At 53.1% G+C, this 56564-nt stretch carries 54 protein-coding genes, 4 tRNA genes and 3 pseudogenes (1 of these 61 running past the window's edge); 19 read left to right on the top strand and 42 right to left on the bottom strand.

The features are described from left to right. Positions 1 to 206, bottom strand: partial view of a substrate-binding domain-containing protein gene (locus ACQKE4_RS12435; RefSeq protein ID WP_427388683.1) — the 5' end (the start) only. 808 nt of this gene lie to the left of the window's left edge; only the first 206 of its 1014 coding nucleotides appear in the window; its start codon is at positions 204 to 206; its stop codon lies off the left edge, out of view. Positions 207 to 317: 111 nt separating this feature from the next. Here ACQKE4_RS12435 and ACQKE4_RS12430 point away from each other — a divergent pair. Together ACQKE4_RS12430 and ACQKE4_RS12425 are read left to right on the top strand one after the other, a co-directional pair. Then, a pseudogene (locus ACQKE4_RS12430) lies at positions 318 to 422 on the top strand (IS3 family transposase); the annotation flags it as partial. A gap of 102 nt (positions 423 to 524) precedes the next feature. After that, positions 525 to 1840: pseudogene (locus ACQKE4_RS12425) on the top strand (IS1182 family transposase). 254 nt (positions 1841 to 2094) lie between these two features. On the opposite strand, the gene ACQKE4_RS12420 reads toward ACQKE4_RS12425, so the two are convergent. The 10 genes from ACQKE4_RS12420 to ACQKE4_RS12375 form a co-directional block, all read right to left on the bottom strand. Further along, on the bottom strand, positions 2095 to 3537 hold the full coding sequence (locus ACQKE4_RS12420; RefSeq protein WP_427388682.1) for an NAD(P)(+) transhydrogenase (Re/Si-specific) subunit beta: 1443 nt from the start codon (positions 3535 to 3537) through the stop codon (positions 2095 to 2097). A gap of 16 nt (positions 3538 to 3553) precedes the next feature. Then, positions 3554 to 5125: a Re/Si-specific NAD(P)(+) transhydrogenase subunit alpha gene (locus ACQKE4_RS12415; RefSeq protein ID WP_427388681.1), complete on the bottom strand. Its 1572-nt coding sequence runs from the start codon at positions 5123 to 5125 to the stop codon at positions 3554 to 3556. Positions 5126 to 5173: 48 nt separating this feature from the next. Next, the gene (locus tag ACQKE4_RS12410) at positions 5174 to 6229 is read right to left on the bottom strand and encodes a YeiH family protein (RefSeq protein ID WP_427388680.1); all 1056 of its coding nucleotides are present in this window, start codon (positions 6227 to 6229) and stop codon (positions 5174 to 5176) included. 158 nt (positions 6230 to 6387) lie between these two features. Next, positions 6388 to 7374: an alcohol dehydrogenase catalytic domain-containing protein gene (locus ACQKE4_RS12405; RefSeq protein WP_427388679.1), complete on the bottom strand. Its 987-nt coding sequence runs from the start codon at positions 7372 to 7374 to the stop codon at positions 6388 to 6390. 24 nt (positions 7375 to 7398) lie between these two features. Further along, positions 7399 to 8160, bottom strand: a complete 762-nt coding sequence (locus ACQKE4_RS12400; RefSeq protein WP_427388678.1) for an SDR family NAD(P)-dependent oxidoreductase — start codon at positions 8158 to 8160, stop codon at positions 7399 to 7401. A gap of 1 nt (position 8161) precedes the next feature. Next, the gene (gene hisD / locus ACQKE4_RS12395) at positions 8162 to 9475 is read right to left on the bottom strand and encodes a histidinol dehydrogenase (RefSeq protein ID WP_427388676.1); all 1314 of its coding nucleotides are present in this window, start codon (positions 9473 to 9475) and stop codon (positions 8162 to 8164) included. A gap of 187 nt (positions 9476 to 9662) precedes the next feature. Continuing rightward, entirely contained in the window at positions 9663 to 10970 is a 1308-nt protein-coding gene (locus ACQKE4_RS12390) for a TRAP transporter large permease (protein ID WP_427388675.1), read from the bottom strand. 11 nt (positions 10971 to 10981) lie between these two features. Beyond that, positions 10982 to 11545, bottom strand: a complete 564-nt coding sequence (locus ACQKE4_RS12385) for a TRAP transporter small permease (RefSeq protein WP_427388674.1) — start codon at positions 11543 to 11545, stop codon at positions 10982 to 10984. Beyond that, entirely contained in the window at positions 11517 to 12701 is a 1185-nt protein-coding gene (locus ACQKE4_RS12380) for a TRAP transporter substrate-binding protein (RefSeq protein WP_427388673.1), read from the bottom strand. The genes ACQKE4_RS12385 and ACQKE4_RS12380 overlap by 29 nt, the downstream gene beginning before the upstream one ends. Before the next feature lie 46 nt (positions 12702 to 12747). Next, positions 12748 to 12975: a hypothetical protein gene (locus ACQKE4_RS12375; protein WP_427388672.1), complete on the bottom strand. Its 228-nt coding sequence runs from the start codon at positions 12973 to 12975 to the stop codon at positions 12748 to 12750. A gap of 241 nt (positions 12976 to 13216) precedes the next feature. On the opposite strand from ACQKE4_RS12375, the gene ACQKE4_RS12370 reads away from it, so the two are divergent. Further along, positions 13217 to 14245 carry a LacI family DNA-binding transcriptional regulator gene (locus ACQKE4_RS12370; protein ID WP_427388671.1) on the top strand — a complete coding sequence of 343 codons (1029 nt, stop codon included), beginning with the start codon at positions 13217 to 13219 and terminating at the stop codon, positions 14243 to 14245. 3 nt (positions 14246 to 14248) lie between these two features. On the opposite strand, the gene ACQKE4_RS12365 is transcribed toward ACQKE4_RS12370, so the two are convergent. The 7 genes from ACQKE4_RS12365 to ACQKE4_RS12335 form a co-directional block, all read right to left on the bottom strand. After that, positions 14249 to 15253: an Ldh family oxidoreductase gene (locus ACQKE4_RS12365; protein ID WP_427388669.1), complete on the bottom strand. Its 1005-nt coding sequence runs from the start codon at positions 15251 to 15253 to the stop codon at positions 14249 to 14251. Next, positions 15250 to 16188, bottom strand: coding sequence for a hydroxyacid dehydrogenase (locus ACQKE4_RS12360; protein ID WP_427388667.1), 939 nt, complete (start codon positions 16186 to 16188; stop codon positions 15250 to 15252). Before ACQKE4_RS12360 ends, ACQKE4_RS12365 begins: the two co-directional genes overlap by 4 nt. Before the next feature lie 88 nt (positions 16189 to 16276). Further along, entirely contained in the window at positions 16277 to 16759 is a 483-nt protein-coding gene (locus ACQKE4_RS12355) for a tripartite tricarboxylate transporter TctB family protein (protein WP_427388666.1), read from the bottom strand. Then, complete coding sequence (locus ACQKE4_RS12350) at positions 16756 to 18288, bottom strand: tripartite tricarboxylate transporter permease (RefSeq protein WP_427388665.1); 1533 nt, start codon at positions 18286 to 18288, stop codon at positions 16756 to 16758. Before ACQKE4_RS12350 ends, ACQKE4_RS12355 begins: the two co-directional genes overlap by 4 nt. A 22-nt stretch (positions 18289 to 18310) precedes the next feature. After that, positions 18311 to 19276 (bottom strand): tripartite tricarboxylate transporter substrate binding protein, encoded by a 966-nt coding sequence (locus ACQKE4_RS12345; protein ID WP_427388664.1) that lies wholly within the window; start codon positions 19274 to 19276, stop codon positions 18311 to 18313. Between the two features lie 170 nt (positions 19277 to 19446). Further along, complete coding sequence (locus tag ACQKE4_RS12340; RefSeq protein ID WP_427388662.1) at positions 19447 to 20616, bottom strand: UxaA family hydrolase; 1170 nt, start codon at positions 20614 to 20616, stop codon at positions 19447 to 19449. A gap of 2 nt (positions 20617 to 20618) precedes the next feature. Next, positions 20619 to 20903, bottom strand: a complete 285-nt coding sequence (locus ACQKE4_RS12335; protein WP_427388661.1) for a UxaA family hydrolase — start codon at positions 20901 to 20903, stop codon at positions 20619 to 20621. Positions 20904 to 21131: 228 nt separating this feature from the next. Here ACQKE4_RS12335 and ACQKE4_RS12330 point away from each other — a divergent pair, with 228 nt between their 5' ends. Then, positions 21132 to 21857: a GntR family transcriptional regulator gene (locus ACQKE4_RS12330; RefSeq protein WP_427388660.1), complete on the top strand. Its 726-nt coding sequence runs from the start codon at positions 21132 to 21134 to the stop codon at positions 21855 to 21857. Positions 21858 to 22225: 368 nt separating this feature from the next. Here the strand turns inward: ACQKE4_RS12330 and ACQKE4_RS12325 are convergent, their stop codons facing one another. The 10 genes from ACQKE4_RS12325 to ACQKE4_RS12280 form a co-directional block, all read right to left on the bottom strand. Further along, complete coding sequence (locus ACQKE4_RS12325) at positions 22226 to 22957, bottom strand: sulfite exporter TauE/SafE family protein (protein WP_427388658.1); 732 nt, start codon at positions 22955 to 22957, stop codon at positions 22226 to 22228. Beyond that, complete coding sequence (locus ACQKE4_RS12320; RefSeq protein WP_427388657.1) at positions 22950 to 24137, bottom strand: multidrug effflux MFS transporter; 1188 nt, start codon at positions 24135 to 24137, stop codon at positions 22950 to 22952. Before ACQKE4_RS12320 ends, ACQKE4_RS12325 begins: the two co-directional genes overlap by 8 nt. A 185-nt stretch (positions 24138 to 24322) precedes the next feature. Further along, positions 24323 to 24841 carry an STAS domain-containing protein gene (locus ACQKE4_RS12315; RefSeq protein ID WP_427388656.1) on the bottom strand — a complete coding sequence of 173 codons (519 nt, stop codon included), beginning with the start codon at positions 24839 to 24841 and terminating at the stop codon, positions 24323 to 24325. Continuing rightward, complete coding sequence (locus ACQKE4_RS12310; protein WP_427388654.1) at positions 24831 to 26024, bottom strand: PP2C family protein-serine/threonine phosphatase; 1194 nt, start codon at positions 26022 to 26024, stop codon at positions 24831 to 24833. Before ACQKE4_RS12310 ends, ACQKE4_RS12315 begins: the two co-directional genes overlap by 11 nt. Before the next feature lie 8 nt (positions 26025 to 26032). Further along, positions 26033 to 26842 carry an MlaA family lipoprotein gene (locus ACQKE4_RS12305; protein WP_427388653.1) on the bottom strand — a complete coding sequence of 270 codons (810 nt, stop codon included), beginning with the start codon at positions 26840 to 26842 and terminating at the stop codon, positions 26033 to 26035. A 32-nt stretch (positions 26843 to 26874) separates the two neighbouring features. After that, positions 26875 to 27996: a beta-ketoacyl-ACP synthase III gene (locus ACQKE4_RS12300; RefSeq protein WP_427388652.1), complete on the bottom strand. Its 1122-nt coding sequence runs from the start codon at positions 27994 to 27996 to the stop codon at positions 26875 to 26877. Positions 27997 to 28125: 129 nt separating this feature from the next. After that, positions 28126 to 32160 (bottom strand): ATP-dependent RNA helicase HrpA, encoded by a 4035-nt coding sequence (gene hrpA / locus ACQKE4_RS12295; RefSeq protein ID WP_427388650.1) that lies wholly within the window; start codon positions 32158 to 32160, stop codon positions 28126 to 28128. 133 nt (positions 32161 to 32293) lie between these two features. Next, positions 32294 to 33964, bottom strand: coding sequence for an AMP-binding protein (locus ACQKE4_RS12290; RefSeq protein WP_427388649.1), 1671 nt, complete (start codon positions 33962 to 33964; stop codon positions 32294 to 32296). A gap of 248 nt (positions 33965 to 34212) precedes the next feature. Continuing rightward, on the bottom strand, positions 34213 to 34992 hold the full coding sequence (locus ACQKE4_RS12285; RefSeq protein ID WP_427388648.1) for a class II glutamine amidotransferase: 780 nt from the start codon (positions 34990 to 34992) through the stop codon (positions 34213 to 34215). Positions 34993 to 35025: 33 nt separating this feature from the next. After that, complete coding sequence (locus ACQKE4_RS12280) at positions 35026 to 35448, bottom strand: hypothetical protein (protein ID WP_427388647.1); 423 nt, start codon at positions 35446 to 35448, stop codon at positions 35026 to 35028. Between the two features lie 62 nt (positions 35449 to 35510). Between ACQKE4_RS12280 and ACQKE4_RS12275 the strand changes: the two genes are divergently transcribed. Further along, on the top strand, positions 35511 to 37625 hold the full coding sequence (locus ACQKE4_RS12275) for a S9 family peptidase (protein WP_427388646.1): 2115 nt from the start codon (positions 35511 to 35513) through the stop codon (positions 37623 to 37625). A gap of 310 nt (positions 37626 to 37935) precedes the next feature. On the opposite strand, the gene ACQKE4_RS12270 is transcribed toward ACQKE4_RS12275, so the two are convergent. Next, positions 37936 to 38175, bottom strand: a complete 240-nt coding sequence (locus ACQKE4_RS12270) for a hypothetical protein (RefSeq protein ID WP_427388644.1) — start codon at positions 38173 to 38175, stop codon at positions 37936 to 37938. Positions 38176 to 38218: 43 nt separating this feature from the next. Between ACQKE4_RS12270 and ACQKE4_RS12265 the strand changes: the two genes are divergently transcribed. Continuing rightward, positions 38219 to 38635 (top strand): EAL domain-containing protein, encoded by a 417-nt coding sequence (locus tag ACQKE4_RS12265; protein ID WP_427388643.1) that lies wholly within the window; start codon positions 38219 to 38221, stop codon positions 38633 to 38635. A gap of 304 nt (positions 38636 to 38939) precedes the next feature. After that, positions 38940 to 39098 (top strand): hypothetical protein, encoded by a 159-nt coding sequence (locus tag ACQKE4_RS12260; protein ID WP_427388642.1) that lies wholly within the window; start codon positions 38940 to 38942, stop codon positions 39096 to 39098. Positions 39099 to 39110: 12 nt separating this feature from the next. Here ACQKE4_RS12260 and ACQKE4_RS12255 read toward each other — a convergent pair whose 3' ends face one another. The 8 genes from ACQKE4_RS12255 to grxD form a co-directional block, all read right to left on the bottom strand. After that, positions 39111 to 39566 carry a YcgN family cysteine cluster protein gene (locus ACQKE4_RS12255; protein ID WP_427388641.1) on the bottom strand — a complete coding sequence of 152 codons (456 nt, stop codon included), beginning with the start codon at positions 39564 to 39566 and terminating at the stop codon, positions 39111 to 39113. 104 nt (positions 39567 to 39670) lie between these two features. After that, positions 39671 to 40246: an ACP phosphodiesterase gene (locus ACQKE4_RS12250; protein WP_427388639.1), complete on the bottom strand. Its 576-nt coding sequence runs from the start codon at positions 40244 to 40246 to the stop codon at positions 39671 to 39673. A gap of 11 nt (positions 40247 to 40257) precedes the next feature. Next, complete coding sequence (locus tag ACQKE4_RS12245; RefSeq protein ID WP_427388638.1) at positions 40258 to 40572, bottom strand: YcgL domain-containing protein; 315 nt, start codon at positions 40570 to 40572, stop codon at positions 40258 to 40260. Then, complete coding sequence (rnd, locus tag ACQKE4_RS12240; RefSeq protein ID WP_427388637.1) at positions 40569 to 41705, bottom strand: ribonuclease D; 1137 nt, start codon at positions 41703 to 41705, stop codon at positions 40569 to 40571. The genes ACQKE4_RS12245 and rnd overlap by 4 nt, the downstream gene beginning before the upstream one ends. A 78-nt stretch (positions 41706 to 41783) precedes the next feature. Next, entirely contained in the window at positions 41784 to 42389 is a 606-nt protein-coding gene (gene recR / locus ACQKE4_RS12235; RefSeq protein ID WP_290836486.1) for a recombination mediator RecR, read from the bottom strand. Between the two features lie 2 nt (positions 42390 to 42391). Further along, complete coding sequence (locus ACQKE4_RS12230; protein ID WP_290836487.1) at positions 42392 to 42718, bottom strand: YbaB/EbfC family nucleoid-associated protein; 327 nt, start codon at positions 42716 to 42718, stop codon at positions 42392 to 42394. 92 nt (positions 42719 to 42810) lie between these two features. Beyond that, positions 42811 to 44739, bottom strand: a complete 1929-nt coding sequence (gene dnaX, locus ACQKE4_RS12225; protein ID WP_427388635.1) for a DNA polymerase III subunit gamma/tau — start codon at positions 44737 to 44739, stop codon at positions 42811 to 42813. A gap of 30 nt (positions 44740 to 44769) precedes the next feature. Further along, on the bottom strand, positions 44770 to 45120 hold the full coding sequence (grxD, locus tag ACQKE4_RS12220) for a Grx4 family monothiol glutaredoxin (protein WP_290836489.1): 351 nt from the start codon (positions 45118 to 45120) through the stop codon (positions 44770 to 44772). A gap of 177 nt (positions 45121 to 45297) precedes the next feature. On the opposite strand from grxD, the gene argF reads away from it, so the two are divergent. Further along, positions 45298 to 46218, top strand: a complete 921-nt coding sequence (argF, locus tag ACQKE4_RS12215) for an ornithine carbamoyltransferase (protein WP_427388633.1) — start codon at positions 45298 to 45300, stop codon at positions 46216 to 46218. Between the two features lie 77 nt (positions 46219 to 46295). Here the strand turns inward: argF and ACQKE4_RS12210 are convergent. Then, positions 46296 to 46371 (bottom strand) — tRNA-Ala (locus tag ACQKE4_RS12210). Positions 46372 to 46560: 189 nt separating this feature from the next. Here ACQKE4_RS12210 and uvrY point away from each other — a divergent pair. The 7 genes from uvrY to nadB all read left to right on the top strand — a co-directional run bounded on the left by uvrY (position 46561) and on the right by nadB (position 52019). Further along, complete coding sequence (uvrY, locus tag ACQKE4_RS12205) at positions 46561 to 47211, top strand: UvrY/SirA/GacA family response regulator transcription factor (protein WP_427388632.1); 651 nt, start codon at positions 46561 to 46563, stop codon at positions 47209 to 47211. Between the two features lie 41 nt (positions 47212 to 47252). Then, a complete protein-coding gene (gene uvrC, locus ACQKE4_RS12200) occupies positions 47253 to 49067 on the top strand; it encodes an excinuclease ABC subunit UvrC (protein ID WP_427388631.1) in 1815 nt (604 codons plus the stop codon). A 95-nt stretch (positions 49068 to 49162) separates the two neighbouring features. Further along, complete coding sequence (gene pgsA / locus ACQKE4_RS12195; protein WP_427388710.1) at positions 49163 to 49711, top strand: CDP-diacylglycerol--glycerol-3-phosphate 3-phosphatidyltransferase; 549 nt, start codon at positions 49163 to 49165, stop codon at positions 49709 to 49711. An 84-nt stretch (positions 49712 to 49795) separates the two neighbouring features. After that, positions 49796 to 49870 (top strand) — tRNA-Gly (locus ACQKE4_RS12190). A 92-nt stretch (positions 49871 to 49962) separates the two neighbouring features. Continuing rightward, positions 49963 to 50036 (top strand) — tRNA-Cys (locus ACQKE4_RS12185). Positions 50037 to 50110: 74 nt separating this feature from the next. After that, positions 50111 to 50197: transfer RNA gene (locus ACQKE4_RS12180), tRNA-Leu, on the top strand. Positions 50198 to 50432: 235 nt separating this feature from the next. Next, the gene (nadB, locus tag ACQKE4_RS12175; protein ID WP_427388629.1) at positions 50433 to 52019 is read left to right on the top strand and encodes an L-aspartate oxidase; all 1587 of its coding nucleotides are present in this window, start codon (positions 50433 to 50435) and stop codon (positions 52017 to 52019) included. Here nadB and ACQKE4_RS12170 read toward each other — a convergent pair. Then, positions 52016 to 52441, bottom strand: a complete 426-nt coding sequence (locus ACQKE4_RS12170) for a hypothetical protein (RefSeq protein WP_427388627.1) — start codon at positions 52439 to 52441, stop codon at positions 52016 to 52018. The two genes, nadB and ACQKE4_RS12170, sit on opposite strands and share 4 nt — an antisense overlap. Next, entirely contained in the window at positions 52401 to 52694 is a 294-nt protein-coding gene (locus tag ACQKE4_RS12165) for a succinate dehydrogenase assembly factor 2 (RefSeq protein ID WP_427388626.1), read from the bottom strand. The genes ACQKE4_RS12170 and ACQKE4_RS12165 overlap by 41 nt, the downstream gene beginning before the upstream one ends. 206 nt (positions 52695 to 52900) lie before the next feature. On the opposite strand from ACQKE4_RS12165, the gene ACQKE4_RS12160 reads away from it, so the two are divergent. The 3 genes from ACQKE4_RS12160 to lapB all read left to right on the top strand — a co-directional run bounded on the left by ACQKE4_RS12160 (position 52901) and on the right by lapB (position 54807). Further along, positions 52901 to 53197 (top strand): integration host factor subunit beta, encoded by a 297-nt coding sequence (locus ACQKE4_RS12160; protein WP_427388624.1) that lies wholly within the window; start codon positions 52901 to 52903, stop codon positions 53195 to 53197. A 98-nt stretch (positions 53198 to 53295) separates the two neighbouring features. Further along, the gene (locus ACQKE4_RS12155) at positions 53296 to 53601 is read left to right on the top strand and encodes a lipopolysaccharide assembly protein LapA domain-containing protein (protein WP_427388622.1); all 306 of its coding nucleotides are present in this window, start codon (positions 53296 to 53298) and stop codon (positions 53599 to 53601) included. After that, the gene (gene lapB, locus ACQKE4_RS12150; RefSeq protein ID WP_427388621.1) at positions 53602 to 54807 is read left to right on the top strand and encodes a lipopolysaccharide assembly protein LapB; all 1206 of its coding nucleotides are present in this window, start codon (positions 53602 to 53604) and stop codon (positions 54805 to 54807) included. A gap of 24 nt (positions 54808 to 54831) precedes the next feature. Here the strand turns inward: lapB and pyrF are convergent, their stop codons facing one another. After that, positions 54832 to 55533: an orotidine-5'-phosphate decarboxylase gene (gene pyrF, locus ACQKE4_RS12145; RefSeq protein WP_427388620.1), complete on the bottom strand. Its 702-nt coding sequence runs from the start codon at positions 55531 to 55533 to the stop codon at positions 54832 to 54834. Between the two features lie 275 nt (positions 55534 to 55808). Here pyrF and ACQKE4_RS12140 point away from each other — a divergent pair, with 275 nt between their 5' ends. Beyond that, positions 55809 to 56090, top strand: coding sequence for a ComEA family DNA-binding protein (locus ACQKE4_RS12140; protein ID WP_427388709.1), 282 nt, complete (start codon positions 55809 to 55811; stop codon positions 56088 to 56090). Positions 56091 to 56277: 187 nt separating this feature from the next. Here the strand turns inward: ACQKE4_RS12140 and prpD are convergent. Beyond that, positions 56278 to 56564: pseudogene (gene prpD / locus ACQKE4_RS12135) on the bottom strand (2-methylcitrate dehydratase); the annotation flags it as partial.

Below are 56564 nucleotides of genomic sequence, written 5' to 3'. Positions count from 1 at the left end.
AACAAACGCAGACCACCACCCGAACCGGTTCCCTCGATAACTGGCGTTGGATAGTTAGTAGTCGCACCGAACTCTTCCGCCACAAAACTGGCAAATGGGTAAACAGTACTAGAACCTACAATATTGATTTGTTCACGGGCTTGGGCAACACCAACAACGCTCATTACGGCTGCTGCAAGCACTGTGGTTTTTAGAATACGGTTCATGCGAAATACTCCTGTTCGTGTAGGGATCTGGCCTTCGCAAGGCATACCTTGCACTGGTTCCATGACAACTTCATGACAGTGAGCAATACAGGAGATTTTTTTGCTAAGCGGGGAATTGTCGACTACCTCTACTACTATAATCATCAGCGAATCAAGCAGAAACTAAAAGGCCTGAGTCCCGTGCAATACAGGACTCAGGCCATGGCCGCCAGTTAAGCGAACCAACCGTACAACTATTGGGTGTCAGTTCAATAAACGCGGGCTCAGATTGCTGACAAAGCGCTGGCACTTTCGCCAGCGCTTTGCTTTTATTGGCACATGTTAAAAGTTCCCTCTCCCCAACAGTTTGAACTCGAGATGGTCACGCTTGACGAGCTGGTGCCTCAGAACCACTTGCTGAGTAAGATCGATGCTACCCTCGACTTCTCCTTTATCCGTGACCGGGTACGCCACCTTTATTCTGTGGACAACGGTCGTCCAGCCTTTGATCCTGTCTTGCTGTTTAAAGCTCTTTTTATCGGCTACCTATTTGGTATCCGTAGTGAACGGCAGTTAATGCGCGAGATACAGGTCAATGTGGCGTATCGCTGGTTCATGGGTCTTCGCCTAACCAACAAGGTGCCAGACGCCTCGACGATTAGTCTGAACCGGCGTTGACGCTTCACAGGAAGCGACATCCATCAAGAGATTTTTGACACCGTGGTGGAGCAGGCGATGAACAAACGCCTCGTGGGTGGTGAGGTGCTTTACACCGACAGTACGCACTTAAAAGCCAATGCCAATAAGCAACGGCTAGTTCGCCAAGAGGTGACGCAGAGTACGTTGTTGTATCTTGAGGCGCTGGATGCCGCCGTCGAGGAGGATCGTCAACAACATGGAAAAAAGCCTTAACGCCGCGGTCAAGCGCACCCGCGGCGAAGGTGGTCAAGAAGGTCAGCACCACGGATCCTGATAGCGGCTACATGGTGCGCGATGGCAAGCCCACGGGGTTCTTTTATCTGGATCACCGGACGGTCGATGGTAAGCACGCCATTATCACCGATACCCATGCCACACCGGCCACGGTGCATGACAGCGTGCCTTATCTATTGCGACTGGATGCGCAATGTCAGCGCTTTGGGTTATCACCCATCGGCGTTGGGTTGGATGCGGGTTACTTCACTGCCGCGATTTGCAAAGGACTGGAAGAGCGCGGCCTATACGGCGTTATCGGTTACCGCCGCCCCAATAAGATCAAAGGTTACCTACCTAAACGAGCCTTTACCTATCAAGCAAAGACCAATACCTACCAGTGCCCCGAAGGGCAAACGCTGATCTACACCACGACGGACCGAAAAGGCTATCGCCACTATCGCAGCGATCCAGAGCAGTGCCGTCATTGCCCACCGCTATCTGCCTGTACGCGAAGTCGCGACCATACCAAGCGTCTGACGCGCCACGTCTGGTCAGAGGCCAAGGAACGTATTGATGCGCATCGGCTCACTCCGGTCGGTAAAAAGCTGTATCAACGACGAAAAGAGACCGTCGAACGCAGCTTCGCTGATGCCAAACAGCTCCATGGCCACCGCTATGCGCGCTTCTGTGGGCTAGAAAAAGTACGCGAGCAATGCTGGCTAGCCGCTGCAAGAAAATAGCGCTGGCAACGGCTTAAGCGGTCGCTTAGGCGCCGTTCTCAGGCTTGCTCAGCCGTTATATGCAGCCTTAAGACTTCCTTACCTGTCTGGAGCAACACCTAAATGGGCTACGTCTAAGAAACAGGCCTCACTAGTGATCGCTTCAGAAATAAGCTTCTTAAACGACAAAACCCCACAAAAAGTGGGGTTCGTCAGCAGCTTGAGCCCGCGAAGAAACGCGGGCTCAGTCTTAAGGTTAGCTATAGCGCATTAATCTAATCAATCAACGGCAGCAGTGTATTTAAGCTATCGCGAGCATCGCCGTAAAACATCCGCGTGTTGTCCTTGAAGAACAGCGGATTTTCGATACCGGAGTAGCCGGTACCCTGGCCGCGCTTACAAACAAACACCTGCTTGGCTTCCCATACTTTCAACACCGGCATGCCTGCGATGGGGCTATTGGGGTCCTCTTCGGCGGCGGGGTTAACGATATCGTTAGAGCCAATCACGATCACCACATCGGTGGTCGGGAAATCGTCGTTGATTTCGTCCATTTCCAGCACGATGTCGTAAGGCACCTTGGCTTCCGCCAACAGCACGTTCATATGCCCTGGCAGGCGCCCGGCCACCGGGTGAATACCAAAACGTACGTTTTTGCCCGCTGCACGCAGCTTGCGCACTAAGTCGCTCACCGCGCCCTGCGCCTGGGCCACCGCCATGCCATAACCCGGCACAATAATCACGCTGTCGGCATCGTTCAGGGCGCTAGCCACGCCACCGGCGTCAATCGCTACCTGCTCACCTTCAATCTCTGCTGCGGGCCCAGTGCTTCCACCAAAGCCACCCAAGATCACGTTGATAAAGTTGCGGTTCATCGCCTTACACATGATGTAAGAAAGGATCGCACCCGATGAGCCCACCAGTGCACCGGTCACAATCAGCAGGTCGTTGGAGAGCGTAAAGCCAACCGCCGCCGCTGCCCAGCCGGAGTAGCTGTTAAGCATGGAGACCACCACCGGCATATCCGCACCGCCAATTCCCATAATCAGGTGGTAGCCGATAAAGAACGCCAGCGCCGCGAGCACAATCAGCGTCCAGAAGCCTGCTCCATTGAGGTACATAATCGCTAATAGCAGCGAAATAGCCGCCGCACCGGCATTGAGCATATGCCCACCGGGCAGTTGACGCGGTTTGCCATCCACCTTGCCCGCCAGTTTGCCAAAGGCCACCACCGAACCGGTGAAGGTCACCGCACCGATAAAGATCGCGAATACGACCTCGATCTGCAGAAAAGTGAGCTCGTCAGGTGCTTTAGTGGCGACCAATGCAGCGAACGCCGAAAACTCCTGCATAACACCATCTGCGGCACGCGCGGCCATTACACGGCGACGCTCTAAATCTGCACTCCAGGCCACAAACACTGCCGCCAAGCCGACAAAGCTATGCAGGGCTGCCACGAGTTGCGGCATTTCGGTCATCTCGACCTTGCCTGCCACATAAACCCCGATACCAGCGCCAATCACCATCATCGGGATCAGCCACCAGTAACCACCGATGCCCGGCCCTAAGGAGGTAAAGAACACCGCCACCGCCATACCGACGATGCCGTACCAAACGGCACGTTTGGCTTTCTCTTGGTTGCTTAACCCGCCTAGCGACAGAATAAACAGCACACTTGCCGCGATTGCTGCGGCAGATACGAATCCTTGTCCTAACATATCGTCTCTCCGCCGCTTAAGATTTTTGGAACATGGCCAGCATCCGGCGTGTCACCAGGAAGCCACCCACGATATTGATTGACGCGATCAGCACCGAGATCGCTGCCAGCACGCCGACCACTGCGCTGCCAGAGCCGATCTGCAAAATCGCCCCCAAAATAATGATGCCAGAAATTGCATTGGTCACCGCCATTAGCGGCGTATGCAGCGAGTGGCTGACGTTCCAAATCACCTGGAAGCCGATAAAGCAGGCCAGCACAAAGACAATAAAGTGCTGCATAAACGACACAGGTGCTACCTGGCCCAACAGCAGCATTAATGCGCCGCCTATTGCTAACAGCCCAACCTGGCGCTTGGTTTGCGCTTTAAAGGTGGCAAGCTCAGCGGCTTTTTTCTCCTCTGGCGTGGGCGCCTTCTCTTTCTTCTTCGGCTTAGCGGCTGCAATCGCTTTTACTTTGGGCGGTGGCGGCGGGAAAGTAACTTCCCCTTGGTGGGTCACGGTGGCGCCACGAATGACGTCATCTTCCATATTGTGATTGATCACGCCCTCTTTCTCAGGCGTTAGATCGGTCAACATATGGCGGATATTGGTGGCGTAGAGCAGCGACGCTTGGCTGGCCATGCGCGATGGAAAATCGGTGTAGCCGATCACTACCACACCATTATCCGATACCACCCGTTCATCGGGCTTGGTCAGATCACAGTTACCGCCCTTCTCGGCGGCCAAATCGATAATCACCGAGCCGGGCTTCATGAGCGCGACCATATCTTCCAGCCACAGCTTTGGCGCAGGACGACCAGGGATCAAAGCGGTAGTAATCACGATATCCACATCGGCCGCCTGCGCGCGGAAGCACTCAAGCTGCTTCTCACGAAACTCAGGGCTTGAGGGCGAGGCATAGCCGCCGCTTTCGGAGCCATCCTGACTATCTTCAAAATCGAGAAACAGGAACTCTGCACCCATGGACTCGATCTGCTCAGAGACTTCAGGGCGAACGTCAAAAGCACGCACGACTGCGCCTAAACTGGTGGCAGTACCAATCGCCGCAAGACCGGCCACGCCGGCACCAATCACCAACACTTTGGCGGGAGGCACTTTACCTGCCGCCGTGACCTGGCCGGTAAAGAAGCGGCCAAAGTTGTTACCCGCCTCAATCACCGCGCGGTAACCGGCGATATTCGCCATTGAAGAGAGCGCGTCCATCTTCTGAGCCCGTGAAATGCGCGGCACCATATCCATCGCCACAACCGTCGCACCCTGTGCCTTACACTTTTCCAGCAGCGCTTCGTTTTGGGCGGGCCAGAAGAACGCGATTAGCGTTTGGCCTTCGCGCAGCCGCTCTGCCTCTTCATCAGAAGGCTCACGGACTTTAATCACCACCTCAGCGTCGCGCCAGAGTGCGTCAGCACTATCGACAACGGCAACGCCAGCATCACGATAAGTGTCGTCATTAAAGCCCGCCGCCAGGCCAGCGCCTGTTTCAATCAGGCACTCATGGCCCAGTTTCTGAATCTGCTTTGCGCTCTCAGGGGTTAGCGCGACCCGCGCTTCACCTCGAGCACTCTCTTTTGGTGCGCCTATTTTCACGTTGGATCTCCAAAATAATAGTAAGTATTAAAAAATACCTTCAGATTACTAAATCCCTAAACCGGCAAAAAGCACCACACCAAGCACGATGACTAGCAGTAACAGCGTCTCCAAGGCCATTAATATCACCGGCTTCCATCCCACAACGGCAAGTTTCTGGAAAGATGTTTTGATACCCAGAGCCGCAATAGCCGTCACCAGACACCAGCGTGACAATGTCGACATCCCCTCATTCATTACGTCAGGAATCAATCCCAAGCTGTTAATCACCACCAGCACCACAAAGCCCACCAGAAACCCCGGCAGCATGGGTACTTTAGCCGCGCCACCCTCTTCGCGACGAGATGCCCGAAAAAGCCACATGAACACCATGACGGCGGGCACCAGCATGGCAACCCGGACCAGCTTGACCAGAGTTGAGGTGTCTCCCGTTTCTTCTGAGATCATGTAACCGGCCCCCACCACTTGAGCGACATCGTGGATAGTACCGCCCAGAAAAATCCCTGCCTGTGTGTTAGTGAGCGTAAGAACTCCCGCAATCAGGGGGTAAATCACCATGGCCGCCGTCGAGAGAGTGGTCACGCCGACCACAGTCAAAATGGTGTTGCGTTCGCTGTTTTCATGGCGTGGCATCGCTGCCGACAACGCTAACGCCGCCGAGGCACCACAGATGGCAACAGCGCCCCCCGTCAGCAAGCCAAGATCACGCTGTAAGCCTAGCATTCTGGCCAACACCGCCCCTGACAGGATAACGATGGCCACCGACCCTATCACGGTGAGTACAGGCCCGATGCCTAGCTCACCTACCTGATCAAACGTCATCCGTGCCCCCAGCAGAGCCACACCAAGTCGCAGTACCGTACGGGCGGCAAATTCGATGCCCTTTTGGCACAATCCCTCCTCGCTCAGAAAATGTAGCGACATACCAAACAGCAACGCATACAGAAGCGTCGGCCCGCCATAATGATCAGCAATAAACGTCGTTGCTAGCGCGATAGTGACGCATACCAACAGACCACGGCCAATATCGCGGGAGTGAACAATTTGACGCATCAGTCGAGACAACCCCCTATCCCCGGAAGTCGTAAATATCGATGGCTTCATATGCCAGCTCCTAATCCGTTCATGCCAAGGGCATGTGTCTGATGCAAGGTTGGTTCTCAACCTAAATTTAATATTTCTACATTAGACAACTTTTATTTAATCTTAAGTCTCGCGCATGCCTGCTTCCCCATCCGTGCTTTCTAACAACGCCGGAGGCTTTAAGGTTTCAGGATTATCTTTGCCGCAGGCGTACGGCTTGCAACGAGATCAGCAAAAGCGGCAGCACCATGTTTAAGCTGGCGGACTTCAACCCATGAAAGCGGGCCAAGTGCTTGGGAATCCAGCAGATCAACCGTGGCGCGCAAATCGGCGGAGGTATAGGTGTAAGCTCCCAAGAAGGCGACTTCCTTGAGCGTGATGGCTCGGGTATCCAACCCACCCTTATTATCTTGCAACCCTAAGTGCATGATGGCTCCGCCCGGGCGTATGAAACGCACGGCCATATCCCGGGTAGGGGCTGAGCCGACACAATCAAAAACGGCTTCAAAACTATCAGTTGGCGGTGTTTCTTCACGCGGATCAAACGTGCTTAGCCCAGCCGCTTCTGCCGTGCTTCGCCGCAAGGGATTCGTTTCGGCAAGCTGCAGATGACGTACCCCTTTATGGCGCAGGATTAACCCCGTTAATAAACCAATGGCACCCGCACCAATTACCAGCACCCGCGCTTCGGAAAGCGGCCTTGAAAGATAGTGTGCCAGACGGTTGACACCATGCAGGGCAGTGGCAGCCGGCTCTGTCAGTGCTGCCGCTTCTGCAGACAATGAGTCTGGTAGCTCAATCAGGCAATGGCTTGGAATCGTCAGCGTTTCAGCAAAGCTTCCCGGACGGGTCATGCCAATCATGGTGCGATTGGCACAGAGGTTCTGACGCCCGGAAATACAGTACTCACAGTGCCCACACACGATGAGCGGATTCATAGTCACTCTTTTACCGGTCAAAGGGCCTTCCAGCACCTCACCCGCCGCTTCATGTCCCAGGATCATTGGTGGTTGACGACGGGCATCATGGCCATGAAAGGCATGCAGGTCGGAACCACAGATTCCCGTCGCCAGAATGCGCACCCGGGACTCGCCTTCGGCTAGCGGCAATTCCTCGGTCTCGCGCATTTCTACTTGTTCCGGGCCAACATAATAAAGCGCTTGCATAGTGCAACTCCTTACAGAATCACGTTATTTTGCGGTAAATCCGCCGTCAACGTAGAGTGTCTGCCCCGTGATATACCCTGATGCCGGGGACGCCAGAAACACCGCAGGACCGGCGATGTCAGCCATGCTGCCATTGCGGCCAATGGCCGTTCGCTCCGCCAGGTTTCCAGCTGCCGCCGAATCATTAAACAGCGGCGCCGTAAGCTCCGTGGGGAAAAACCCCGGCGCGATGGCATTGGCATTAACGCCATGCTGCGACCACGCCTCGGCCATAGCTCGCGTCAGTTGAACAATACCGCCTTTGCCTGCCCCGTAAGGCGCACTGTTGGGAAAGGCGCGCTGCGATTGCAGCGAGGCCAGATTGATGATCCGCCCATAGCCTTTTTGTCGCATACCAGGCACCAGCGCACGGGATAAAAAGAAAGGCGTACCTAGATGCAGTTGCAGCGTCAGTTGCCAGGAAGCCAAGTCAACCTCGTCAATTGGCTGACGTAGATTGACGCCTGCCGCATTGACCAGAACCGTAACGGTTCCGAAGGGTTCGGCGGCACGCTTGGCAATATCATCCAGTGCTTCCGGCGCGGCAAGGTCAGCCACAAGGGCGGCCGCCTGGCCACCCTGTGCTTCAATTGTCGCGACACTCTCTTCCAGCGCCTCGCGCCTTCGAGCGGCAACCACCACCTTGGCGCCTGATGCCGCCAGTGCCTCGGCCATGGCGCGCCCCAGGCCGCTGCTTCCGCCGGTTACCAGTGCCACTTGGCCATCGAGACTGAAGTTCGCTTGCATCTCAGACCTCCTCATTGATAACCAGATCGAAGGTCTCGTCCGGGTAGTATTTGGCCAGACGAACATCACCTGTGCGCGCATGCCCTTCCATGCCTTCGCAGCGAGATAGCCGCGCGGTAGCCGCAGCGACACTGCGCGTTGCTTCACGACTCTGACGTTGGTAGCTCACAATTTTGAGGAATTTTTGCGCTGACAGGCCGCCTGTATAACGGGCAGCACCCTTGGTAGGCAGGATATGGTTGGTGCCTGAACACTTGTCACCAAAGGCAACGGTGGTTTCCTCACCCACAAATAGCGAACCGTAACTGTTCAGTCGCTCTACCCACCAATCAAGGTCTTCAACCTGGAGCTCCAGGTGCTCGGAGGCATAGCGATCACTGACCTCGACAATTTCCTCACGGGTATCGCAGAGGATGATTTCACCATAATCACGCCAAGCTACTTCAGCGGCATTACGCTGAGTTTCAGGTAGCGATTCGATCAGGCCAGGCATACGCGCCGTTACCTCATCAGCCAGTTCTTTGGAGGTGGTGAATAGCCAAACGGGTGAGTCAGGGCCATGCTCCGCCTGCCCCACTAAGTCAGCGGCGACAATATCAGGATCAGCATTATGATCCGCGATGATGCCAATCTCGGTGGGGCCGGCAAACATATCAATACCGCAGCGGCCAAATAGCTGGCGCTTGGCCTCGGCGACAAAGCGGTTACCGGGGCCGACAAGAATATCGGCAGGCTTGCCGGTGAAAAGACCGAAAGCCATGGAAGCAATACCTTGTACGCCCCCCATCTGCAGGATGGTATCCGCCCCGGCTAGGTCCATGGCATAAAGAATGGCTGGGTGAATCCCCTGCTCATCACGCGGCACTGAACACGCCACCACGTTTTTGACACCGGCGACTTTCGCCGTTGCCACGCTCATGATGGCTGACGCAATGTGCGCATAACGCCCACCCGGTACGTAACAGCCAGCCGTTTCCATCGGGATCAGCTTCTGACCTGCAAAAAGTCCCGGTGACAGCTCCGTCTCAAACTCCTGGATACTGTCACGCTGGGCCACCGCAAAGCGGCTGACGCGTTCGTAAGCAAACTCGATATCTTTTTTGAGCTGCTCGGGTACTTTTGTTTTTGCGGCTTCAATCTGCTCTCGGCTGACCACGATATCGCCTTGCCAGTTATCCAGGCTCAGACAATACTCTTTAGCTTTGCTTTCTCCTTCCGCTTCAATTTCAGAAAGCATTCTGGCCACAAGTTCCTGCGTCTGATCGTGACCAGTTGATGCATTTTTGTCGGCTTTCTTATAGTAAGTAATCGCCATTTCTACATTCCTCTGTTTTGTTTTACTGACGTTTTTTCATTGAAGTTTCAGTCCCTGTGCACAAGAAGTCAGAGACGTCCAAGGACACATCAGGCATTACCCCTACAATATGTAAGCGCTTACATTTTTTTATCGCCACCAGTTGTAGGTATGTTGCAAATCAATTTATCCCAGAATGGTTATGCGGTTACCGCCACCAGAGCGACAGCCAAGGCACAAACGCGACCAGTAATGCCACCGACAGCATGGCGAGTACAAAGGGGATGGCATAGCGTGCGATAGCGAGAACGGAGCAGCGTGTTAATCCGGCCACCACGAAGAGATTCAGACCTAATGGCGGGGTTATGAATCCGAGTCCCAGTGTCGTCACCATCAGGATCGCAAAATGGAACTGATCCATGCCGACCATCTGTGCCAGTGGCAGTAAAAGCGGTGCCAGAATCACGATATTAGGCGTCGCCTCCATCACACAGCCTGCCAGGACCAGAACACCAATCATCATCAGAATAATCACTACCGGAGAGTCGGTAAAACCGGTAATACTGCCGACCATGGTCTGAGGAATAGAGAGGCTGGCAAGCATCTGAGCCAATGGATGCGCAATCGCGATAATGGGCACAATCACCCCACACACGCGCGCCGATGATTCCAGCATTCGGGGAATATCACTTAGGCTCAGCGTGCCTTGCTTAAAGCCCACCAGCACGACGACAACTACTGCAATCGATGCCGCCTCTGTCGGGGTGAAGATACCCGAATAAATCCCGCCCAGAATCACGATAGGGACAGACAGTGCCCACTTGGCATCCCAGACAGCGTTTAGCCAGTTTTGAAACGAGAAACGCTCGTGTCCCTTTTCAAAGCCGTACATCCGGTTCAATATCACATTGGTTATCATGATCGCCAACATCACCAAAATACCGGGGATAATGGCAGCCAAAAATAACGTGGAAACCGGCATGCCCAACACAAGCCCCAGGACAATATAGGCAATCGAAGGCGGTATCAGAATCCCGGTACAGGCACCCGCTGCTACCAGCGCACAGGCAGCGGGAAGCGGATACCCTCTTTCAACCAGCCGAGGGATGGTCATACGCCCAACAGCAGCAGCGCCTGCTGCATCAGAGCCGGAGATACAGGCGAAGAAGCCGCAGCCCAGCGTTGTAGAGCTACCCATACCGCTTCGAAACCCACCCACCGTGGCCTGGGCCAGGTTAAGCAATTTTTCCGATAGGCCTGAGCGCACCAGCGCATCGCCGGTTAAGATAAACAGTGGGACGGCAATCAAGGCAAAGGCATTGATGCCTTCAAACAACGACGCCCCGAACACCGATAAGGGCAATGCTTCGGTGAAGGTCATCGCCGCCAGCGTCCCTAGCCCAATCGCTACCCAGATCGGCACACCTAACGTAATCAAAGTGACCAGCCCCAGAATGGGAAGAAAAAAGCTCCACCCCAGATCTGCCGCGGCAGGTTGATATGTCATAAATTCCATAGCGATTTACCTCAGTCAAACAGCTTCTGACCATCAAACACGGGTTCACCACGTTTCATACGGCGAACATCTGCCAGCATTGACTGCACCACTCGCAATACCACCAGGGCAAAGCCGAGGGGCACGGCCGCCAGGAAAAAGGCCTGTGATACACGCAAACCGGGAGTCATTGAGCCAAAGTTCAGCGACGTAAGAATTGGGGCAATTGATAACCAAAGGGCCCATACTGCCAAAATCAGGGTGGCAATATCCGCTAGCCACCAACCGAGGCGCTTCATTTTTGGGCCACCCAGATTCACCAGCACATCAATACGGATATGCGCCCGGTCTCTGACCGCTGCCGCTGCCGCCAGCCATGCCAGGTAAATAAACGCGTAGCGGGCAACCTCCTCGCCCCAAGGCGAGGAGTAGTTAATGACAAAGCGACGGAACACTTCGATGGCAATGGTCAGAATGATCAAGGCGTAGAAAGTTAGCAGTAGCCAACGCTCAGCCTTACGATCAATGCTGTCACAGCGCAGCCGGAACGCCCGCCACTTCGACATTTTAGCTGTTGCTGTCGACGTAGTAGCCATGGTTCTCCTCCGTCGCTGCCAATAGCCGTTCGAAAATATCCATGGAACCCGCTAACTCCAGTTTGGTATCGTCCCAATCTGACAGCTGATGACCACAGCGGTCACGCCACTGTGCAATTTCATCTTCTGTCGGATTATAAATTTCGACACCTGCCTGACGCATTTGATTGTAGGCGTAAGCCCGTGCGGCAGGCACCTTGGCCAGGTTCTCCCGGAACGTTGTGGCAGACGCCTGTATCACACCTTCTTGAATTGGGGCAGAAAGCGAGTCAAACCATTCCTTATTGCAGGTATATACCTGCGCATCCGCAACGGATTGAATGGTGGAAATACTCTGGAGAACATCAGTGAAACCAAACACCAGCAAGGCCTGAACACTGGGGTCAAGCGCATCGGCTACGCCTTGTTGCATGGCAGAGGATGTTTCCCCCCACGCAACCGGCGTTGGGTTTGCGCCCAATAGGCGATACACTTTTTGCAGGATTTGTGAGCCCGGAACGCGGAACTTGATGCCCCGGATGTCTTCCGGCGTCTTGACGGGACCATCAAGCAACCCCTTACGAACCGCCACTGTACGTGGATCAATACAGATATAAGAAAGCACCTTGAAACCGCGCTCCTCAATCTTGTTATGTACGACATCCTCCCAGGCCGGTGAAGTTACCAGATTGATAAGGTTCTGATTGTTGCCACACCAATAAGGAATATTGATCAAATCCACTTCTGGCGCGAAGGCGGCCAAATTGGCCATGGAATGCTGCGCAATTGCGACAGATCCACCTTGCACTTTGCTGATCAGAGTGTCACCGACACCCAGCTCGCCCGCCGGTGCCAGCCTGACGTAGATTCGGCCACCCGTGAAATTCTGCAGGTTCTCCTTATAGTTCAACTGCATAATGGGATAAGCCCGCGTCGCGCCTACCCGATACCCGGTTGCCAGAACGATGGTCATTTCGGCAGCCGCTTGGAGGGCACTCTCCTCCTGTGCGGTTTGCGCCATGGCCTGCTCTGAAAACAGCGTTCCGCCAACAGCACCAATCACAGCAGCGCTAAAGCCATAGCGGCCAGCCGTTAGCATGAATTGACGACGCTCTGGCAAACTAGGTTCACCAGCGACACCGGACTTGAAGATTTCAAAACGATTTAACAGAGGCATTAGCTTGCTCCTTGTAGTTATTATCAGGCGCTTATCAGGCCTGTTTTCATGCAGCGTGAGAATTGCGAGATTCAAGTTTCAGGCAGGCAGAAATAAAGACACCTGTTGCGACCAGTAAAAACAAGGCTTCCTGAGCGGCGGAGAGGTTTAACACCCCCGGGCTAAAGCGTTGAAGCAAAACATTGAGGAAAAAAACCACGAAAAGGCCAAAGGCTATCCACATGAGAGCCCCGATCCCTTTATGGCTGGAAGGTTGTTTAGATGAATCCGGCATAGGATCACTCCTCTAACGTTCATTATTCTTGTAATTATTTTTGGTCTATCAGTGATTACTTAATCAGCTTTGGCAAGCACCCATTCTATGTTGCATAGGAAGTAGGCTAGAATGTAAGCGCTTACAAAGCTGTGTTTAAAACTAGACTCATATATATGAATTGTCCAGAAAAACTTTCCCTTGCTGTGCACTTGTCGATGAGCAAGGGGTTTAACCTCATAAAAAATAGAAAAAATTATTTATGAACAATGAATTACAACATGCTCTATTGGCCGACGTTGCCAGGGAAGCGGGCGTTTCAACCGCCTCTGTCTCAAGGGTTCTCAACCGAGCACCGCATGTCAGTAGCCAGTTGCGTGTCCGTGTAGAGGCCGCCGTCGACAAACTTGGCTATGTGCCGCATGGTTCAGCACGGGCTCTCGCCTCGAGTCGCATCGGCGCCATTGGGGCACTAGTTCCTACATTGGATAACCCCATCTTTAGCACGGGTATCAACCGCCTGGAACAGCGTCTAAAGCATCACGATTACCGTTTGCTGATTGCCACCTACCGCTATGATCTTGATGATGAACTTGAAGCATTAAACACGCTGATCCAGCAAGGGGTTGATGGCCTGGTGCTGATCGGCCATGACCATCGACCCAGTGCACTGACAACGCTAAAACGCCGTCGGCTGCCTTTTTTAACCTGCTGGCACAGCATTGATGATCCCAACTGGCCATCCATTGGCTTTGATAATACGGCACCTGCCCAAACACTGGCCGAACATCTGCTATCGCTTGGGCATCGCCAGTTAGCCGTAGTCAGCGCACCGGTAGAAAGCAATGACCGCGCCCGCGGCCGCTTACAAGGCTTTCTTCAGGCAGCCGAGCAGGCCGGATGCGCCATACCGCCAGAACGTGTCGTCACCGTCGCTTACGGCATTGCTGAAGGGTTTCAGGCGTTTGAAACACTGATGCGCCTTGAAACGCCTCCCACCGCCATACTTTGCGGCAACGACATTCTGGCATTTGGCGTCATGTTGGCGGCCCAGCGGGCTGGCGTCCGCATACCCGATGACCTTTCGGTCACGGGCTTCGATGACCTTCCCCAAGCCCGCTTCATGACGCCAGCACTTACTACCGTGGCGGTTCCTGCTGCTGATATCGGGTATCAAGTCGCCGACGCATTAGTAGCTCGCATCGCGGGCGAGACACTCCCCCACCGGCAGTTACTCGACGCCCCCTTAGTCATCCGGGATTCGACTGGCCCATTGAGCACAACTAGTTGAACGTCACCTCGCTGCCGCATGACTCTCAAGCGCGTCGACAAGAGAGGTCGATAATGTGACCTGGCCATCGCCCTCACGGCGCAGTTGAAAGCGACGCTCACCCGGTATACGAACGTCAGGCTGTTCCAACATGGCCGCAAACAGACTTTCGGCATGCTCAACAAAGCCCGAGGAAAACCGCTGTGGGTCAATCAGCAGAATCAGTTGCGCAATGCTGGGAGGTTTACCTTCTGCATCAAAAAAGGAACTGGCCTGAAACCCGAAATTGCTCCCGGTCAGTCCTGCTGTCAGTAGCTCAACCATCAGCGCTAACGCCGCCCCTTTGGCATCACCGGCAGGAACCATACTGCCTGCCAGCGCCTCATCAGGATCTGTGGTGGCCTGCCCCTCTATATCCAGTGCCCAGCCTTCCGGAATCGGTTTACCGTGCAACTTCGCCATCATTACCTTGCCACGCGCCACTTTTGACAGCGACAGATCAATCAAAAGCGGGTCGTCTTCGCGGCGAGGACATGCGAAAGCAATCGGGTTGGTTCCAAACAGTGGACGCTTTCCGCCCCATGGGGCCATGGCAGAGGGGGCGTTACTGAACGCCAGCGCCAAATAGCCCTGCCGAGCGGCTGCTTCCACCGATGCACCGGCCACGCCAAAATGGTGAGAATGTGCGATCGACACGGCCGCTATGCCCAGTTGCGCGGCGCATTGATAGCCCGCTTTTAGCCCCTGCTCTACGGCGGGAAAGGCCAGGCCATAAGCGGCATCAACGCGCACCACGGCTCCTTCAGTCTCCACGCGAGGCACTGCTGAGGCATCCACCTTGCCACTGGCTGCCTGATCCAGATAGAAAGGCAGCCGCGATAAACCGTGTGACGGTAAATCATCACGTTCCGCGGCCAGCAAGGCCTCAACGGTCGCCGCTGCCTCGTCCTTACCAAAACCACGCCCCCGCATGGCGGCCATGGCCAGATCACGTACGTCGGCGACACTTAACTTGACGTTGTCAGTCATGCGCTTACCCCCGCGTGTGCCAGCACATCACACACATTATCCACGGTCATCTGACTGATACGGGCATTGGACTCTTCGGTAACACCGGCAATATGCGGCGTCAGGATAAGGTTTGGCACCCCGACAAGGGCTGACCCCACTGGCAAGGGTTCCTGCTCGAAGACATCCAGCAGGGCACCGGCCAACCGGCCTTCGCGCAACGCCACTGCCAGGGCCACTTCATCCACGATACCGCCGCGTGCCGCATTAATCAGGATCGCGCTAGGCTTCATGCGATTCAACGCGCCATCGTCAATCAAGTGACGCGTCTCATCCGTCAATGGCACATGTAAACTGACTGAATCGGCGACTGCCAGCAGGCTATCTAAGCTCTCATGGCGTTCAACCCCCGCCCATTCCGGCGCATCCGCCGCCAAGTGAGGATCAAAAGCCACCACTTTCATGTCCAGAGCAAGTGCTCGTCGCGCCGTCTCGCGCGCAATGGCACCAAAGCCGACCAGGCCCAGTGTTGAGCCACTGGCTTCACGCCCAATTAACGCCTGACGAGGCCATTCGCCCGCCAGCATTGACTGACTGGAGAAATAGGCATTGCGGCGCAACATCAAGATGCCGGTCAGCACGTACTCGGCAACAGAACTGCCGTTTCCGCCATGCGCCGGTTTCACTATCACCCCTTGCGAGTCACAGGCTTCGAGGTCGATATTATCGAGGCCCACGCCTAAGCGCCCTACCGCCTTCAAGCGAGGAGCCGCCGCCAATAACTCTGTATTTACCTGAGTACGGTTACGCACAATGATGGCGTCAGCGTCAGCGACGGCGTCAAGCAGGGAGGAACGGTTATCAACCAGGGTGGTGTCGAAAATAACGTCAAACTGCGTTTGAAGCTTCTCAACGACGGCTTCGTCCATGAATTCAGAAATCACGATTTTAGCCATAAGTACTCCTATCGTTTTGCTGGGACAACTGTTATTGCTGGGGCAGCTCTAGTATTAAGGGTGATATGTCTCTGTGCAAAAAAAACGGCTACATCCACCACCGCCCCAGCGGTAACGGCACATTCAGCAGTAAGGCAAAAAGACCGTAGAAAAAAGCCACCAGTAAGGCCCCAGTCACCAGGTGTCCGCTTAAACGTCGTGTTGTCCATGGCTGGTATTGAGCCACCATCATCAAGCTGACAAAGCTTGCCAGCCCCGTCAGTAGAAAACCCGCCCATGGCATCACTAACGCCCAGATGGTCATCACGACCACCATCAGAACTCTCCTAGGGGTGGAACCTTTGTCACGCTCGGTATTGCTTAATACCCCACGCACCATCAGCTGGGCGAGCCGCAGCACACCCGCGACGACAACCACGATAGCGATGGTGACGGGAAAAATAGCCCCCATCTGACTCATATCCTGGCTTTTCCATAGGCACATACCACCAATGCTGATGAACAGCAGCGGCATCAGAAATTCTGATCGTGCCGAGCACGACGCCTGGAGCTTGGAAAGTGCTTTGCTCATAATGATGTCTCCTGACGAGGGTCATCCGGACCGTTCTGGTGACGCCGCTGAGTTCGGCGCGCCTTGATCACCGGATAGAAGACACTGAGGATCGATAAGGCAATGATCGTCAGCGAAATCGGCCCACCAAAGAAGGTCACTGTATAGGAGCCGCTGGCACGCCCCATCAGGAAGCCCTGCACAAATCCCTGCTCGGCAATGGGCCCCAGAATCAAGCCCAGCACAATCGGTGAGGGTTTAAACCCGTAGCGATTGAGCAACCATCCCACCACCCCAAGTGTCAACATGATGATGACATCACTCACGCTATTGCGAATGGCATAGGTCCCGATCACCGTCATAAAGGCGATTGTAGGCACCAGTAACGCTTTGGGAATGGTGATAATGAACTTGAAGGCATAGCGGCCGACCAGCAGTCCTAACGGCAGCAGCAGGCAGGTGGCGATAAACAGCCCTGCGATAAAGGTGTAAGTGATACTCGCATTGGTGGTGAAGAGCTCAGGACCGGTACGAAACCCTTGCACCAACAGCGCCCCCAGGATGACAGCATCCGGCGGTGTGCCAGGAATCCCCAACACCAGGGTGGGAATGAAGCCACCGCCTACCGTCGCGTTATTGGCGGCTTCGGTGGCCAGTACGCCCTGAGGATTTCCCTTACCAAAGGAACTGGAGTCTTTGGCGGCGCGCCGGGCTTCCGAGTAAGACACCAAACTGGCAATCGATCCGCCAGCCCCCGGCAGAATCGCCACCCCGGTGCCAATGGTCGCTGAACGCAATAGATTAAGCTTACCTACCCATGCATGTTTCAGGCCTTCGCGCAAACGGACACCGCGCGGCTTCTCGTTGACCTTAAGATGGGATTCAGGGGTATCGACCATGTCTATCAGCACCGGGATACAATACAACCCGATTAGCGCTGACACCGTTTCGATACCTCCCAGCAACACCTGGGAGCCAAGGGTATAGCGTATATCGCCCCCCATCACGGCCACGCCAACGGTGGAGAGCAATAAACCAAACCCAGCGCCCATGAAACCTTTCAAAGTCGACCCTTCAGAGAGAGCTGAGATCAGCGTCAGTCCGAAAATGGCAAGCCAGAAATATTCCACAGGACCGAAACTCAGCGCCACTTGTGCTAAGAGTGGGGCCAACGTCAGCAAGGCCAGCACGCCGACAAGCCCACCCACCACCGAGGCCAATGTTGAGAGGGTGACCGCCAGGTCACCATCACCACGCTTAGCCATCGGGAAGCCATCGAACGTTGTCGCTATTGCCGACGGCGTTCCCGGCGTATTGACCAGAATGGCCGAATACGAACCACCATAAATGGCGCCCGTGTAAATCGCGCCCAGCATGATCAGCGCTGACTCCGGCGTCATGCCGAAGGTCACCGGAACCAGCACGGCAACGGCCATCGTCGCCGAAAGCCCCGGCAGCGCCCCAATGACGATTCCCGCTGCAACACCGAGCAGCGCCAAACCAAGATTCATCGGCGACAAGGCGCCTAATGCATGGCTGAGAATATCCATACGACTCCTTACCCGGGTCAGATCAGTCGATCAGGCCGAGATCACGCGCGGTAGCCTCGTAAACATCCATTTGATCCGCCATGAATGCGTCCATTTTATCCACCGGGGTATCGAGCAGCACAAAGCCCAGATCCTGCATTTCCTGCTGGAATTCAGGGTGCTGGTTGATTTGCTGGAAGATATTGGAAAGCTGCTGCTGGATGTCGTCGGGCGTTCCGTGAGGCACTGCCATACCACGATAGGCACCGCCTACCATGTCATACCCAAGCTCCTGGAAGGTAGGCACATCGGGGAACATCGGATGGCGTTCCTCAGAGGCAACTGCCAGCATGCGCACTTTGTCCTGATGGTTGGCGGCTACCGTAGTGTAGCCCCACTCTGCCTGCACCTGGCCACCTAGTAGCGCTGTTACCGCTGCTCCGGTTCCTCTAAAGGGAATATAGGTCGTGGTGACATCAGCCAATTGCTGGAAACGCGTATTTGCGACATCGTTGGCACTGTAGGTACCGCTACCGGAGAAGGTCACGGCTCCCGGTGCTGCCTCAGCAGCTGCAATCAAGTCATCAAGGGTCTGATGAGGACTGTCATTGCGTACCAGGATGGCATCCGGCGAATAATGGAAGTAAAAGAAGTTACTAAGGTCTTCCGTTTTAAAACCGACATCCTGCCCCATTGGCTTGAGAATGATATGGGGCAGATTAGAGCCCATGATCGTATAGCCATCTGCAGACATGCTGGGAAGTTGAGACCAACCGACGGCGCCACCTCCGCCCGGCATATATTGAACGATCAGCTGCTCACCGGTAATTTCTTCAAAATACTTCTGCTGCAGCCGGGCGCTGATATCAGATTCACCCCCTGGGCCGAAGGGAATTACGTACTGGATGTCTTTGGATGGAAAATCGTCCGCCTGAGTCATGGTGGTTATAGCGCTGACGAGGGATAACCCCAGACCGGTTGCCAAACCGATGGATTGAGAGATTCGCATGGGTTCATTCTCCAAGTATTGTCGTTATCATTGTCGTTTTTAACTTGCGAGCAAACAGCACCGAAGTTTGCTATAGTCCACAGAGCTGGTTGAAAGGCGCTTTTCGTTAAACATGTCTCCTAAAATAAAGTGACGCCCTACCCCATAGGGCGAAGGCGCCAAAAAGATTATCAGGCGCTTTCGTAGAGGCGTGTCATGACGAACTCACGATGCCCAAGCGCTTCAGCAGCAGTGTGACGGCCATTAGCGGTACGCATCATCATTTCCAGCAATGCATCACCTGCCTGATCCATATCCATCTCACGTCTGAGGATAGGTGTCACATCAACATCAATGTGTTCGCTCATGGTACGCAGGGTACGCGGGTTAGCACATAGCTTGATAACCGGCAGGATCGGGTTACCGATAACGTTACCCTGGCCGGTGGGGAAGAAATGCACCACATAGCCCGCTGCTGCGCATAACGTCACCATCTCGGCCGCAGCCGAAGAAGAGTCCATGAACCACAACCCTGACCCAGTCGGTGCTTCGGCTTTATCAAGCACACCGTCTACCATGCAGCGCTTACCGATTTTCTGGATATTACCCAGTGCCTTCTCTTCGATGGTCGTCAGGCCACCTTCAATGTTGCCCTTGGTCGGCTGGGATTCGGATAGATCGCTGGTTTTGTAACGGTCAATCATATTGCTGTAACCGTCAAACATGGCCTGGAACTGCTCACGCACTTCTGGCGTCGCGCAGCGCTTGGCAACCAGGTGCTCGCCACCCGTCAACTCGGATGTTTCACCGAACACTAGGGTACAGCCTGCATCATAGAGCTTGTCGAAAGCATTACCTGTCGTCGGGCAGGAAGCCAGACCCGAGGTGGTGTCAGACTCACCGCACTTAGTAGAGACCCACAGCTCATTAATATCGCACTCTTCACGCTGCAATTCACTGGCGTGCTGCACAAACTCACGGGCTGCCTTGGACGCCGCGCAAATCGTATTGTGGTCACCGTTCTGCTCAATCCAGAAGCCTTCAACGGGCTTACCCGTAGCCTTGATGCCATCCACAACTTTGTTCGTCCAGCCCGGCTCGATACCAATTACGATCACAGCAGCAACGTTCGGATTGCTGCCGATACCGATCAGCGTACGGAAGTGCAGATCCAGATCAGGACCAAACTGCAAACGGCCATAAGCATGCGGTAGTGCCAGGGTTCCTTTGATGTTATTGGCGACGGCCTCGGCGGCAGCGTTGGAAATATCGTCGACCGGCATAACGATAACGTGGTTACGAACACCCACACGTCCGTTCTCGCGACGATAGCCTTGAAACTTGCGACCTGTAATTTCCATTTTTACCACCTCTTGGTTTTAACATTGTGGACGTGCAGGTGTTCACCCTTATTGACCGGCTTAATAGCGCGACCAATATCAACGCTGTACTTCATGACCGCATCATTTTCTGCCAGATCACGAACCGCCAGCTTGTGGCCGATCGGTATGGCATCATGAACGGTGCAAGTCATCGTCTCGTTACCTTCCATGATCCAACCTGTTACCTCTTGGCCAGCCTGGATCCCCTCGACCACAATGACCCCGACGCTGTCGTCGGCGTCATGCACTATAAAGTCAATGCTCATGGTATCTCCTCTCAACTTGTGAGGTTTATTAACGTTGTTTCGATTTCAGCTTGTAGAAAACAACTGCCAGAAACTGCTTCACATCAGATGATACGAAGCCTCTATTCATATATATGACATATGATAGAGGATAGCAAGCCCACACTCTTTTTTTTTGGTAATATTGTCGTAAGTAAAAACAATCGGCGGTAATGAACACCGCGCTAAAAGCACCTCAAGGGATCAAACATGAACGACGAGCCAACACCCAGCTATCGCCCGCTACACCAACAAATCAAGGAAGCTCTGCTTTCGCGCATAGTGTCAGGCGTTTGGCCGCCCGGCACTTTCATTCCCAGTGAGTCTGCCCTGTCACATGAATACGGCGTTAGCGTGGGGACTCTACGCAAAGCAGTAGATGCATTAGCCAGCGAGCATATTGTTATTCGATATCAGGGAAAAGGTACCGTTGTTGCTACACATGACAGTGACCGTTCTCTCTTTCAATTCTTTCACCTCATAAGCCTTAATGGTAAGCGCTCGTTACCCATTTCCAGAGTACTTCAACGAGAGCGCCGACCTGCGGCGCGTGATGAAGCGGACGCTCTGGAGATTAAGGAAGACAGCATGGTGGTTCACATCCGGCGGGTCAGGATATTAGACGAGGTACCAGCGCTATTAGAGGATCTGATAGTTGATGCAGAGAGATTCCCTGCTTTAGAGTGCGAGCCAGAAACATTGCCAAATACGCTCTACCAGCTTTACCAGCAAAAATTCGGCCAGAGCATTGCGAATGCTGAAGAGCGCTTATTTGCTGTTGCTGCAGGCGTTCAAGAGCAGAAATACTTAGGCGTAGAACTAGGCTCTCCGCTGCTGGAGATCCGCCGGATTGCCCGAGGATTAAAGGGCGAAGCACTTGAATACCGAATCTCGTATTGCACAACTAAGCAGCACTGCTACTGGAACGAAATCTAGTTATAATTAACAACGAACCAATTGGCTTTCGTATTATTAAGGAATGTCTGAATCTAAATAATTGCCGATTTTCGTTTACAGCGGCTTGATTCAACAAATGCCGGACAGTAGTTTAAGATTTTCCTCAGCAATAACTTAGCCGACGTCCGACGATACGGGTTTGATTGAGTGCTTGCGCAACCTCGGCAACGCTCATTACGGTAGCTGAGAGCTGGGTGGTTTTTAGAATTCGTTTCATGCGCAATCCCCCCTGTTCAGATAAGGCTCTGGCCTTCGCAAGGCATACCTTGCACTGGATCGATGATAACTTCATGACAGTGAGCAAAAGGTGATAAAAATCTAGTTAGGTAAGAAAAATAGGTTTTCTATCACCATAAAAGCCCAAGCGCGGCGAAGGTACATAACACAAGCGACGCCTCTTGCAGTAAGCGCCTATCAAGGCGGTGTGCAACAGCATGTGCGAGGGCATTGCCGATCAATACTGCGGGTAGGAAAGTAAGCGCGACCTGGAAATGCCATAGCTGAAGCTGGTCAGCCAATACCAAAGTGATTAAGGTCAACATGGAGGTCAGGATAAAAAAGGCGGCTAGATTACCCCGCACCCGATCAGCCGGTAAGCTATGCATTAGCAATACAATGGGCGGGCCGCCTATGGCTGCCACTGTGCCAAAGATACCCGACAGCACACCAGCACCAAACACCGTTATACGGTTGACGGGTAATTGAAAACGACACACCGTGACCAGCACGGTAAGCAACACAATAACCGCAACCATCTTTCCCAATAGAAATATCGGTGCGGCGAGCAGCAGCCAAATCCCCAGCACATTGCCAGGAAGATAACCCATTAATGCCATCCCAACGACGCCCAACTGTACCTCGTTCCAGTAGGCACTGATCATCATCAATGCGACAGTAAATACAAACAGCACAAGGACGGCTGGCACTAAGCGTGGCTCAAGCATCAATAATAACGGCGCACCGATAACCGCTAAACCAAAGCCTGTAGCGCGCTGTACAAAGGCCCCCAGCATTAATACCGCAGCACAGGCTAGCCACGTGTTTAGCGGTAAGTTTACCCAGGCCAGTAGACTATCCATCTGCAGTAGGTGTTTTGGTCAGTTTTCGCACTCCGATATTTCCCAGCAGCGCAGCGCCTAACATCGTGAGTACCATGGGCCAAAGATGCTCAACCTCAAACAGCCCCACCATTACACCGGCGAGAGCACCACAGGTGAATTGAATACCGCCTAACAATGCCGTAGCGGTGGCACTGATATGGCCAAAGTGATCTAACAGCGCTGAAATAGCATTCGGCGTAATCAGTCCGATCATGGCGGTAAACAGCATAATCAGCGGCACAATAACCATAAGCGAGGCCAGGTTTAACGCCGTTACCAACACTAACCCTAGTGCCGCGACCAACTGAATAAGCAGCCCCAAACGCAAATTCTGCTGAGGCGAGCGCTTACGCAACAAGTGAATATTGACTCTATTTGAAAGCGCGATAACGAGTACGTTAACGCCAAAAACGAGCGGATATGTCGCGGGTGACAAACCAAAATAGTCGAGGTAGAGAAACGGGGATGCGGTTACAAATGCAAAAAGCCCTGCAAAGGACGCTGCCACCGCACAGATATAGCCCATCCCTTCTCGGTGCTTAAGCACACTGGCATAGTTGCGAATAACTTGCCGCGGCGAGGCGGCCGGTAGCGACATATCCCGCGTTTCAGGTAGGCGCGTGCCTAGCAGCCACAGCAAAAACCCTGCATAAACCGCCAAAAACACAAAAATCAGCCACCAACCGGCCACATAGAGTAATAAGCTCCCCACTGCTGGTGCCACCAACGGCGCTAACATCATGATCATTGCCATGGTAGACATCACTTTGGCGGCTTCACGCCCACTAAAGCAGTCGCGCACAATCGCTGCCGAATTAACCACGCAGGCCCCGCCACCCAACGCCTGCACAAATCGCCAGGCCAATAGTGAGGACAAACTATCTACCGTAGTAATAGCAAGGCTTGCGAGCATAAAAACCACCAGGCCACCTAATAGCACGGGCTTTCTGCCCATACGATCCGATAATGGCCCAAAACATAGCTGGCCCAACGCAAAGCCGAACAGGAACACGCTAATGGAAAGCTCAGTACGATGGATGCTGGCGCCGATGCTGTCGGCAATGATGCCCATCGCAGGCAAATATGCGTCGATAGCAAAGGGGGCTAGCGCCGTATTGGCGGCGACGAGCAGCGCTACCCGGCGGGGATTAAGGTGCATGGGTCTCCTTGAACGCATTAAACGTGCGCGCTGGAATAGATAGGCCGCTAATCATAGACGATTTAATGACGTTTGTGGGGACGAACACTATAGAGATAGGAGATCATTTGTGCGCCCCGCTATGCGCCATTAGCAACGCAATTCATTGCAAACAAGCAAAGGCTGGGCGCATCAAGGGTAGGCGTCTAATGAGGCGTGGCAGCATCTTGAGACTCAAGCATCTCCACCAGTGGCTGAAACTGCTCGCGGTTGTGCTCGTTCATGTGCATCAAAATGCGATGGGCTTCAAGGATGCGTTCCCGCAACCCTTCTTCATCGGCGGGCTCTTCCGGTAACTCCTCAAGCACATCATTGAGCGCGGTCTGTTGCTGCAAAGGCGCTTCCATCAGAGTGAAAAAGCGCGCAAACCCCATCACATCCAGCATTTGGCGAACGTCAGGGTTATCAACAATGATCGTAGGTGGCTGCTCCAAGCGCCCTTTAACCGCCATGGCCACCTTAGCGAGGAAGCCCAGTGCAGTGGAGTCCACGTTGGTGGCCGCGCGCAGGTCAATCAATACGGCACGCAACCCCGGCGTCTCGGCGAGGCGTTGGGCTTGCGTGTCCAGCGTAGCGCAGAGCGTTAAACGCACATCGCCACACAGTTTTAAAACAAATACACCAGAATCGAACGCCGCTTTAATGCGGCCTTCTTCAATCAGCATGACCAAATCCGCTCACCATCATGATTGTTAGATCATCGGGTAAAGCATCGCGCTCTTGGTTCGCATCAAACTCCGCATCCCCTTCTGCCAGGAGCGAATTTGTCTGTGCGAGCCGGTCGCGCAACTGCTCAAGCGTTACACTCTCACTTACTAATTGCTCAAGTTCCTTGAGCCGCGTGTCGAGCGTTTTACCCGGCAAGCACTCCAATACACCGTCTGAACAGAGCCATAAACGAAACTCTTTCGGCAAAGCACAGCTTAGCGAAGGATACTCCACATCGGGGAAAAGGCCTACCGGCATTCCCTCACCTTCTAAGCGACTTAGCTTACCCTCTGCCGCCAAGAGTGGCATAGGAAGCTGGGCGCCGAGCGAATAGTGCAGAGTATGCGCTTCATGGTCAATAACACCGACAAACAAAGTGGCATGCTTACCGATATCGGTGCCCTGCAATTCACGATTCATCGCCTTCAGCCAATCCGGGGGCAAGTTCTCCGGCTGCTCTCCATCCCACTCACTAAGCCAGCGGTTGCATAAGTATTTGAGTAGTACCGTCACAAAGGCTGACGAAGCACCATGCCCAGACACATCCGCGAAGTAAAATGCGCTATAACGCTCGTTATAGCGCTGATAATCTAGAAAATCGCCGGATAAATAGAGCGAAGGCGCAAATAGATAATCATAGTACACCCCATTGATTACCTTAGGGTGTACCGGCAGTAAGCGGCGTTGAATATGACCACCGCTCTGCTGATCCATACGCAGTAGCGCTAGATGTGTTTCTAAGCTTTCATTTAACTCAGCCAGCCGCGCATGGTCACGCTCGCGCTCAAGGGCCAAATCGTTAAGCTCGATGGCCTTGCGGATCATTCGTCGCAGTAACTCGGCATGACGCAAAGGATGAACGATGTAGTCCACCAAGCCAACGTCAATGGCCTTAATGAGGTCAGCGTCTTGTCGCGAGTCACTAACCACCAGCGTAGGCAGGCGACGCGTTAACTGCGACCACTGCTGCCGTGGCACTGCCCTGGCATGGGCTACAATAAGCGCCGTGCCTGAGGGCAAATGCTCGATATCATCTGCCGCATATACCCACATACCATCGCAGGTAATTGCTTCCGCCAGCGCATCACGTTCACGACCAGGTTCATCGATCACCGCGATCAACTGCTTAGAATGATCCATCACAAGCCTCAATCGGCGAAATCATCGTCACCAAAGTCGCTATCATCGAAGTCGCTATCATCAAAATCAAAGACATCAGCGGCAAACGGGTCGTCGCCCAGCTCTCCATCACTAATCGCAAATTGGCGACTCTGTAAGAAGGCGTCACGAATAAAGCGGTAGCGATCACCGCGGATTAACTCCTCCTGGTCTAGCAAGCCCGCGCGAATATCAACCAAGTTAAGCGCTGTCAGGCTGACACGAACCGTATCATCATCCACGTAATAGACGGGATTCGCCGCTATATCAGCCGGTAAGCCGGTCGTGTCTCGCAGCGTGCTGGGGCCTAACAGAGGCAGCACTAAATAGCGCGAGTCCTCCCATCCCCAAACGGCTAATGTTTGACCAAAATCCTCTTCTTCCGCGGTAATTTCCATCAAGGTGGCGTAATCCAACAGCCCTCCGATGCCGACGGTGGAGTTAATCAAAAACCGGGAAGTGGCGAGGCCTGCGTTGGCGGGCTTGCCTTGCAACACACTATTAATTGCCGTGCGCACTTCACCTAAGTTAGAGAAGAAATTACCCACGCCTGTTTGTACGGGCTCAGGCGTAATCGTGCGGTAGCCCCTAGCAACTGGTTTTAATGTGTAACGATCTAGTACATCGTTAAACGCAAACACTTTACGGTTAAAACCTTCCCAAGGGTCCTCGGGATGCCTGTCTTCCACGACCTGGGTGCTGGCGCAGCCGCCGGTTGCTAATAACGCCACCAGCAGGAGAGGCAAGCCCCCGGTGCGCCACGTAAGCGCTGACTTCTCGTTATTTAACAACTGCCGCATGACGTTTTCCCTTTGCTAATTCCGTACTGCTTTTAGTGACGACGAACAACCACGCTACCAGCACTGTAACCTGCTCCAAAGGAGCATATGACGCCGATATCCCCCGCCTCAAGCTGATCCCGGTGGAGGTGAAACGCAATAATAGAACCCGCAGAACTGGTGTTCGCGTAACGATCAAGAATGATCGGTGCTTGAGTCACGCTCGGGTCGTGGCCCAGCACTTTGCGGGCAATCAAATCATTCATATGTTGGTTAGCTTGATGCAACCACATGCGTTTAAGATCACTACCGCTCAATTCCAAAGAGGCCAAATGGTCAGTGATCAACTTTGCCACCATGGGACAAACCTCTTTAAACACACGCCGACCTTCCTGAACAAATAGCTTATCCAAGGCCAACGGATCACTGTCAGTCACCCGATTTAAAAAACCAGTATTATTACGAATCGCGTTGGAAAACTTGGTAATCAAGCGCGTTCCAAGAATCTCAAAACACTCATCTGCTTTGGCGATAGCGCTGTTTTCTAGTACCACGGCCGTACAAGCATCGCCGAATATGAAGTGACTGTCACGATCTCGAAAATTGAGATGCGCCGAGCAAACTTCCGGGTTAACCACCAGCGCTCGTTTTACGCTGCCGGACACTATCGCGTTAGCCGCTGTTTCCAGCGCAAAGGTTGCCGAGCTACAGGCAACGTTCATATCAAACCCGTACCCGCTTGTCCCTAACGCTTGCTGCACCTCAACCGCCACAGCGGGGTAAGCGCGTTCGAGGTTTGAACAGGCAACAATAACAAGCTCAATATCCGCAGCATCTACCTGAGCGGCAGCCAACGCCTGGAGCGCCGCAGCCGTTGCCATCTCACACTGAATCGACGGTTCATCGTTATTCCGCTGTGGCAGTTTAGGCCGCATACGCTGCGGGTCAAGGATACCCTCTGCATCTAGCACGTAACGGCTCTTGATACCGGACGCTTTTTCAATAAATTCACTGCTCGAATACGCTAGTGGCTCCCGCTCTCCTCGCGCAATCGCTTCGGCATGAATGTCATTGTCGCTGTCTACCCAAGCGTTAAATGCCGCCACCAAAGCCGCATTATCAATGGCGTGTTCCGGTGTATAAAGCCCTGTCCCGGTAATCACCACATGTGTCATGCCAATCTCCTTTAAACGGCTTGCCGATGTGACTGGCCATCGATGGCTAGCGTGTGACTTACGGCGAACCCATATCGTAACTGTGTGCGTAAAATAGCGGTTTTTCCAGCAACATTTTTTAACGACTGACTAAACGCTAACGATCTCTTGCCAGCGTTTTTCCAGGCGCTTGACTGATACCGCCATGCTGGTCCCCAACTGCTGGGCAAATAACGACACCCTAAGCTCTTGCAGCCACCACCCAAAAGCGACTAGTGCCGGGTCTTCCACTTTACCTCGGCGCTCACTTTCACGGCGTGCGTCAAAGCGTGCTTCTAACGCTTGGACATCCTGCATCATCATTTGGTCGCGCCCGCGTTCACGGGCGGCTTTTTCGAGCCTAATAAGCGCGGCTTCGGTATAACGTGGGTACTCTTGCAACCAAACGCCAGCATCACGAATAAAGCCAGGGTAAACCAAGCGCTGCATCTGAGCACTAACGTCGCTATAGACTAACGCCAGAGCAAAATTGAGTTTACCTTTTAAAATCTTACTCACCGCAAGATGGCCTTTAAGCGCCGTTTCTATCTGTAGAAGCAACGTCTTAGCTTCATCAACCAGTTGGCTTTGAGTATCGCTCAATCGCTGACTGAACTCCCCTTCCGAGCGTGGCAAGGGGTGTTGCGCCACCACCTGGGTAAACACTGCCAGCAGCAGATCATCAACTAACGCTTGCTTACTACCCACCTTGGCAAATAGCAGCGCACACTTCTCTACATCGGGTAATTGCTTAATTGCTTTAACCTGTTCAGGCAGCTTGGCAATTGCTAACCGGGCAATGCCTTCCTGGTGCGCGGCCTCGGCTTTCGCTGGATGGTCAAAAAGCGCGACCTTGAACACACTGGCTTCTGATACCCTGTTCTCAGCAACTCTGGTCTCAGCAACCAATGCAGGATACGCCTCAACGCGAATGCCCGCTTGGGTGGTTACTCGAGAGGCGGGCAATGGTGCTTTGGGTAGCCCGGCAACGGCAGGCTCAACGCTGACCTGCTCAGCCAACGCCTGGGCACCCGCGCTGGCAGCTGCTTCAAAGCGCTGCTCCAAAGCGCGCAGGTCACGCCCTTGACCCAAAGTTTCACCGGCGTGATCGACAACGCGAATATTCATTGTTAGATGCGGTTCCAGCAAGTCTAAACGCCAATCGTCGGGATGCACCCGCGTTGATGTCCGGCGGCGAATAAACTCACCCAACGCCTCCGTTAACGGGCGCTGATCGGGCACCAAAGTTTCCAGCGCTGCGTCCACCCAGTCAGGAATCGGCACGACCTGACGGCGGATGCTTTTCGGCAACGACTTCAATAGCGCAATACATTTTTCACGCAGCAGACCTGGCACCAGCCACTCTAAAGCATGCGCCGGCACTTGGGGCAGCATGGCGGCAGGAACGGTTAGGGTAACGCCATCGTCTGGCGCTTCCGGGTCGAAGTGGTAGCTAACCGGATAGGCCACGCCAGCCAGGATCAAATGATCGGGATAGTGCGCCTGAGTAATGTCATCAGCGTCACGCGTCTTAAGCGAATCGAGATCAAAATGCAGTAAGCTTGAATCGCGCTGCTCTGCCTGCTTGCGCCAATGCTCAAACCCTTTACCGTTAACGATCTCCGCTGGGATTCGCTCGTCGTAAAAAGCGAATAGCGTCTCCTCGTCGACCAAAATATCCCGGCGACGGGCGCGATCCTCCAACGCTTCGACTTCGTCAATCAGCGCGCGATTGTGGATGAAAAAGGTGCCTTTGGTTTGAAATTCGCCTTCTACCAACGCACGGCGAATAAACAGCTCCCGGGACTCCTGTGGCGCAATCGGTCCGTAATGCACCCGGCGGCGGGCAACGATCGGCAGCCCGAACAGCGTGACCTGTTCAAACGCGACTACCTGGGAGCGCTTCATTTCCCAGTGCGGTTCACTGTAGCTGCGTTTAATTAAATGCTGTGCCTGAGGTTCAATCCACTGCGGTTCGATCTTGGCGACGGTACGGGCAAATAGCTTTGAGGTTTCGATTAGCTCAAACGCCATGATCCATTTAGGTGATTTCTTGGCCAACCCCGAGCCTGGATGAATCATAAATTTGCGATTGCGGGCACCAAGATATTCACGGTTCTCAAGCAACGTACCCAGGTTGGAAAGCAGCCCAGAAAGCAGCGCTTGGTGCACTTTCCCTGAGGTTTTACGGCGTGCCTGGCGCGCTTGCTCTTCGCTTTCATCTTCATCACGTGGCGGCGGCGCAGGCACCTCAATATCCATATCACGCAGCAGCTGCCTGAGTTGGCGGAAGGTATCGTGCCATTCGCGCATACGCAGATAGTTGATGTAGTGCTCGCGACACCAGCGGCGCAGTTGATTGCCCGACAGCGCTTCGCGGGCATTTTCGATACCGTGCCAGAGATTTAACAACGCGACGAAGTCTGAGTCCGGGTCATGCCAGCGTTGGTGGGCCTGATCGGCGGCTTGGCGTTTATCCGCAGGTCGGTCACGGGGGTCCTGAATGGCCAGCGCGGAGACCACAATCAGCACATCACGAAGACTGCCAAACTCAACGCCCGCTAACACCATACGCGCTAAACGAGGGTCAATCGGTAGCCGCGCCAGCTTACGACCAAGCGAAGAGAGCCGCTGCTGTTCGTCGACCGCCCCTAACTCGAACAGCAGTCGAAAGCCATCTTTAACAAAACGGCTATCGGGTGGATCAACAAATGGGAAGTCTTCTATATCGCCAAGTTTCAGCCCCAGCATCGAGAGAATCACCGACGCTAAGTTGGTGCGCTGAATTTCAGGGTCAGTAAAACCAGGGCGCGCTAAAAAATCTTCCTCGCTGTAGAGGCGAATACACACGCCTTCGGCGATCCGCCCACAGCGCCCTTTGCGCTGGTTGGCACTGGCTTGGCTAACCGCTTCTACGGGCAAACGCTGTATTTTAGAGCGGTAGCTATAACGGCTGATACGCACCAAGCCAGGATCGATCACATAGCGAATGCCAGGCACGGTCAGTGAGGTTTCCGCGACGTTGGTGGCGAGCACAATGCGCCGCCCGCGGTGTTGTGCAAATACACGGTTCTGCTCTTCATTAGAGAGCCTGGCATACAGCGGCAGGATTTCAGTGCCCTTTAGTTCCGCTCGGCGCAGGGTATCGGCAGTTTCCCGAATTTCTCGCTCACCGGGCAAAAATACCAACACATCTCGCGGGCCATGTAACCACCCTTTCTCACGCTCAATAATGTCAAGCTCTTCAACCGCATGCAGAATACCTTCCTGAATCGTGCGGTCCTCTTCACCCTCTTCATCACGAATTAACGGTCGGTAGTGCACCTCCACCGGATAGGTGCGCCCGGTGACTTCGATGACTGGTGCCGGCGTTTCAGGCGTACCAAAGTGTTGAGCGAAACGCTCTACATCAATGGTGGCCGAGGTAATAATAATTTTTAGGTCAGGCCGTTTGGGCAGTAAGCGCTTAAGGTAGCCAAGCAGGAAATCGATATTCAGGCTGCGTTCGTGAGCCTCATCAATAATGAGGGTGTCGTAGCGCAGCAGTAGTGGATCATGCTGAGTCTCGGCCAGCAAAATACCGTCAGTCATCAGTTTGACTAACGTGCTGGGGCTGCTCTGGTCGCTGAAGCGCACCTGATAACCCACCTGCTCACCCAGGGAGACTTCCAGCTCTTCTGCCAACCGCCCAGCGACGCTACGGGCCGCTAAGCGGCGTGGCTGGGTGTGTCCAATCAAACCACGGCGACCACGCCCCAGCTCCAAACACATTTTGGGCAGTTGAGTGGTTTTACCTGAACCGGTCTCCCCCGCGACGACGACCACTTGGTGATCGCGGATGGCGTTAAGGATATCTTCACGCCGCTCCACCACCGGCAGTTCCGCTGGGTAGTTCAGGGCAACCTTTTGATCTATACGCTGGCTAAGCACTTGCTGAGCACGATTCACCTCACGCTGCGCCTCTTCTAAGCCACGACTAATAGGCTTTTGGTCACGTAGGCGACGGCTTAAACCGGCCAAACGTCGCTCCAGCCGCTCTGTATCGCGCAGCATCACATCGCCCGCTGCCTGTTTCAGCGACGCAAGGCGTTGGCTATCGGTGGGGGCTGGGGACGTGTCGGTAGTCACGATAGACTGGGCTTCCATTCGCTGTATTAAAAGATAAAAAAGGAAAAGAAAAACGGGATATAAAAAAACAGCCCGCTCAAAAGAGCGGGCCGACTATTGTAACGCTTTCAACTCCACGACGCCTAACCACACTGCTTTAGTGGATGACGCGTTACGTCTTTGAAGTCTCTTCATCGCGCAACTGACGGCGCAACACTTTGCCCACATTCGTCTTGGGCAATTCATCCCGGAACTCGATGACCTTGGGCACTTTGTAGGCGGTCAACTCTTTCTTACACCAGTCACGTAGCGTTTTTTCATCAAGCTGGTCATTCTTGCTCACCACAAACAGTTTGATCGCTTCACCCGCATTTTCGTCGGGTACTCCCACCGCTGCTGCTTCAAGCACATCAGGGTGGGCGGCAACGACGTCCTCAATTTCATTGGGGTAGACGTTGAAGCCAGAGACCAAAATCATATCTTTTTTGCGATCAACAACGCGGATGTAACCATCATCCTGAAGAATAGCGATATCCCCAGTGAAGAACCAGCCATTTTCATCAATGGAGGCACGGGTTTCATCTTCACGCTGCCAGTAGCCTTTCATCACTTGCGGGCCTTGCACACATAACTCACCTGGCTCGCCCATAGCGACATCGTTGCCATCGGTATCAACAACTTTGACCGCCGTGCCTGCAACGGGCTTACCGATAGTGCCTAACTGAATGGCATCAGTAGGATTGAAGCTCACAATCGGTGATGTTTCCGTCAGGCCATAGCCTTCAGCAATGGAGCAACCCGTGGTTTGCTCCCAGCGCTGCGCCGCCGCTTTGGTCAGCGCCATACCGCCAGAAATCGTCAGCTTCAGCTTTGAAAAGTCTAGCTGTTTGAAGTCATCGCGATTACATAAAGCATTAAAGAGCGTGTTCAAGCCGATGAAAGCAGTAAACGGCAGGCCTTTAAGCTCTTTAACAAAAGCATCTAGGTCACGTGGGTTAGTGATCAGTAGTGAATGGTTACCTGTTTCCATTAAGAACAGGCAGTTAACCGTAAACGTATAAATGTGATAAACCGGAAGCGGTGCAATCACCAGCTCCTCGCCGTCACGTAGGTGCGCCCCAATGGCTGCACGCGCCTGGAGCATATTAGCCACCAGATTACCGTGCGTCAGCATGGCACCCTTCGGCATGCCGGTGGTACCGCCGGTGTACTGTAAAGCGGCTAAATCATCATGGGTTTGTTTTGCATCGGTATGACTAAGTGAGGCGCCCTTTTTTAACGCCTCGCGAAAGCTAATCGCGCTAGGTAACGAATAAGGCGGTACCATTTTCTTAACATGCTTAACCACTGCGTTAATCAGCCAACGCTTAGGTACATCGTGCAAATCCGCCAACTGGGTCACTAACACATGCTTGATATCGGTTTTATCAAGCACTTTTTCCAGCTTGTCAGCCATATTCGCCAAGATAAGAATGGCTTTGGCGTTGGAGTCTTTAAACTGGTGTGCCATTTCCCGCTCGGTGTACAGCGGGTTGGTATTGACCACCACTAAGCCTGCCCGCATCGCACCGAATACCGCCACCGGAAACTGCAGCACATTTGGCAGTTGAATAGCGATACGATCGCCTGGCACCAAGTCTGTTTCATGCTGCAACCAAGCAGCAAAGTCGGCGGAGAGGCGGTCTAGGTCGGCAAACGTGAGGGTTTTACCCATACAGGTGAAGGCTGGCTTCTCTTTGAAGCGGCCAACCGCTGAGTGGAAGACATCCGTGACTGAATCGTATTGATCCAGCCCTTCAAGCGCTGGGCCACGTAAAACGGTTTCGTTGGCGTATTCGCTCATAGGCAATCTCCGCTATCCATGTCGGTTTGATCACCGACCTTGTTGTTGTCGCTTGGCAATTGTCGCTAACGTAAGTGTGTCGCTAAGTTCATATGTCGCAAGCTCAGATAGCCAACGATATACGACCTACGACAGGCTGTAAAACGATCGATTGAAACTAACGTTTAGACTTTAGACCATCGATAAAGCCCTGAGTTAGCTGCACGTTACGCTTAAACCTCGTACCTACACTGTAGCAACTCGATTACTTATGGACAGTAGCGGGCCTGAATTTCTCCATCACACCAGACTAATAGCTCGCCTGGCGTCATTCGGTGCCACGCCTCATTATGCGTGAGCGGCTCAGTGGCAATAACAGAAACGATGTCGTCAGGCGTTGTATGCTCGGCAAAATTGACCGTCATTTCAGCATCAGAGAGCTCCGCATCGCCGAAGGGCGCACACCGTGTGATATGAGCTAATTTGGTTGCACAGTAGGTATATAAATAACGCCCATCGGAAAGCAGCATATTAAATACGCCTAACGCTCTTAGCTGTTCACAAAGCTGGTGTAAATGTTTCCAAAGCATCTCAGGCGCTGGAGGCGGTGTAGGAAAGGTGCGGCGCAGTTCGCCCATTAGCCAACAGTAGGCATGTTCACTGTCTGTATTACCCACCGGGGTATACACCCCTAGTGGCAGGCTTTGCCACTCGCTTAACTGACCATTATGGGCATAGCACCAGGGGCGGCCCCACATTTCACGCATAAAGGGGTGGGTATTGGCCAAACGCACGCCGCCCACATTGGCTTGCCGAATGTGGCTGATCACTACATTCGATTTAATCGGATAGTCGCAAATTAGCCGGGCGATGGGTGAGTTCACGGAGGGGTGAGGATCGCGAAAATCGCGGTAACCACCCTCTTCATAGAAGGCGATACCCCAACCGTCACGATGCGGCCCTGTGCCACCGCCGCGGTGTAAAAATCCTGAAAAACTAAAACAGATATCCGTGGGTACATTGGCGCTCATACCCAGCAGCTCACACATTGTGAAACACCCTAATGTCGCTCAAACGTGCCATTAGCCAATCACCGGTTCACGACGCCGTGGCGGCGGTGCATCATCCATTGCTTCCTCTTCTTCAATATATTCATAATCGCTAGGACGACGCCACCACCAGAGAGCAATACCAATAACGGCGCCTAAGGCCATGCCTAACACCAGCCACAGCAAGCTTACGCGCAGCGCACTGCCGTTATTTTCTAAAAACCCCACCGCGGCCACCATCGCCGCCGGTGCCCAACCAGTGTAAAATTCACCCTCTTCAATGAGCGGCAGTCGAAAAGTCGCGGGCGCCCAAATAGCGCCGGCCACTACCCAAGTCAGCACTAATCGCGGCAAACGCGGCAACAGCGCAAGGGTAAAGTAAACCGCGATGATCACTAACAGCGAAAGACCGTAATAACTTAACCACAGCAGTGACATTGAATCTCCAGACAGCATAATACCCCTCATGTGGGTGAGTTCACCCGACGTTGATTTCCCGTTATGGTACCTATGAATTTATGAAAGCACAGCCAAGCATGCATTTAGGCTTACCCGCTGCGCGCTATTATCGCGCTAATGACCCAAAATGGCACTGGTTAGAAGAGCGTGATGACCCAGAAGTAACCGCATTTTTAGAAGCGGCCAATCAACAACAGGCAGAATGGTTTGCCCCACTTGAGAAGCTAGAAGAAACACTTTACCAAAGCCATTTGGCACGTCGCGAACTCGCGGTGACAAGCCTTAAGACAACGCTTGACCATTTTACGTTCTGGAGCGAGACCGCAGCCAAAGATGATTACGCCTGCTGGTGGCGCTACCCCAATGCCCAACCTGAACAGCAGGAGTGCTTTTTAGATGTCAATGCCCGAGCCATTGAGCATGACTTTTACGACATGGGTGATATGGCGCTCTCGCCTGATGAACAGTGGCTAGCCTGGACCGAAGACACCCAGGGTGATGAGCGTTTCACTCTATGGTTGAAAGCTTTGCCTAACGGGACGCCTGTTCAACTGTTGAGTGATATTGGCGCAGGTCTATGCTGGGCGGAAGATCAGACGGCCAACTCAGCCACCCTACTGTTCACGCGCTTTGATGATACTCAGCGCCCCGATAGCATTTGGCGACTACCGCTTACATTGAACGACCCCAGCGCTCTGATAGCGCCTGAACTGGTACTGCGCGAGGAGGATCCAGAGTTTTGGCTCGGCATTGGTAAAACACGCTCACGCTCATGGTTACTGCTCGAAAGCGGCTCAAAAGATACCAGTGAGATTCACCTGCTACCCGCCCACTCTCCTGCCGAAGCCCCTCAGTGCATTCAGCCACGCCAAGAGGGGGTTGAGTACAGTATTGACCACCGTCCGGGCAGTTTTTATCGTCTGCATAATCAATCAGGCGCTCACTTTCAACTAGATTTCCTGTCGGAAGGTGAGCTTGAGCAGCGCCATAGCAAGTGGCAAACGTTAATCGCGCACCGCGAAGAAGCAACGCTTGAGGGCGTTGATGCTTTCTCCTGGGGCCTGATGCTTGGTGAACGCGACCATGCCCAAGCACAGGTACGTTTGCGGCGGTTAATATTAGATGATCAGCATGCCTGTACGCTGGACGAGTACCTAGCACTGCCCGAACAACCCTGTTCGCAAATGCTAGAAGATGCCCCGCATTTTGATAGCCAGATACTTCGCCTGCGCGAGGAGTCATTTACTCAGCCGCCCAGTTGGTTTGCGCTGGACCTTACCAGCGGCCACCGCACACTGCTTAAGCGAGCGCCAGTCTACGGCAATCTTCAGCCTGAACAGTTAATTAGCCGACGCCTATGGGCAACAAGCCAAGATGGCGAGCAGGTGCCGGTATCGGTGGTTATGCGCGCCGACCTAGCAGATCAGCCTTTACCCACCCTGCTATATGGCTATGGCGCTTATGGCGAAGCCCTCGACCCGTGGTTTTCTATCGCCCGCTTAGAGCTACTGGAACGCGGTGCGGCGTTTGCCGTGGCCCATGTTCGCGGTGGCGGTGAACGCGGCGAGCCCTGGTATCTCAACGGCAAAATGACCCATAAGGAAAACAGCTTTAATGATTTCCTAGCAGCACGGGAAGCCTTGGTAGAACAGAGGGTCAGCGACCCAAAGCATATAGTGGCCTATGGTGCCAGTGCCGGAGGCCTGCTGGTGGGCACATGTATTAATCGTGCGCCTGAGGCGTTTTGTGCTGCCTTACTAGACGTGCCTTTTTTAGACGTGCTGCGCACCATGCAGAACCCTGAGCTACCGCTTACTACGGCTGAGTACAGCGAGTGGGGCAATCCGGAGACGCCAGAGGTAGCGGAGCGGATTGGTGGTTATTCACCTATCGATAACATCAAGCCGCAAGCTTACCCTGCCCTGTGGATTGAAGGCAGTTGGTTTGATACCCGGGTAAGCTATTGGGAACCTGCCAAGTTTTATGCGCAGGTGACTCAGCAGCAACAAGGGCCAGCACCGATAATGATGCGTACCGATATGAGCAGCGGACACGGCGGCGCATCTGGCCGCTTCAAAGCCTGGCGAGACACCGCACGGCAAGATGCGTTTATTCTTTGGGCGCTAGGGCTAGACACTCAAGCGCTGCCAACCACTGAACTTTCCACGCCCTGAATAAAATACCCAAAGGCCTGCTGAGCGCTCGCCCGCACCGCAGGCCAGCTAGATGGCGGGCAATAATGCTCAGCGCAACGCCAAAAAGCCGCCCACTGCTCAGCTTGTAAGGGCTGAGTAGTAAAAAAACGTAGCGGTGCCTGGTTAGTGCCATTTCTAGGCTTGCGATGGGTACATAAAGCGTGCTTAAGGCCGTCGCATACTTCTCCAGGTTACGTCACGCTTTAGCAGCGGTTTCAATAAGGGGTGCTGATCCACTCGGTGATGATCTGCTCGCGTTTCACGCTTTAACCATTCGTTAAGCGTGAGCTTACTCATCCGCTTTCCAGGTAAACGTCTGCGCCTGTTGAAGAATGGCTCGCAGCTTCAACAGGTACATCCGCGTGCTGGCTGTCCAAGGGCAGCTGTAACCAACCCGTTGTTCTATCCAAGCTTCGAAAGAGCGACGCGGTGCAATCGCACTATTGCCATCCCGATAGTCCACCGGCTTATCGGGATTGCCACCCCAGTTAACCTCATAGAGGTGCCCTAGGCGGCATAAGATTCCCATAGCCGAGGAAACCGGGCAAACTATTGCCTTGAGTCAGTGGGTCATGGAGCGTGCCGCTCAAGTCTTTCTCGTTCTACAGCCTATGATTTCCAGCCACTGCCGAATAGCCGTTAACCTTTCCCCCATGCAGTTTCATCGGCCTAGTTTTTTAAACACGTTACACAGCACGCTGGAAGCTACAGGACTCAGTGCCCACTCGCTGGAACTGGAATTAACGGAAGGCATTTTGATGAATGACACAGAGGCCGCAATCGAAACGCTGCATGCGTTGCGGGCGATGGGAATCAGCATCGCCATCGATGACTTTGGCACAGGCTTTTCAAGCCTGAGCTATTTGCGTCATTTGCCAGTCGACAAAATAAAAATTGACCGCAGCTTTATTATTAATATTTCTGAAAGCAGCAAAGATGCTGCCGTCGTGCAGGGTAACTCGCCCTCGCTCACCATCTTGATTTACTGATTGTCGCTGAAGGCGTGGAGACTTCCGATTAACAACAACAGCTCATTGCATTAGGCTGCAATGCTTTTCAAAGCTATCTATTTGCCAGGCCTTTTCCTTTGAAACTCTTGAAAGTTGGTTGGAAAATCAAGCAGTGCCAGTTTGAACAAGAGACACTTCATCACCACTTTTTTATGAAAATATTTTCCACAAAGGTATTCACGCCCACCCAATTCTGCGCCATACTAGACTTTAGTCAAACACACTAACGTCGAAGATCACTCTTTAAGCTCGCTGCTTAAAAAGTCTCTAGGAGTTCGCAGAAATGAAATATCAAGATCACTTCCCGACAATTTGGGACGCTCCTCGCAAAACCAGCACTAAACCTGCTAATCAAGCTCCTGCCCAAAAAGTGCTGACGCCGGTCAAAGAAGTATTTTTATCTATCTGGGATGCTCCGCCTAAGCGTCAACCTAGCGCCTAAATACGCAAGGATCTACATCGGCAGCACGGCGATGATGTGCGACTCTAAATGCTGCTCTGGCACCGTATCCTGCGACACTGCAAAGCTGCGCACACTGACACCTTTGCGATGTACACGCTCAGCATCGTTACTAAGCAGCGGGTGCCACCCTGCCAGTTTGCGCCCTTCTGAAACACGCCTATAGCCACAGCTTTGTGGCAACCACGTGAACTCTTTCACCAACGCGGGCGTAAGCTGGGTACAGTCGGGTACGCTGTCAAAGCGGTTGGGGTAATCACTACACTGGCAAGACTCAATATCCAGTAAACGACAGGCGACATTTAGCACCGCCAACTCCTGGGTATCTTCGTCGTGAAGCTTTAACAAGCAGCACTGTCCGCAGCCATCGCACAATGCTTCCCACTCGTGGGGGGTTAGTTCTTCAAGCGTAAAGCGCTCCCAAAAGCGTTCGCGCATCGTGGTTTCCATTTTAATCTCCTTCAGAATTACGCGAACAGAATCTCTTGTACAAAATTACTTGGACAGAATTACATGAACAGAGCTACACAAACATCATTCCGCCGAAACACCCTTTAAGCGGACGCATCGGTAAGACCTAATGTGTCAAATAGCTCGGGCCATAAGGTTTGGAAATCTTGCTCAAGCGCTTGGTAATCATCCCTTAGCCATGGGACTAATGCAGCCAACTGGTTGGGGCCGGACAATCGACGCCCAATCCCCGCCACAGCACGACAGGTGAACTCAAAGTCAGCGTAACCTCTTAACCAATCATGCTGCACCAGTAGTGGCATCATACCCGCTAACCGGTTAGGCGCAGAGCGCGCAGAAAGCAGCCGATAACAACGCTTAACAATCTCCTCCTGCGCTACCATCCCTGCGGTATCTCGCGCGAGAAAATGATCCCACACCATATCTAATGCAATGCCTGCATAGCGACGCTGGGCAGTTGGAGCGCGACGCCTTGCTCCGGTAACGTTTGGGTGGCGATCTACCCAGGCATCCACGCGACGATGATGCTGAATACCCTGCGCAGTGGCATCGGGCCAAGCGCTTAAATCCTGCCCTTTGACACCATCGGCAATTAGATTGCCATAAAGAAAGTCATCGCTGCCTGCGCTGACTAACCAAGCATGAGCCAGAAAATTCATAAACGACGGAGTTACGCTTTATCAGCATGTGCATCATCGTGCGAGGCAGCATAAGCACGATGAATATCAAGAAGATAAGGTTCTTTAGGCGGCGGCATTTGCAAATAGAAGCCTTTATCCTTAATACCTTCCACCACATCTGCCGCGCTTACACGTGACAATTTTTTATCAGCGGTCAACAGCATGGTAAAAACCGGCACGGGTTTACCAAAGGTTTCCATCAGCAATTCAGGCACTGCTGTTAGCCCCTGCCGCTTGTCAACGTATAAATACATCTCATCTTTGCGCGAGCTTTTGAAAACCTCACAAATCAGTTTGTCACTCATGACGTCCGCTCCTTAAGGGCTTCAGAAAGCGCGGCATTTAAATAATCACCCCGCCAGCCGCTAGGCAAGGCTAAAGCCTCGCCCGCCAAGTCCTGCATAACGAGTGTCTCAATGTCGCGGCGTCGCATTAATATTTCTGGCGCCACGCCCAAGTCGCTCGCTTTTGCAGTAATCACTTTCTTAATCGCCTTAAAGCGCGATTTAAAGGCCGGGTGCATAGGGTCTGGCCAGCGCGTAGGCAATTTCACTTCATCACAATGCAGGGCCTGCTTTACCATCGCCAACAAGGAGTCACCCTCTTTTTTGATCAGCATAGGCTTAATGCCATCCACCTCGGCTAATTCAAAACGGTTGTTGGGCATTTTTTCAGCGATTGCAAGCAGCAATTTATCGCTGACCAGCCAATTGCGCGGCAAATCACGGCGGCGTGTCTCGCCTTCACGCCAGGTGGTCATCAGCCGATACGCTTCCATTTGGCGAGGTGTTAAACGCCACAATTGGCGTTGCCGGGTGTACCACTGTTGATCGTTATCAACGCTACGGCCAGCTTGCTCAATAAGGCTAGCGCACTCAGCGTCTACCCACTCGCGTCGCCCTAATATGGCGAGTTTTTCTTCCTGGAGCGTCCATACTTTTAATAAGTAAATAACATCCAGCGCTGCGTAATGGCACTGTGCTGGCGTCAATGGACGTACCAACCAGTTAGAGCGTGTTTCCTCTTTGGGCAGTGTTTCCCCCACCCAAAATTCGACCAGCTTTTGGTATCCCATACCAGGATTCTCACCCAAAAACCCCTGAACGACCTGAGTATCCATCAACGGCGTAGGCAGCACACCCGCCCAGTGTTGAAATACTTCTAAATCTTCACTGCAAGCGTGCAATAACTTAATTGCGCTATTTTGCAACAGTGAACGGAATTTATCGGTACATGGAATGGCGACTGGATCGACTAAATATGCCTCTTCACCCGCGGTGAATTGAATCAGTGCAGGAACGGGGAAAAACGTGTTCTCTCGAAAAAACTCGGTATCCAGCGCAATAACAGAAGCATCGGCTACTTGCTCGCACGCTGCATCGAGCGCGTCTGGGGTATCAAGCCATTGAAATGAGGGAGTAAGAGAGGACAAAAGCATTCTTCCAAGTTGGCACACAATCGCTTAAGCGCTTGCGGTAAGGGAACCACTGTTTTAAGGAGCCGTGATTAAGTAGGCTTACTCACTAGCAAAAGGCTGGCGGCCATTAAACGCACGGCTTAAGGTGCCGCCGTCGACATACTCCAATTCACCGCCCATAGGCACACCGTAGGCTAGTCGCGTTAGCTTGACCCCATATTCGGCAAGCTGAGAGGCAATGTAATGGGCAGTGGCTTCACCTTCTATGGTGGGATTGGTCGCCAACACCACTTCTTTGATCAACCCTTCTGCTACCCGCGCTTCCAATAAGTCTAAGCCTATCGACTCGGGACCAATACCATCCAGTGGGGAAAGATGGCCGTGTAGAACAAAGTAACGCCCTTTAAAGCCACCGGCTTCTTCAATCGCTAATTGATCAGCAGGAGATTCCACCACACACAGCAGTGCATCATCTCGGCGCGGGCTTTCACACAGCACACAGATTTCCGCTTCGGTTAGAGTGCGGCAGCGCTGACAGTAACCTACTTCTTCGATGGCCTGCTGAATAACGGCTGCAAGGCGCTGCCCACCGGGGCGCTCGCGCTCAAGTAAGTGCATCGCCATACGCTGGGCCGTTTTCGGCCCAACGCCTGGCAGTACGCGAAAAGCATCCATTAACTGCTCAACGAGAGGGGAAAATCGCATTATTAGAACGGCATCTTAAAGCCGGGCGGCAAGTTCAAGCCGGACGTTGCTTCTTCCATTTTGGCCTTGGTACTGACTTCTAATTTACGCACGGCATCATTTACCGCCGCCGCCAATAAATCTTCTAGTAGCTCTTTATCCTCTTCCATCACACTAGGATCGATGGTCACGTTCGATACGTCATGACGACCATTCATAGTGACTTTAACCATACCAGCGCCCGCCTCGCCCTGTACTTCCGCTTTGGCTGCTTCTTCTTGAGCGCGCTGCATTTTTTCCTGCATCTCTTGGGCTTGCTTCATTAAGTTGCCCATTCCACCTTTAAGCATGGTGTAACCTCCAATGTAATTTACAAGATACGACTGTCGTTAAAAGCAGAGCCTGTAAAATATGTCTATGAAATACGTCCACGAAGAAGAGCTTAGCGCACACCTTCGACTGGCTTAACGCTGGATTCTATCAGTTTTGCCCCAAACGCCTGCTGTAACTTTTGTACATTGGGGTCATGATTGAGTAGATCAACTGCCTGCGCATGACGCTCCTTAGTGAGTCGCTCTTCGCGCTGCCGGGGTGTTTCCACACTGCTGGATAATTCAGCAACGTAAAACGCTACCCGGCGCGGCATCCCTTGCTCCTTCAACGCACGCTCAATACGCGTTTGATGCACTTCCGCCTGCATGGCCTCTTGGCTTGGATCAAGGCGAAGCGTAAGTAATGCGCCATCATCACTTTCTACCAAGCAGTTGCCCGCTAAATTACGCGTTAATCCACCTAGTCCCAATGAATCAAAGCATAGCAGCCACTGCGAATTATCCAGCCTAGCCGAAACGTTTTCTGCCGTAACCGCACGCGGTGGCTCTGGCTCAGGAATAGGTTCCGGCTCTGGAATAGGCTCTGGCTCGGGAATAGGCTCTGGCTCGGGGATCGGCTCCGGCTCAGGGATCGGCTCTGGCTCGGGGATCGGCTCCGGCTCAGGGATCGGCTCTGGCTCGGGAATAGGATCCGGCTCTGAAACAGGTTCTGGCTGTGGCGCTGGTTGAGGGGTGCCAGCCTGAGCATCTACTGTCCAGGGCGGCGGCTCTTGAAGGAGCGGCTCTTCTTGAACCGGTGGAGCGGCAGGTTGCTCCCCTCCCACCGTGACGAATTTAACAGGTGATGTCTCTTGAGTCAGCGCTTCACGAGGCGATGGCTCGCGCTGCACGGTTTCGCGCTGCAGGGGAAGCGGTGTGCGGGGCGGTTTCGGCACACCTTGGGGGCGAAACGCCAGCATCCGCAACAGTGTCATCTCTAGCGCACTGCGTAAATCCGGGGCGTGAACCATATCGCCGCGCCCCTGAATACCGATTTGGTAATAAAGTTGAATATCTTCAGCAGTAAAGCGGCTCGCCAATTGCAGAATAACATCACGGTCACCGTGACTGTTATCCACAGCGTCGGGCACCATCTGAGCGACGGCTAACCGATGCAGCATGCTTGAGAGCTCATCCAATACAGCGGCAAAGTCAGGACCTTGCTCTGCTAATTCAGCCACCTCTGCGAGCAGGCGCTGCACATCCACATCGGCCAGAGCCTCTACTAACCCCAGAATATGGCGATGATCCAGCGTGCCAAGCATGGCAGCCACATCCGCATGCCGTACCGCCCCTTGCCCAAACGCAATGGCTTGATCGGTCAGGCTCATTGCGTCACGCATTGAACCTTCCGCCGCTTTACCTAACAGCCATAGCGCACTTTCATCAAACTCAACGCCCTCTTCACCCAATACATAGGTCAGGTGCTCAACCACACGCTCTGGCGGCATATGCTTAAGGGTAAACTGGAGGCAGCGGGAAAGAACGGTTGGCGGTAACTTTTGCGGATCGGTCGTCGCCAGCAAAAATTTAACGTGCGGGGGCGGCTCTTCCAATGTCTTCAGCAGTGCATTGAAACTGCTGGTAGAGAGCATGTGTACCTCATCAATCAGGTACACCTTATAACGCCCTTGAGTCGGCGCGTACTGCACATTGTCGAGCAGCTCGCGGGTATCTTCTACTTTGGTTCTTGAGGCAGCATCAACTTCAATTAAATCAACAAAGCGCCCCTCATCAATTGCCTGGCAGCTATCGCACACACCGCAAGGGGTCGAGGTAATGCCCTCGTCGCCACGGCCATTGGCAGTGCAGTTCAAACATTTGGCAAGAATACGCGCCAGCGTGGTCTTACCCACGCCGCGGGTACCGGTAAACAGATAAGCATGATGCAGACGTCCCTGGTCAAGGGCATTGACCAGGGCGCGTTGCACATGGGCCTGGCCCACGAGTTCGTGGAATGTGCGAGGCCGCCACTTGCGGGCCAGAACCTGATAGCTCATGAAGCAGTATATCCTTCGACTGGGTAATGCTTAGGCGTTATCGCCACCTTCCGCCGTACCTGCACGCTGAGCAGCTGCTTTAACTAGCTTTTCCAATTCACCGTTTTGATGCATCTCGACCACGATGTCACAGCCACCAATGAGCTCTCCTTCCACCCACAGTTGCGGAAACGTCGGCCAGTTGGCGATTTTCGGTAGCTCTGTGCGGATATCCGGATTATCCAGAATATTCACAAACGCAAAACGTTCTCCACAGCTCATCAATGCTTGCACAGTTTGGGCAGAAAAACCGCACTGCGGTAGTTGCGGTGATCCCTTCATGTAGATCAGGATCGGATTTTCGCTGATCTGGCGCTGAATGTTTTCGGCTGTTGTGCTCATACAATCTCCTCGCATTTAAATGACCGATGCCTCCCCCGTACTTGACACTGGCTTGAAACAAGTACCTGAGTGAAGCGCTCGGTTTTAACGTGTAGACATTATTCTACGCATGCCGTCCGCGTTGCGCATCCCCTGCGGCATAGCTAGGATAGGGTTTTTGCGCGGAGAGAAGCCCTCATGGCGACACGCCATTTCCTAACCTTGCTAGATTTGACACCGGATGAGCTGGATTATTTAATTCAACGCGCCATTACGATTAAGACCAACCTTAAGGCGCAAGGCCCTGTTTATACGCCATTATCCAACCGAACCCTGGCGATGATTTTTGAGAAATCCTCCACACGCACACGGGTATCGTTTGAAACGGGAATGGCCCAGTTTGGCGGCCATGCGCTGTTTCTCTCCCCCCGCGACACGCAATTAGGTCGCGGCGAACCCATTGAAGACACTGCTCGCGTTTTGTCTGAAATGGTCGACGCCGTGATGATCCGCACCTTTTCACACGCCGGGCTGGAAACTTACGCCAGCGCCAGTAGCGTACCGGTCATTAACGCTTTGAGCGATGATTATCACCCCTGCCAGTTGCTCGCCGACGTGATGACTTGGACTGAGCTACGCGGCAGTGTCAAAGGTCGCACGGCGGTATGGATTGGTGATGGCAATAATATGTGCCACTCGTGGATTAACGCCGCCCGCCAGTTCGACTTTCATCTGCGCATTTGCTGTCCGAAAGGCTACGAGCCCCGTGCCGATATCATGGCTGCCGCGGGCGATCACATCACCCTGCTGCATGCCCCACAGGCAGCGGTGAAAGATGCCGACCTGGTGACCACTGACGTATGGGCCTCTATGGGTCAGGAAGAGGAACAGGCTAAACGTGAGGCCGATTTCGCAGGTTTCCAAGTAACGGAAGCGATGCTTGATCAGGCCCACCAAGACGTCCTCTTCCTCCACTGCCTACCGGCCCATCGTGGCGAAGAGATTAGCCATACGCTGCTCGACGACCCACGCGCTGTGGTTTGGCAGGAAGCTGGCAACCGCTTGCACGCACAGAAAGCACTGATTGAGTTTTTACTGCTTGGCAAAATTACTGCTTAAAACACCAAGTTTTAGCCAAAAAAAAGCCTCGTTTCTAAAACGAGGCTTTTTTCATTACGATCTTTTTTCTAAGATCGTGGTGGAGCCTAGCGGGATCGAACCGCTGACCTCAACACTGCCAGTGTTGCGCTCTCCCAGCTGAGCTAAGGCCCCACATACTGTCTTTTCAACAGCGTGGCGGATACTACGTTGAACATTTACCTCGGTCAAGTTTTTGAACCATCAGCGTTAACTAATTCTCCTTTGTCGTTAGCTGTGGCACTCTATATGCAATGAATAAGATAAAATAGCGTACAAGGCCAACGCCTGAGTCCATGATGTTTCCATGCAGGAGCTTGTCCATTGATCAGTGTACTTATCGCCGATGATCATCATCTAGTAAGAACCAGCATTGCTCACCTGCTAAATGAAGAGTGTGACATTAAAATTGTGGGCGAAGTCGACGACGGCGAAAGCGCAGTAACGCAGTGTCGTCATTTAAAGCCGGACATCGTATTAATGGATATCCGTATGCCTGGTATCGGCGGCCTTGAAGCAACAAGGCGCATTCACCGCACCATGGAAGACGTTAAAGTATTGATTTTGACAGCACATATGGAAGACAGCGTGCTTCGCCGCATGCTGGAAGCAGGTGCCTCCGGGTTCTTAAGCAAAGGCGCGGATGCGGAAGAAATGACAGATGCGATACGCCAGGTTTTCCACGGCAGACGTTATGTGAGTCAAGAGATCGCTCAGCGCCTAGCGCTTTCGCACTTCACCAATGAAGACAATCCATTTAGCCACCTCTCCCATCGTGAGCTACAGATTGCCCTTATGATTGTTAATTGCCAGCGCGTGCAAGATATCTCTGATCGCCTGCACTTAAGCCCAAAGACGGTAAACACCTATCGCTATCGACTCTTTGATAAACTACAGGTTGCCACTGACGTTGAGCTGACTCACTTAGCACTGCGTCACGGGCTGGTCGAGGGGTTTGACGCTACCCAGATATAACCCCCATCTTCCCTGCTATTATCGGGTACCGACACGCTGATATGACCTTTGATTCAAAGCAGTTCCTGAGTTCGGTAAGCACCTCACCGGGTGTTTATCGTATGCTTGATGCACAAAGCAATACACTTTATGTAGGCAAAGCAAAGCGCCTAAAAAACCGCCTTGCCAGTTATTTTCGTGGTCAGTTGAATACCAAAACTCAGGCAATGGTGGGCCGCATTGCCGATGTACAAGTCACTGTTACGCGCACCGAGACGGAAGCGCTTCTGCTTGAACAGACCCTGATTAAACAGCTGCGTCCGCCCTACAATATTTTGCTGCGTGACGACAAATCTTACCCTTTCGTATTTGTCACCGACCGCCATCCTTACCCAGCGCTCGAATACAAACGCGCACGCCAACGCAGTGACGATGGTCGCTATTTAGGTCCTTATCCAAGTAGTGGGGCGGTGCGCGAAAGTCTGGCGTTGATGCAAAAAATATTCCTCATCCGTAATTGTGAAGACAGCGTATTTGCCCACCGTTCGCGGCCCTGTTTGCAGTATCAAATTCAGCGCTGCAGCGCCCCCTGCGTCGGTTATATTTCCGCAGAGGATTACCAACGCGACCTTGAGCACGCAGTGATGTGCCTGGAAGGTAAAAGTGAAAATGTTACCCAGGAACTGATGGAGGCCATGGAAACGGCCAGTAAGGCCCTTCATTTTGAGGAAGCCGCCCGGTTGCGTGACCAGGTGCAGCAATTAAGGCAACTACAGCAGCGCCAATTTGTCGATACGGGTGGCGGCGACGCCGATATGTTTGCCCTCGCCCAGCGGCCAGGCGCTATTGGGGTTTCAATACTAAGCGTACGTGATGGCCGACTATTAGGCGCTCGTCACCACACGCCGAAAAACGATTTAGACCTACCGCCTGAAACACTGCTTACCGAAGTGGTTAGCCAATACTATTTTGGCCAGCCTCATAACGTGCCCAGTGAAGTCATTACCAGCCACCCATTAGATGATAGCGAATTGATTGCCGAGGCCCTCACCCAGCAAGCGGGCAAACGCATTCGGGTGACCTATCAAGTACGCGGCCACCGTGCGCAGTGGCAACAACTCGCGATAACTAACGCCGAGCAACAGTTAGCCTCGCAGCTCGCTAATCAAACGCAGCTTACCCAGCGTTTTACCGCTCTTCAGCAGGCGCTGGGCTTGGCAGAAACGCCTCAACGCTTAGAGTGCTTCGACATTAGCCATAGCCACGGCGAAGCAACGGTTGCATCATGCGTGGTGTTTGATCATCAAGGTCCGCGTAAAAGTGACTACCGCCACTTCCGCATTGAAGGGGTGGCTGCAGGCGATGATTATGCCGCTATGCAACAAGCACTAACACGCCGCCTAAAGCGCGTAAAAAGCGGTGAAGCCGTCGCTCCCGACATCTTAATCGTGGATGGAGGCAAGGGTCAGCTTAATATGGCCCGCGATGTGTTTAACGAGCTTGAAATCACCAATATTATTCTACTCGGTGTCGCGAAAGGCACGACCCGTAAAGCAGGGCTTGAAACACTGTTTTTAGAGACATCAGATAACACGCTTAATTTAGATCCTGCATCCCCTGCCCTGCATTTGATCCAACATATTCGCGATGAATCACACCGCTTTGCCATTGCAGGCCACCGCGCCCAGCGCGACAAGGCAAGACGCACCTCTACGTTGCAGGAGATACCGGGTATTGGTCCAAAACGCCGCCGTGAACTACTGCGTTTTTTTGGTGGTTTACAGGGAGTACAAAAGGCCAGCCGCGATGAACTTGCCCGCGTTCCCGGCATCAATGCAGCGTTAGCCGAAAGTATTTACCGAGTGTTAAACGGATAAACTCCCCCTTGGCATGGATGCCATCGGCCAAGGGGGATAGAATGACCCCACACATTTCGAATCCTCTGATTTTCCAGCAAGGATCGCGCCCTGCGATGAATATACCCAACATATTAACGTTAGCCAGAATAGCCTTCATTCCTCTGTTGGTGGTGCTGTTTTATCTGCCTTTCCACTGGAGTATGCCGGTTGCTGCAGGGCTGTTTGCCTTGGCATCAATCACCGATTGGCTGGACGGCTACCTGGCCCGACGCTGGAACCAATCAACACCTTTTGGGGCGTTCTTAGATCCAGTGGCTGACAAACTCATGGTTGCCGTGGCCCTGGCGCTCCTGATTGAGCGCTTTGACACCATGGTGCTAACGCTTCCTGCGTTAGTCATTATCGGTCGTGAAATTGTCATTTCAGCGCTGCGCGAATGGATGGCGGAGATGGGTAAGCGCGGCATGGTAGCTGTTTCATGGGTGGGTAAGCTGAAAACCGCCCTACAAATGGTCGCGCTGCTAATCTTGCTGGCGCTTCCCCCGACCCACGAGTTTGCAATACTGGGCGTCATCGTTCTTTATGCTGCTGCCATTCTTACGCTGTGGTCAATGATTCAGTACTTAAAAGCCGCTTGGCCGCATCTTAGCCGCTCGATGTAAGCTGCTGATAACACAATAAGGATTCATGGCTAATTCATTGATTGACAACTCGGTGGCGATCCGTATAATTCGCCCTCGAGTCGAGCGGGAATAGCTCAGTGGTAGAGCATCGCCTTGCCAAGGCGAGGGTCGGGAGTTCGAATCTCCTTTCCCGCTCCAAAGCGAAATTGAAGATGAGGTCGTAAGCTGGAACACCAGCCCGGCTGATGGCAGCCCCATCAAATCTCCTTTATCGCTCAGATGACTTTTGAGGCTGGATGGCAGAGTGGTTATGCAGCGGACTGCAACTCCGTGTACGCCGGTTCGATTCCGACTCCAGCCTCCATCTTTGTGCAGCAATGATGTTTTAAAGAACGGTGTTTTAATAACACCTTTTTTGAAACACCAGTGCGATGTTATGCCCGGATGGCGAAATCGGTAGACGCAAGAGACTTAAAATCTCTCGGGGGCAACCCCGTGCCGGTTCAAGTCCGGCTCCGGGCACCATTTCTTGTTTAGCTCTTATGCAGTCTTCGACTGCTTTTTCTGCAACACCCCCCTTTTCTGCGATTAGTGCCACCCCATTTGCGGTTGCCTCAAGGCATCGCTTTTTTATGTTGAAGCATCGCTAAACGCTAAATGCCACGCTATGATGCCTGCTTTCGCTATTCTAGTGCTATGCAGCGCTGGCGATATTTAGGGTTTGTAAGATTTCGTTGAGCATGAAAGAGGAGCGGGCATAATGAGCACGCCAACATCCGATGTACTTATCATTGGCGGCGGCGTTGCAGGGCTCACCCTTGCTCTCGAAATTGCTGATCATAGTTCAGTAACGCTGGTAAGGCCCGCTCAAGACGACCAAGGCGCCAGTCGCTGGGCACAGGGTGGTATTGCCGCTGTACTGTCACCAGATGACAATCTCGAAGCACATATAAACGACACCCTAATTGCCGGTGATGGTCTCTGTAACGCGGAAGCCGTCCGCTTTACCGTCACCCACGGCCCCTCGGCTATTCAGTGGCTGATTGACAAGGGCGTACCTTTCACACCAGAGACAGACCCCACAGCGGACTACCCTTATCACTTAACCCGTGAAGGCGGCCATAATGCCCGCCGCATTATTCACGCCGATGATGCCACTGGCCGCGCCCTAGTGGATACGCTATTAAACAAAGTCGCCCGGCACCCCAACATCACTCAGTACAGTGATCTCACTGTGGTCGGGTTACTACAGGATAACCAAGGCACCTGTTGCGGTGCCTATGGGTGCGACACCCACCAACAGTGGCACTCTCTCACTGCAAGACATACTGTTTTAGCAACGGGTGGGGCAAGCGGCCTTTATCGCCATACGACAACGCCCGCCCCTAGCAGTGGCGAAGGCATGATGATGGCTGCCGAGCTGGGCGCTCGTTTGATGAATCTCGAATTTCAGCAGTTTCACCCGACCTGCCTCTTTGACCCTGAAGGGCCTGCGTTTTTGATTAGCGAGGCGGTTCGCGGTGAAGGTGGGTTCTTACTCAACGAGACTGGCCAACGCTTTATGCCCGGACTAGATAAGCGTGCTGAGCTTGCCCCGCGCGATATCGTGGCCCGTGCCATTGACGCTGAGATACAGCGTGGCACCCTGGGCCATGTCTGGTTGGATATTCGTCATTTAGGCGAAAAAGCCATTCGCCATCACTTCCCCACCATTCTGGCCCACTGTGCCTCTCGCGGCATTGATATCACCAAACAAGCCATCCCGGTTGTGCCTGCTGCCCACTATAGCTGCGGCGGGGTCGCTACTGATCTGAAAGGCGCCACTGATGTCGCTAATCTCTATGCCGTAGGTGAAATTGCCTGCACAGGTTTGCATGGTGCTAACCGTATGGCCAGCAATTCTCTACTGGAGTGCTTAGTCTTTGCGCGCAGCTGTGCCCAGGCATTGTTAGCAAAGACACAGGAGCAGAGCGAATGCTCTCCCATATTTGAATGTCGCCCATCGTTGAGCGGTAGTGCCCCTAAAGCAGCGCTCTCAGATATACGCCAGCGTATGCGGGCGACCATGAGCCAACATGTTTCTATTGTGCGCAGCACAGCAGGGTTAAATACGGCCCTAGAGCAATTAAAAGGGTTGTTAATCACGTTTGAAGAGATAGAAGACGTATTAGTGGACCCAGAAGGAAAACGCTTACAGCAGGCGCTTCAATTAGCGATATTAACGGTGCTTGCCGCACAACGGAGGCATGAGTCACGAGGCCTACACTACACCATTGACTGGCCACAGCAGCAGCCACTGGCAATAGCCTCTCAGCTTTCAGCGAAAGATTTGCCAAAAAAGCGTTAACGCCCAGCACGGTGAAATAATTTTCGCACTTCACGTAGATGCTCCGGGGATGCGCTATCCGGCCAGAGCCATACCCGCTGGCTACCCACATAAAGCCCTATCAACCAAGGCCCCAAGTAGTCACAGCGCACTTGGTGCTGTTCGCTTAACGTTGGCATACTCTTTACCTGCTGCGACTGGCCGCCCAGCGGCTGCCAGTGCGCATAAATAACCGACGCTGTAGAGGTGAGGCAAAGCAGTCCAGAGGGCTGACGCATATAGGCTCGCCAACTAAGACCACCCACCAATAGCATGACCGCTAATACGGCTAGCCCACCCGCCACCCAATGGCCCAGCATCGCCAACCCAATCAATAGCGAGTATTGGGCCAGTAACCAGTACCTAGAGGGTGCGATAAGCAGAATTATCGGTAGTTTCAGCATGATCGACTATCATTTGCACGATGCGCCTCTGACCTGGCTCTTCGGGCCACTCCCGATGCATTAGCCAAACAAATAAATCTTGATCTTCACCTTCAATCAATTGCTGATAAGCCAATTGATCCTCTTCACTGAGTTCATCAAAACGCTGTTCAAGGAACGGAATTAACAGCAGATCTAGCTCCCACATACCGCGTCGGGAGTGCCAGTAAAGCCGTTTGCGCAAAATGGCTGCAGGGCAATTGTCATCGTTCAACGTCAGCCGCTCCAATTATAAAAATGAAAGGCCAGTATACCTAAGCTACGGGGTCGCGCCAGCGCCCTCCTTCGCCTATGCTGTTAATGTGCCTAGAACCTTGTTTTATCTGAATTGTTTTATCCTGAATTGAGCAGTATGCTGAATTCGATGTCATTAAGGTCGAGAGCTTGTTATGACCTTCAATCTTCGCAGGGAGCCAACCGATGACTAAATCAGAATTAATCGAACAAATAGCGATGCGTCAGCCGGAGTTGTCCGCCAAAGATGTTGAAACGGCGGTGCGTATTATCTTGGACGATATGACCGATTCCCTCGCCAGTGGCGGGCGGGTTGAGATCCGAGGCTTCGGCAGTTTTTCATTACATTACCGAGAGCCTCGCGTAGGGCGTAACCCCAAAACAGGTGATGCCGTTGAGCTGGAAGGCAAGTATGTCCCGCACTTCAAGCCTGGCAAGGAGCTACGTGAACAGGTTGATGCTAGTCGAGCGCTTGGCTACTAGACGTAACTATTAGGATATCAGACCCTCTGCGGGATGACGTCGCGCCTTGAGTCGTACACAATAGTGCTACCGTGAATGTCACAGACTAGGAAACTCACATGCGTTGGATCAAAGGGCTGATTCTGGCCGTCATTTTGCTGATAGTAGTGCTGGTAGGTATTTTGTTTGCCGTTAATAATCAGCAGACTATTGCCTTGAATCTCATATGGTTGGAGCTACCAGCTGTTTCGTTTTCCGTCTGGCTTTTAGCGACATTAGTGGTTGGCGTCTTGCTGGGGATGCTCGCTATGCTAGGCGTTTATGTGCGTTTGAAGGCTACCCTGGCACGCAGTCAGCGACATAACAAGCAGCAGCGTAAAGAGCTTGATAGCCTGCGCACCCAGGAGTTCAAGGAACTGGCATAAATGGTGGATGTTGCGCTACTAAGCGTACTGCTGGTCGCCATTGCCATTGGTTACGGGCTAGGCTACCGCCAAGCTCGACGCCACCGACATAGCGCTCAAGCGCCCGCGGCGACGTCGCAGGCGTTATCCCGGGATTACTTTGTCGGGCTTAATTATCTGCTTAATGAGCAGCCCGACGAAGCAATCAACACCTTCATTAATGTGCTGTCGGTCAACAGCGACACCGTTGATACCCACATCGCCCTTGGAAAACTGTTTCGCCTCCGTGGTGAGGCCGACAAAGCCGTTAGCATTCACCAAAATTTGTTAGCGCGCCCTGCCCTTTCGCAATATACCAATGAACAGATTCAGCTAGAACTCGCGCGCGACTTTATGGCGCTGGGCGTCCATGACCGCGCTCAGCGACTGCTCCACACGCTTCTTGAAAGCAGCAGTGATGATAATCACCGCTATGCAGCCAAACAGCTGCTCGTCGATTTGCTTGAGCGTGAAAAAGCGTGGCAGCAGGCACTTGATGTTATTCAACCTCTGTTTAAGCAACATCCCAAGATGCGTCGCCCTGCGGCTCACTGGCTGTGTGAATTGGCCATAGAAGAAATTAACGAAGCCAGCCGGGCGCTGGCCAAAAAGCATCTTAAAAAAGCCCTTCAATTGGACGAAAAATGTGTCCGCGCCAACCTGTTACTGGCTGAGTTAGAAATGGATAACGGTCACTATGCTCGCGCCATTGAAAGACTGGACAGCATTCCACGCCAGGAAACAGCGCATATTCCTACCATGCTGCCAGCCCTAAAGCGGGCATATCGACGTAACGATGATGAAGCGGGCTATGAAGCACATCTTTACCGTCTGCTTGAGCAAGCGCCTTACACCAGTATCATTATTGCATTAGGCCAGCTTGTCCATCATCGGGACGGTGTCGATAAAGCGATTGAATTGATTGGTGAACGCTTACGTGCGGTGCCAAGTTTGGGCGGACTGGATTATTTGATCGACCTGTATATTGAGAGCCAGCGGCTTAGCGGCAAACCATCACCAGATACGCGCCTGTTGCTGCTAAAGCACCACACCGATGCCCTGCTGCTCAACCGCACACGCCACCGCTGCCAACGGTGCGGCTTCGCCAGTGACGCGTTGCAGTGGCAGTGCCCCAGCTGCCGCTACTGGGGAACGATTAAGCCGATCATTGGCGTAGAGGGTGAATAGCGCATGGCCGGGTACAGCCAATTTTCAAATACCGCTTAATTCGGCCTCTATCACCTCAAGCGCTACCATTGGATCTACTGCCTGGGTAACGGGTCGGCCTATTACCAAGTGAGTGCTGCCGGCCTGCATGGCGTCAAAAGGGGTCATGATTCGCTGCTGATCATTTGCTGCTGCAAAGCTTGGCCGAATGCCAGGAGTGACTTTCAAAAATGCCTCACCGCACAGCGCTTTAATCTGTGCCGACTCCTGGGCCGAGCAAACCACACCATGCAGGCCGCTCTGCTCAGTTAGCAGCGCTAAGCGTTCCACATGTTCTGCCAGCGGAGTATTAACCCCTACACTAGCCAAGTCATCCGCTTGCATACTGGTTAACACAGTGACGGCAATTAAGTGGGTAGCCAAGCCATGTTGGTCTAAGCGCTGTACCGCCGCCTCCATCATCTTCTGACCACCGCTCGCATGAACATTCACCATCCATACACCCTGCTCTGCCGCAGCCTGCACCGCACTCGCTACGGTATTGGGAATATCATGAAATTTGAGATCTAAAAATACCTCAAACCCACGCCCATGAAGGGCTTCAAGCACCGCTGGACCACTACGGGTAAACAACTCTTTACCCACTTTAACCCGGCAACGGACAGGATCTAATTGATCCGCCATGCAGAGTGCGGCGTCCAGCGAAGGATAATCTAACGCAATAATCAGTGGGGAATCAGTTGCCACAACAGTACTCCAAATAGGTTTTTGACAAGTATATCAGCCTGCCCTCTGTTATCGCTGCCTTAAGATGTAAGCCTTTTGCCATACCTCTATAGCTAAAAACTTACAAATACTGTCGTAGATCACTTACAGAATCATTCAGGTTATAAAGTTAAGTTAACAGTGCTGCGACGTTCACTTTGCTCAGACTTAACGCCTGATGTGGCGCACCTCTCACTGCTGGAACTCGCGCATGTACCTTTATTACCAACCGTCATTAAAGGATCTCGAAAATGAAAATGAAAATGACACTTAAAGGAATGCTGGCTGCGGTCCTACTTAGCGTTAGTTTAGGTTTTTCCAGTGGCGTTCTGGCGCAAGACATGGCACCCATCAATGTGAACACTGCAGATGCTGAACTATTGGCCGAACTACCTGGCATTGGTCCAAGTAGAGCCGAAGCGATCATTGAAGAGCGTGAAACAAACGGTGCTTTTGAAAACGCTGACGACCTCACCCGAGTTAGCGGTATTGGGAATGCCACTGTGGACCGTATGCGAGATCAGGTAACATTTGAATAGCCATCTTTGAAGGATCACCTTTCAAGAATCAGGTGAGAAGCGACAATCGTCGCGAGCTGAAGCCACCTCCCACTGGTGTAGCTGTCAGACTGGCAGGAATGATTCCACACCAGTGAGGAGGGATCTTTCTGTAAACACAACAACACCCGGTAGTGCTTATGCGCACCGGGTGTTGTTTATGCCCGCTTTAAATCATCCATAAATCCATAAATTTGTGTACCGGCACCGCCTCAAGCACTGTCTGATGGCTGCACAGTTCTGCGATTTTTTGACTGTGACTTGACGGAAACCGAGTGGCTAAATGGCGCTCAAATTTATCGACTAATAGCGGCACTCCTTCTTCCCGGCGACGGCGATGGCCCACAGGGTACTCTACTGCTGCGTATTCCGCCCTATCGTGACCGCCCATTCCGTTTGAACGTGACCGTCTGTTCTGGATGATGGTGACCGCGCATTCCGTTTTATCGTGACCGA

The organism is Halomonas sp. NPDC076908, assembly GCF_050269715.1.
Classification (GTDB): Bacteria; Pseudomonadota; Gammaproteobacteria; order Pseudomonadales; family Halomonadaceae; genus Vreelandella.
The sequence above is the reverse complement of the archived record's forward strand: the minus strand, read 5'-3'. Positions and strand labels throughout refer to the sequence as shown.

Excerpts from the sequence above, each read along its gene's own strand:
- ACQKE4_RS12420 (WP_427388682.1), bottom strand. The coding sequence starts at position 3,537 with ATGTTAGGACAAGGATTCGTATCTGCCGCAGCAATCGCGGCAAGTGTG.
- ACQKE4_RS12410 (WP_427388680.1), bottom strand. The coding sequence starts at position 6,229 with ATGAAGCCATCGATATTTACGACTTCCGGGGATAGGGGGTTGTCTCGA.
- ACQKE4_RS12405 (WP_427388679.1), bottom strand. The coding sequence starts at position 7,374 with ATGCAAGCGCTTTATTATGTTGGCCCGGAACAAGTAGAAATGCGCGAG.
- ACQKE4_RS12400 (WP_427388678.1), bottom strand. The coding sequence starts at position 8,160 with ATGCAAGCGAACTTCAGTCTCGATGGCCAAGTGGCACTGGTAACCGGC.
- hisD (WP_427388676.1), bottom strand. The coding sequence starts at position 9,475 with ATGGCGATTACTTACTATAAGAAAGCCGACAAAAATGCATCAACTGGT.
- ACQKE4_RS12390 (WP_427388675.1), bottom strand. The coding sequence starts at position 10,970 with ATGGAATTTATGACATATCAACCTGCCGCGGCAGATCTGGGGTGGAGC.
- ACQKE4_RS12385 (WP_427388674.1), bottom strand. The coding sequence starts at position 11,545 with ATGGCTACTACGTCGACAGCAACAGCTAAAATGTCGAAGTGGCGGGCG.
- ACQKE4_RS12380 (WP_427388673.1), bottom strand. The coding sequence starts at position 12,701 with ATGCCTCTGTTAAATCGTTTTGAAATCTTCAAGTCCGGTGTCGCTGGT.
- ACQKE4_RS12375 (WP_427388672.1), bottom strand. The coding sequence starts at position 12,975 with ATGCCGGATTCATCTAAACAACCTTCCAGCCATAAAGGGATCGGGGCT.
- ACQKE4_RS12370 (WP_427388671.1), top strand. The coding sequence starts at position 13,217 with ATGAACAATGAATTACAACATGCTCTATTGGCCGACGTTGCCAGGGAA.
- ACQKE4_RS12365 (WP_427388669.1), bottom strand. The coding sequence starts at position 15,253 with ATGACTGACAACGTCAAGTTAAGTGTCGCCGACGTACGTGATCTGGCC.
- ACQKE4_RS12360 (WP_427388667.1), bottom strand. The coding sequence starts at position 16,188 with ATGGCTAAAATCGTGATTTCTGAATTCATGGACGAAGCCGTCGTTGAG.
- ACQKE4_RS12355 (WP_427388666.1), bottom strand. The coding sequence starts at position 16,759 with ATGAGCAAAGCACTTTCCAAGCTCCAGGCGTCGTGCTCGGCACGATCA.
- ACQKE4_RS12350 (WP_427388665.1), bottom strand. The coding sequence starts at position 18,288 with ATGGATATTCTCAGCCATGCATTAGGCGCCTTGTCGCCGATGAATCTT.
- ACQKE4_RS12345 (WP_427388664.1), bottom strand. The coding sequence starts at position 19,276 with ATGCGAATCTCTCAATCCATCGGTTTGGCAACCGGTCTGGGGTTATCC.
- ACQKE4_RS12340 (WP_427388662.1), bottom strand. The coding sequence starts at position 20,616 with ATGGAAATTACAGGTCGCAAGTTTCAAGGCTATCGTCGCGAGAACGGA.
- ACQKE4_RS12335 (WP_427388661.1), bottom strand. The coding sequence starts at position 20,903 with ATGAGCATTGACTTTATAGTGCATGACGCCGACGACAGCGTCGGGGTC.
- ACQKE4_RS12330 (WP_427388660.1), top strand. The coding sequence starts at position 21,132 with ATGAACGACGAGCCAACACCCAGCTATCGCCCGCTACACCAACAAATC.
- ACQKE4_RS12325 (WP_427388658.1), bottom strand. The coding sequence starts at position 22,957 with ATGGATAGTCTACTGGCCTGGGTAAACTTACCGCTAAACACGTGGCTA.
- ACQKE4_RS12320 (WP_427388657.1), bottom strand. The coding sequence starts at position 24,137 with ATGCACCTTAATCCCCGCCGGGTAGCGCTGCTCGTCGCCGCCAATACG.
- ACQKE4_RS12315 (WP_427388656.1), bottom strand. The coding sequence starts at position 24,841 with ATGCTGATTGAAGAAGGCCGCATTAAAGCGGCGTTCGATTCTGGTGTA.
- ACQKE4_RS12310 (WP_427388654.1), bottom strand. The coding sequence starts at position 26,024 with ATGGATCATTCTAAGCAGTTGATCGCGGTGATCGATGAACCTGGTCGT.
- ACQKE4_RS12305 (WP_427388653.1), bottom strand. The coding sequence starts at position 26,842 with ATGCGGCAGTTGTTAAATAACGAGAAGTCAGCGCTTACGTGGCGCACC.
- ACQKE4_RS12300 (WP_427388652.1), bottom strand. The coding sequence starts at position 27,996 with ATGACACATGTGGTGATTACCGGGACAGGGCTTTATACACCGGAACAC.
- hrpA (WP_427388650.1), bottom strand. The coding sequence starts at position 32,160 with ATGGAAGCCCAGTCTATCGTGACTACCGACACGTCCCCAGCCCCCACC.
- ACQKE4_RS12290 (WP_427388649.1), bottom strand. The coding sequence starts at position 33,964 with ATGAGCGAATACGCCAACGAAACCGTTTTACGTGGCCCAGCGCTTGAA.
- ACQKE4_RS12285 (WP_427388648.1), bottom strand. The coding sequence starts at position 34,992 with ATGTGTGAGCTGCTGGGTATGAGCGCCAATGTACCCACGGATATCTGT.
- ACQKE4_RS12280 (WP_427388647.1), bottom strand. The coding sequence starts at position 35,448 with ATGCTGTCTGGAGATTCAATGTCACTGCTGTGGTTAAGTTATTACGGT.
- ACQKE4_RS12275 (WP_427388646.1), top strand. The coding sequence starts at position 35,511 with ATGAAAGCACAGCCAAGCATGCATTTAGGCTTACCCGCTGCGCGCTAT.
- ACQKE4_RS12270 (WP_427388644.1), bottom strand. The coding sequence starts at position 38,175 with ATGGGAATCTTATGCCGCCTAGGGCACCTCTATGAGGTTAACTGGGGT.
- ACQKE4_RS12265 (WP_427388643.1), top strand. The coding sequence starts at position 38,219 with ATGGAGCGTGCCGCTCAAGTCTTTCTCGTTCTACAGCCTATGATTTCC.
- ACQKE4_RS12260 (WP_427388642.1), top strand. The coding sequence starts at position 38,940 with ATGAAATATCAAGATCACTTCCCGACAATTTGGGACGCTCCTCGCAAA.
- ACQKE4_RS12255 (WP_427388641.1), bottom strand. The coding sequence starts at position 39,566 with ATGGAAACCACGATGCGCGAACGCTTTTGGGAGCGCTTTACGCTTGAA.
- ACQKE4_RS12250 (WP_427388639.1), bottom strand. The coding sequence starts at position 40,246 with ATGAATTTTCTGGCTCATGCTTGGTTAGTCAGCGCAGGCAGCGATGAC.
- ACQKE4_RS12245 (WP_427388638.1), bottom strand. The coding sequence starts at position 40,572 with ATGAGTGACAAACTGATTTGTGAGGTTTTCAAAAGCTCGCGCAAAGAT.
- rnd (WP_427388637.1), bottom strand. The coding sequence starts at position 41,705 with ATGCTTTTGTCCTCTCTTACTCCCTCATTTCAATGGCTTGATACCCCA.
- recR (WP_290836486.1), bottom strand. The coding sequence starts at position 42,389 with ATGCGATTTTCCCCTCTCGTTGAGCAGTTAATGGATGCTTTTCGCGTA.
- ACQKE4_RS12230 (WP_290836487.1), bottom strand. The coding sequence starts at position 42,718 with ATGCTTAAAGGTGGAATGGGCAACTTAATGAAGCAAGCCCAAGAGATG.
- dnaX (WP_427388635.1), bottom strand. The coding sequence starts at position 44,739 with ATGAGCTATCAGGTTCTGGCCCGCAAGTGGCGGCCTCGCACATTCCAC.
- grxD (WP_290836489.1), bottom strand. The coding sequence starts at position 45,120 with ATGAGCACAACAGCCGAAAACATTCAGCGCCAGATCAGCGAAAATCCG.
- argF (WP_427388633.1), top strand. The coding sequence starts at position 45,298 with ATGGCGACACGCCATTTCCTAACCTTGCTAGATTTGACACCGGATGAG.
- uvrC (WP_427388631.1), top strand. The coding sequence starts at position 47,253 with ATGACCTTTGATTCAAAGCAGTTCCTGAGTTCGGTAAGCACCTCACCG.
- pgsA (WP_427388710.1), top strand. The coding sequence starts at position 49,163 with ATGAATATACCCAACATATTAACGTTAGCCAGAATAGCCTTCATTCCT.
- nadB (WP_427388629.1), top strand. The coding sequence starts at position 50,433 with ATGAGCACGCCAACATCCGATGTACTTATCATTGGCGGCGGCGTTGCA.
- ACQKE4_RS12170 (WP_427388627.1), bottom strand. The coding sequence starts at position 52,441 with ATGCTGAAACTACCGATAATTCTGCTTATCGCACCCTCTAGGTACTGG.
- ACQKE4_RS12160 (WP_427388624.1), top strand. The coding sequence starts at position 52,901 with ATGACTAAATCAGAATTAATCGAACAAATAGCGATGCGTCAGCCGGAG.
- ACQKE4_RS12155 (WP_427388622.1), top strand. The coding sequence starts at position 53,296 with ATGCGTTGGATCAAAGGGCTGATTCTGGCCGTCATTTTGCTGATAGTA.
- lapB (WP_427388621.1), top strand. The coding sequence starts at position 53,602 with ATGGTGGATGTTGCGCTACTAAGCGTACTGCTGGTCGCCATTGCCATT.
- ACQKE4_RS12140 (WP_427388709.1), top strand. The coding sequence starts at position 55,809 with ATGAAAATGACACTTAAAGGAATGCTGGCTGCGGTCCTACTTAGCGTT.